At 71.5% G+C, this 57,671-nt stretch carries 40 protein-coding genes (1 of these 40 running past the window's edge); 16 read left to right on the forward strand and 24 right to left on the reverse strand.

The window, feature by feature from the left end; translation table 11 throughout:
- Nucleotides 1–144 precede the first annotated feature (144 nt).
- Nucleotides 145–4,416, reverse strand: a complete 4,272-nt coding sequence (locus ACFXC1_RS27455; RefSeq protein WP_381246947.1) for a discoidin domain-containing protein — start codon at nt 4,414–4,416, stop codon at nt 145–147.
- A gap of 571 nt (nt 4,417–4,987) precedes the next feature.
- Here ACFXC1_RS27455 and ACFXC1_RS27460 point away from each other — a divergent pair.
- Nucleotides 4,988–5,398 (forward strand): hypothetical protein, encoded by a 411-nt coding sequence (locus ACFXC1_RS27460; protein WP_381246949.1) that lies wholly within the window; start codon nt 4,988–4,990, stop codon nt 5,396–5,398.
- 350 nt (nt 5,399–5,748) lie between these two features.
- Here the strand turns inward: ACFXC1_RS27460 and ACFXC1_RS27465 are convergent, their stop codons facing one another.
- Both ACFXC1_RS27465 and ACFXC1_RS27470 read right to left on the reverse strand, forming a co-directional pair.
- Nucleotides 5,749–5,997, reverse strand: a complete 249-nt coding sequence (locus ACFXC1_RS27465; RefSeq protein WP_381246952.1) for a helix-turn-helix domain-containing protein — start codon at nt 5,995–5,997, stop codon at nt 5,749–5,751.
- A complete protein-coding gene (locus ACFXC1_RS27470; protein WP_381246955.1) occupies nt 5,997–6,653 on the reverse strand; it encodes a DUF2975 domain-containing protein in 657 nt (218 codons plus the stop codon). Before ACFXC1_RS27470 ends, ACFXC1_RS27465 begins: the two co-directional genes overlap by 1 nt.
- Before the next feature lie 285 nt (nt 6,654–6,938).
- Here ACFXC1_RS27470 and ACFXC1_RS27475 point away from each other — a divergent pair, with 285 nt between their 5' ends.
- Nucleotides 6,939–8,759 carry an N-acetylmuramoyl-L-alanine amidase gene (locus ACFXC1_RS27475; RefSeq protein WP_381246958.1) on the forward strand — a complete coding sequence of 607 codons (1,821 nt, stop codon included), beginning with the start codon at nt 6,939–6,941 and terminating at the stop codon, nt 8,757–8,759.
- Nucleotides 8,760–8,783: 24 nt separating this feature from the next.
- On the opposite strand, the gene ACFXC1_RS27480 is transcribed toward ACFXC1_RS27475, so the two are convergent.
- Entirely contained in the window at nt 8,784–11,615 is a 2,832-nt protein-coding gene (locus ACFXC1_RS27480; protein WP_381246960.1) for an AAA family ATPase, read from the reverse strand.
- A 321-nt stretch (nt 11,616–11,936) separates the two neighbouring features.
- On the opposite strand from ACFXC1_RS27480, the gene ACFXC1_RS27485 reads away from it, so the two are divergent.
- From ACFXC1_RS27485 to ACFXC1_RS27500, 4 genes are all read left to right on the forward strand, one after another.
- The gene (locus ACFXC1_RS27485) at nt 11,937–13,625 is read left to right on the forward strand and encodes a peroxidase family protein (protein ID WP_381246962.1); all 1,689 of its coding nucleotides are present in this window, start codon (nt 11,937–11,939) and stop codon (nt 13,623–13,625) included.
- A 123-nt stretch (nt 13,626–13,748) separates the two neighbouring features.
- Nucleotides 13,749–15,674 carry a trypsin-like serine peptidase gene (locus ACFXC1_RS27490; protein ID WP_381246965.1) on the forward strand — a complete coding sequence of 642 codons (1,926 nt, stop codon included), beginning with the start codon at nt 13,749–13,751 and terminating at the stop codon, nt 15,672–15,674.
- An 81-nt stretch (nt 15,675–15,755) separates the two neighbouring features.
- A complete protein-coding gene (locus ACFXC1_RS27495) occupies nt 15,756–16,190 on the forward strand; it encodes an OsmC family protein (RefSeq protein ID WP_381246968.1) in 435 nt (144 codons plus the stop codon).
- A gap of 106 nt (nt 16,191–16,296) precedes the next feature.
- A complete protein-coding gene (locus tag ACFXC1_RS27500; RefSeq protein ID WP_381246971.1) occupies nt 16,297–18,018 on the forward strand; it encodes a hypothetical protein in 1,722 nt (573 codons plus the stop codon).
- 69 nt (nt 18,019–18,087) lie between these two features.
- Here the strand turns inward: ACFXC1_RS27500 and ACFXC1_RS27505 are convergent, their stop codons facing one another.
- The 6 genes from ACFXC1_RS27505 to ACFXC1_RS27530 form a co-directional block, all read right to left on the reverse strand.
- A complete protein-coding gene (locus tag ACFXC1_RS27505; RefSeq protein WP_381246974.1) occupies nt 18,088–18,729 on the reverse strand; it encodes a cutinase family protein in 642 nt (213 codons plus the stop codon).
- A gap of 95 nt (nt 18,730–18,824) precedes the next feature.
- On the reverse strand, nt 18,825–20,078 hold the full coding sequence (locus ACFXC1_RS27510; protein WP_381246977.1) for a PucR family transcriptional regulator: 1,254 nt from the start codon (nt 20,076–20,078) through the stop codon (nt 18,825–18,827).
- A gap of 122 nt (nt 20,079–20,200) precedes the next feature.
- Nucleotides 20,201–21,124, reverse strand: a complete 924-nt coding sequence (locus ACFXC1_RS27515) for an alpha/beta hydrolase (RefSeq protein ID WP_381247749.1) — start codon at nt 21,122–21,124, stop codon at nt 20,201–20,203.
- 101 nt (nt 21,125–21,225) lie between these two features.
- On the reverse strand, nt 21,226–25,230 hold the full coding sequence (locus ACFXC1_RS27520) for an acyltransferase domain-containing protein (RefSeq protein ID WP_381246980.1): 4,005 nt from the start codon (nt 25,228–25,230) through the stop codon (nt 21,226–21,228).
- Nucleotides 25,227–26,978: a fatty acyl-AMP ligase gene (locus tag ACFXC1_RS27525; RefSeq protein ID WP_381246983.1), complete on the reverse strand. Its 1,752-nt coding sequence runs from the start codon at nt 26,976–26,978 to the stop codon at nt 25,227–25,229. Before ACFXC1_RS27525 ends, ACFXC1_RS27520 begins: the two co-directional genes overlap by 4 nt.
- 57 nt (nt 26,979–27,035) lie before the next feature.
- Entirely contained in the window at nt 27,036–28,571 is a 1,536-nt protein-coding gene (locus tag ACFXC1_RS27530) for an acyl-CoA carboxylase subunit beta (protein WP_381247752.1), read from the reverse strand.
- A gap of 246 nt (nt 28,572–28,817) precedes the next feature.
- Here ACFXC1_RS27530 and ACFXC1_RS27535 point away from each other — a divergent pair, with 246 nt between their 5' ends.
- The 3 genes from ACFXC1_RS27535 to ACFXC1_RS27545 all read left to right on the forward strand — a co-directional run bounded on the left by ACFXC1_RS27535 (nt 28,818) and on the right by ACFXC1_RS27545 (nt 30,692).
- Nucleotides 28,818–28,967, forward strand: a complete 150-nt coding sequence (locus ACFXC1_RS27535) for a hypothetical protein (RefSeq protein WP_381246986.1) — start codon at nt 28,818–28,820, stop codon at nt 28,965–28,967.
- A gap of 146 nt (nt 28,968–29,113) precedes the next feature.
- Nucleotides 29,114–29,503, forward strand: a complete 390-nt coding sequence (locus ACFXC1_RS27540; protein WP_381246988.1) for a type 2 periplasmic-binding domain-containing protein — start codon at nt 29,114–29,116, stop codon at nt 29,501–29,503.
- A 157-nt stretch (nt 29,504–29,660) separates the two neighbouring features.
- The gene (locus ACFXC1_RS27545; protein WP_381246991.1) at nt 29,661–30,692 is read left to right on the forward strand and encodes a LacI family DNA-binding transcriptional regulator; all 1,032 of its coding nucleotides are present in this window, start codon (nt 29,661–29,663) and stop codon (nt 30,690–30,692) included.
- Nucleotides 30,693–30,694: 2 nt separating this feature from the next.
- Here ACFXC1_RS27545 and ACFXC1_RS27550 read toward each other — a convergent pair whose 3' ends face one another.
- The gene (locus ACFXC1_RS27550) at nt 30,695–31,864 is read right to left on the reverse strand and encodes a glycoside hydrolase family 76 protein (protein ID WP_381246994.1); all 1,170 of its coding nucleotides are present in this window, start codon (nt 31,862–31,864) and stop codon (nt 30,695–30,697) included.
- A 204-nt stretch (nt 31,865–32,068) separates the two neighbouring features.
- On the opposite strand from ACFXC1_RS27550, the gene ACFXC1_RS27555 reads away from it, so the two are divergent.
- Nucleotides 32,069–33,682 (forward strand): glycoside hydrolase family 27 protein, encoded by a 1,614-nt coding sequence (locus ACFXC1_RS27555; RefSeq protein WP_381246997.1) that lies wholly within the window; start codon nt 32,069–32,071, stop codon nt 33,680–33,682.
- Nucleotides 33,683–33,715: 33 nt separating this feature from the next.
- On the forward strand, nt 33,716–35,176 hold the full coding sequence (locus tag ACFXC1_RS27560; protein ID WP_381247000.1) for a glycoside hydrolase family 76 protein: 1,461 nt from the start codon (nt 33,716–33,718) through the stop codon (nt 35,174–35,176).
- A gap of 7 nt (nt 35,177–35,183) precedes the next feature.
- On the opposite strand, the gene ACFXC1_RS27565 is transcribed toward ACFXC1_RS27560, so the two are convergent.
- Both ACFXC1_RS27565 and ACFXC1_RS27570 read right to left on the reverse strand, forming a co-directional pair.
- Complete coding sequence (locus ACFXC1_RS27565) at nt 35,184–36,101, reverse strand: pyridoxamine 5'-phosphate oxidase family protein (RefSeq protein ID WP_381247003.1); 918 nt, start codon at nt 36,099–36,101, stop codon at nt 35,184–35,186.
- Nucleotides 36,098–36,796 carry a hemerythrin domain-containing protein gene (locus ACFXC1_RS27570; RefSeq protein WP_381247006.1) on the reverse strand — a complete coding sequence of 233 codons (699 nt, stop codon included), beginning with the start codon at nt 36,794–36,796 and terminating at the stop codon, nt 36,098–36,100. The genes ACFXC1_RS27565 and ACFXC1_RS27570 overlap by 4 nt, the downstream gene beginning before the upstream one ends.
- Nucleotides 36,797–36,951: 155 nt before the next feature.
- On the opposite strand from ACFXC1_RS27570, the gene ACFXC1_RS27575 reads away from it, so the two are divergent.
- Nucleotides 36,952–40,368: a BTAD domain-containing putative transcriptional regulator gene (locus tag ACFXC1_RS27575; RefSeq protein ID WP_463294343.1), complete on the forward strand. Its 3,417-nt coding sequence runs from the start codon at nt 36,952–36,954 to the stop codon at nt 40,366–40,368.
- A gap of 21 nt (nt 40,369–40,389) precedes the next feature.
- On the opposite strand, the gene ACFXC1_RS27580 is transcribed toward ACFXC1_RS27575, so the two are convergent.
- On the reverse strand, nt 40,390–41,289 hold the full coding sequence (locus ACFXC1_RS27580) for an amidohydrolase family protein (protein WP_381247008.1): 900 nt from the start codon (nt 41,287–41,289) through the stop codon (nt 40,390–40,392).
- A gap of 281 nt (nt 41,290–41,570) precedes the next feature.
- Between ACFXC1_RS27580 and ACFXC1_RS27585 the strand changes: the two genes are divergently transcribed.
- Nucleotides 41,571–43,052, forward strand: coding sequence for an MFS transporter (locus ACFXC1_RS27585; protein ID WP_381247011.1), 1,482 nt, complete (start codon nt 41,571–41,573; stop codon nt 43,050–43,052).
- Between the two features lie 3 nt (nt 43,053–43,055).
- Here the strand turns inward: ACFXC1_RS27585 and ACFXC1_RS27590 are convergent, their stop codons facing one another.
- From ACFXC1_RS27590 to ACFXC1_RS27610, 5 genes are all read right to left on the reverse strand, one after another.
- Nucleotides 43,056–44,774 carry a SpoIIE family protein phosphatase gene (locus ACFXC1_RS27590; RefSeq protein ID WP_381247014.1) on the reverse strand — a complete coding sequence of 573 codons (1,719 nt, stop codon included), beginning with the start codon at nt 44,772–44,774 and terminating at the stop codon, nt 43,056–43,058.
- Nucleotides 44,775–44,932: 158 nt separating this feature from the next.
- Nucleotides 44,933–45,613 (reverse strand): class I SAM-dependent DNA methyltransferase, encoded by a 681-nt coding sequence (locus ACFXC1_RS27595; RefSeq protein WP_381247017.1) that lies wholly within the window; start codon nt 45,611–45,613, stop codon nt 44,933–44,935.
- A gap of 198 nt (nt 45,614–45,811) precedes the next feature.
- Nucleotides 45,812–47,986 carry a TerD family protein gene (locus ACFXC1_RS27600; protein ID WP_381247019.1) on the reverse strand — a complete coding sequence of 725 codons (2,175 nt, stop codon included), beginning with the start codon at nt 47,984–47,986 and terminating at the stop codon, nt 45,812–45,814.
- Nucleotides 47,987–48,043: 57 nt separating this feature from the next.
- The gene (locus ACFXC1_RS27605) at nt 48,044–48,724 is read right to left on the reverse strand and encodes an HAD family hydrolase (protein ID WP_381247022.1); all 681 of its coding nucleotides are present in this window, start codon (nt 48,722–48,724) and stop codon (nt 48,044–48,046) included.
- A gap of 19 nt (nt 48,725–48,743) precedes the next feature.
- A complete protein-coding gene (locus tag ACFXC1_RS27610) occupies nt 48,744–49,220 on the reverse strand; it encodes an Lrp/AsnC family transcriptional regulator (RefSeq protein WP_093630529.1) in 477 nt (158 codons plus the stop codon).
- Between the two features lie 171 nt (nt 49,221–49,391).
- On the opposite strand from ACFXC1_RS27610, the gene ACFXC1_RS27615 reads away from it, so the two are divergent.
- Together ACFXC1_RS27615 and ACFXC1_RS27620 are read left to right on the forward strand one after the other, a co-directional pair.
- Complete coding sequence (locus tag ACFXC1_RS27615) at nt 49,392–50,900, forward strand: FUSC family protein (RefSeq protein ID WP_381247025.1); 1,509 nt, start codon at nt 49,392–49,394, stop codon at nt 50,898–50,900.
- A 60-nt stretch (nt 50,901–50,960) separates the two neighbouring features.
- Complete coding sequence (locus tag ACFXC1_RS27620) at nt 50,961–51,998, forward strand: lactonase family protein (protein WP_381247027.1); 1,038 nt, start codon at nt 50,961–50,963, stop codon at nt 51,996–51,998.
- A gap of 117 nt (nt 51,999–52,115) precedes the next feature.
- Here the strand turns inward: ACFXC1_RS27620 and ACFXC1_RS27625 are convergent, their stop codons facing one another.
- The 4 genes from ACFXC1_RS27625 to ACFXC1_RS27640 all read right to left on the reverse strand — a co-directional run bounded on the left by ACFXC1_RS27625 (nt 52,116) and on the right by ACFXC1_RS27640 (nt 56,494).
- Nucleotides 52,116–53,039, reverse strand: a complete 924-nt coding sequence (locus ACFXC1_RS27625; protein ID WP_381247030.1) for a sirohydrochlorin chelatase — start codon at nt 53,037–53,039, stop codon at nt 52,116–52,118.
- 95 nt (nt 53,040–53,134) lie between these two features.
- Nucleotides 53,135–54,097, reverse strand: coding sequence for an N-acetylglucosamine kinase (locus ACFXC1_RS27630; RefSeq protein WP_381247032.1), 963 nt, complete (start codon nt 54,095–54,097; stop codon nt 53,135–53,137).
- Nucleotides 54,098–54,528: 431 nt separating this feature from the next.
- Entirely contained in the window at nt 54,529–55,206 is a 678-nt protein-coding gene (locus tag ACFXC1_RS27635; protein WP_093630533.1) for a uracil-DNA glycosylase, read from the reverse strand.
- Nucleotides 55,207–55,378: 172 nt separating this feature from the next.
- Nucleotides 55,379–56,494 carry a WD40/YVTN/BNR-like repeat-containing protein gene (locus tag ACFXC1_RS27640; RefSeq protein WP_381247035.1) on the reverse strand — a complete coding sequence of 372 codons (1,116 nt, stop codon included), beginning with the start codon at nt 56,492–56,494 and terminating at the stop codon, nt 55,379–55,381.
- 249 nt (nt 56,495–56,743) lie between these two features.
- Here ACFXC1_RS27640 and ACFXC1_RS27645 point away from each other — a divergent pair, with 249 nt between their 5' ends.
- Nucleotides 56,744–57,328, forward strand: coding sequence for an Rv1733c family protein (locus ACFXC1_RS27645; protein WP_381247037.1), 585 nt, complete (start codon nt 56,744–56,746; stop codon nt 57,326–57,328).
- 68 nt (nt 57,329–57,396) lie between these two features.
- Here the strand turns inward: ACFXC1_RS27645 and ACFXC1_RS27650 are convergent, their stop codons facing one another.
- Nucleotides 57,397–57,671: the 3' portion of a HEAT repeat domain-containing protein gene (locus ACFXC1_RS27650; protein WP_381247040.1), read on the reverse strand. Its footprint extends 1,747 nt past the window's final position; only the last 275 of its 2,022 coding nucleotides appear in the window; the start codon falls outside the window, past its right edge — the gene reads right to left on this strand; its stop codon occupies nt 57,397–57,399.

The following is a 57,671-nucleotide window of genomic DNA, read 5'->3' on the forward strand; positions in this document are numbered from 1 at the left end:
GCGCGGGGGCGCGCACTCCACCCTCCGCGCCCCACTCCGGTGTGTGTGGGGGGGGGGCGGGGGTGGGCCCCCCCCGCCCCACGGGGGCGGGGGGCCCCTCTGTTGCGGGCGGGCCCCCCCCGCGTCATGGGGTGGTGGTCGGAGCTACTGGACGTTGATCGTGAAGGTGGACGTGGTGTTGCGGATGTCCTGGGCGTTGCCGCTCATCCGCAGGTTGACGAAGGTGGCCGAACCGACGGCCGGTCCCTGACCGGGTTCGGGCAGCTCGTTGGCCCAGATGCCCCACCCGGACTTGGCGTCGAACGCGTCTCCGCTCTTCTTGGAGTTGGTGATGGAGATGTCGGTGAAGATCGTGTCCTTGACGGGGAACTGCGGTTGTCCGCCTACGTAGTTGGTCTGGAACATCACTCCTCCGTAGGTGGAGTTGTCGATGTCGACGTCGTTGACCCGGATGCCCTGGAAGACCTTCGATGCCGAGAACGCCCAGATGGCGGGGAAGACCTGTGAGCCCCAGAAGTGGCCGCCCGTTCTGTCCAGGGAGACGTTCTCGATCGTCGTCGGATCGGTCCCGAAGCCGTTCATCGGGTAGCCGAAGTCCAGCGAGGAGATCGTGATGCCGGAGTAGACCAGGGTGTCGGCGACCCGGATGTTGCGGAAGGTGTTGTTGTAGCCGCCGTAGACGGCGATACCGGCCGCACGCCAGGTGAGCGTCGACGTCAGGTTCTCGTAGAGGTTGTCCTTCTCGTCGGCCCCTCCCGCGTCGATCGCCGAGAAGAGGGCGAAGCTGTCGTCGCCCGTGGCGCGGGCGTCGTTGTTGACGACGTGGTTGTCCGTGGAGCCGTTCGTCATGTTGATGCCGTCGGCGAACGTGTCCCGGATGCGGGAGTTGGAGATGGTCATGTTGTCGGTGTTGGCGCCCCAGTAGAGGCACACCATGTGCTCGGCCCAGATGTTGTCGATGGTGATGTTGGAGACGTTGGAGAAGTCGAACACCTTGCCCGGGCCGTCTATTCGGGACGTGTAGTTGCCGAAGTAGGCGAAGCCGGAGAACGTCGAGCCGTTGGCCGTGGACTCGGCGCGGAAGCCGATGTCGGTGTTCTCCTGCGAGGAGGGGGCGCGGAAGCGGGTGAACCACGGGCCCGCTCCGACGACCTTGACCGCCTTGCCGTAGACCTGGAACTTGCTGGAGGTCTCGTAGTCGCCGGCCGGCAGATAGACGCCGACGAGTTTGCCCGTGGTGTCCATGCGGACCTTGTCGAGCGCGTTCTGCACGTCCTGCTGCGAGAAGCCGGCCGGGACCGTGTAGGCGGCCGGGTCGGGGTTCGGGATCGCCGTGGCCTGTTCGAGGTTGATGAAGTCGATCGCGTAGGTGGAGGAGTTGGCCGCGTCCTTCTGGAGGCGGATCTTGGAGCCCGCGGGCACGGTCTTGCCGAGCAGCAGGTTCGCCTCGTCGTAGATGTGGCGCTGGGTTCCGGCGCTGGGCGAGTTGCCGGGGGCGGTCTCGCTGCCGTACAGCCAGGCGTACTTGGAGGTCAGGTCGATCGCCTTGAGGAACTGGCCGTCCACATAGACGTCGAGCGTCGTGTTCGTGCCGTCCGGGACGGAGAAGCGGGTGACCAGGGTGTTGGTGGCCGCTCGGGTGGTCCACTCGACGTACTGGCCGGTGGAGTTGAGGGTCACCGCCTTGCGGGCGCTCGCCTCGCCCGCGATGTCGCCGATGGTCCGGTTCGGGCCGACGACCGTGGCGCCACCGCCGACCGTGCCGTCCTCGGCCTCGTACATGTCGTACGGCATGTCGGCGCCGCGGCCGACGAACAGGGGTTGTGTGGTGGTGTTGTTGGTCCGCTTGACCGGCACTTCGTTGGCGTCGTCGGCGATGACCGTCTTGACGGTGTACTTGCCGTTGACGGCCGTCCACGAGCCGAGACTGATCGGTGCGGTGGTCCGGCCGGAGGCGATGGTGCCGTTGTAGGAGCCGGTGAGTGTCTTCACGGTGGCGCCGTTCGCGTCCTGGACCGTGAGTGTCACGCCGTGGGCGCCGGAGGCCGAGTCGGTCGTGCCCTGGTTCTTGATCGCCACGCTGAACGCGACGTTGTCGCCCGCGGACGGGCTGGACGGGGTCCAGGCCACCGGTGCGGCGACCAGGTCGGAGCTGGAGACCGGCTTGACGACGAGGGCGTCGGAGCGGGTGAAGGTGTTGTTCCCCTCGTTCTGCTCGATGACCTTGTTCGACGGGTCCACCGCGGCGCCGAGCGGGTAACTGCCCGCGTCCTGGGCGCCGATGCTCGCGGTCACCGTCGCCGACGCGCCGGCCGCGAGGACCGGGACGTCGGCCGTGGCGACCTTCGTGCCGCCGAGCGTGAAGTTCAGGTCGGTGGCCTTGGACGCCTTGCTGCCGCTGTTGGTGACGGTCGCGGAGAGGCTGATCGCGTCCGACTCCACAGGCGCCGCAGGCGAGTTGGTGATGCCGGTGACCTTCAGGTCCGGGTTCGCGGCCGGGGTACCGATCACCTGGAACTCGGCGACCTGCCCGCCCGGGGCGCCCGTGTTGGAGGCGAACTTGAGCTGGATGTCGGCCGCCGCGCCGGAGACCGGGATGGTCACCGTGTTGCCGGTGGCCGGGTTGAACGTGTAGTCCTTCGCCGCGACGAGACTCGTGAACGCGGTCGCGTCCTGGTCGCGGCCGAGCACCTGGATGTTCTGCGTGCGCGTGGACCATGCGGCGTCCGGGTTGAGCTTGACGACGACCTGACTCAGGTCGGCGTTGGCACCCAGCCTGGTGGTGAGGGTTGCCGGGTAGGCGCCGCCCCCGCTCTCCCAATAGGTCGCTGTCTGGCCGTCGTTGGCGTTCGCGGCGACATAGGTGAACGTGTACGAGGAGGCCTCGATGGGCTTGCCCCGCGCGAGATCGGAGCCCGCGTCGTTGCCCGCCCGGGTGACGCTGTTGCTCGCCACCGACACGTTCCCGGCGGCATCCTTGGCCTTCACGTAGTAGGTGACCGTGGCCGTCGCCGACGGGGTGTCGGTGTACGAAGTCACGTCACCGGCAAGGGACTTGAGCAACTGGTCGTTGGCGTAGACGTCGTAGCCGGTCACCTGCACGTTGTCGCTCGACGCCTGCCAGGTCAGCTTCACATCGCTGCCCGACTGGGTGTAGGCGAGGTTGCCGGGCGCGGTCGGGGCCTGGGTGTCACCGCTCGACCCCTTGCGGGTCACGCTGTTGCTGTTCGCGGAGACGTTGCCCGCCGCGTCCTTGGCCCGCACGAAGTACGTGACGTCGGTGGCGGCGGACTGCGTGTCGGTGTAGGTCAGCACGTTCCCGGCGACGCTCGCCCTCAACTGCCCGTTGGCGTAGACGTCGTAGCCCGTCACGGCCGTGTCGTCGGTCGCCGCGCTCCAGGTCAACTTGATCTGCCCGGTGGCCGGTTCGGTGTACGCGAGGTTCGTCGGGGCGGTGGGCGCCTGGGTGTCGCCGGTGACCGGCCCGTAGACCTCCAGCTCGGACGCCTGCCCGGCGGGCCAGCCCGTGTTGGCGGTGAACAGCGCGCGCACATAGCGGGTGGTGGTCGTGTCGAAACTGATCGTCGTCGACTGGTCGTTGGAACTGTCGAAGGTGTACGCCTTCGAGGCCGTCAGGTCGGTGAAGTTCGAGTTGTCGGTCGAACCCTGGATCTTGAAGGTCTGGCTCCGGCTCGGCCAGCCGCTGGGCAGCCGCAGCGTCACCTGGTTGATCTTCACCGACGAGCCCAGGTCGACCTGGAGCCACTGCGGGAAGGCGTTGTTGGTGCTCTCCCAGTAGGTGGCGCGGTTGCCGTCACCGGCGTTGGCGGCACCGTAGACATCGGCGTGCCCGCTCTCGCTGAAGGGCTTGCCCTGGGCGAGGTTGGGGGTCGAGGCGGCGGTCGTGAGGACCTGCATCTCGCTCAACTGGGCTGTGTCGGCGACCGAGTTGGCGCTGAAGTCGGCGCGTACGTACCGGGCGAGGGTCGCGGGGATGGAGACTTTCACCGTGTTGTCGTTGGCAGGGCCGAAGACGTACTGCGCCGACGACTTGAGGGTGGCGAAGCTCTTGCCGTCGGCGCTGCCCTGGAGCGCGAACGTCTGCTTGCGGGTCCCCCAGCCCTCCGGCAGCCGCAGCACGACCTGGCGGACGCGCTTGCTCTTGCCGAGGTCGGTCTGCACCCACTGGGCCGACTTCTTCCCGGCCTGCCAGTAGGTGTCGAGGTCGCCGTCGGTGATGTTCGCGGCGGTGTGCTTTCCACGAGTGCTGCCGGCCGAAGTCCTGGCGTCCGCTGCGGCGTTGGGGCCGCCGGCCGCGTGCGCGGCGACGGCGGGCAGGCCCAGGACCATGACGGTGGCGGCGAGTGCGGCGGTGGCTGCGCGCCGCCCGGGGGATCTCTGCTTGTGTCGAGTCATGCGGGGTCGCTTCCTGCGGAGGCTCGCGCGCCGGTGGGGCGGCGAGGGCGGCTCATTCCTGACGGAGTGGTGCAGAAAGGTGCGGGACGATCGGTGTGGTGCTCTGCTTCTCTGCGCGAGGATCATGGGGCAGGATTTTGCGTTGTTTCATCGAAATATTGCAGAGCTGCGTAGATGGGTCTACAGCCTGAGCGGCACAATTTTCACCAGAAGCACCCATGACTCAAGAGTGGTGGCGGCGCGTGCGTCACTTCCGGGCCGATGAGGCCGTCAAATGGCGCGCGCCGAGGCAGGCTTGGCGGGCGTATATGGCTCGTCCCGACACTCGAAGATGCTTGTGGGGCTTGCGCTCCGAGACCGCAAGTAAACGCAAGAAGAGCAAGTTCTTGCGTGATTCTGCGTTGTGGGCGCCGAGCGTGGCAGCATTGGTCACCTATTGCGAACTTCTCGCCTGACGTGCGAAACGGGAGCCAGTGTGGCCGGGACACCGATAACAACCACCTTCGTCAGCACACCGGCCACGGTGCTTCGCTCCTATCGGGCGTGTTCCCGACGCGGGTACATCCAACGGGTGGCCGTCACCATCGGGCTGGTGGCGGCCGGCGCCGCCGCGATCGTCGCCGGGCTCGCCGGAGTGTCCGGCACTGCCGGGCCCGGGGTGATGCTGGTGCTGTTCGGGGGGGGGTTCTTCCTGCTGCGTGAGCGTTCCGTTCGGCGTCAACTGGCGCCCTATCTGCGGGCGGAGCGCGGGGTCACCGTCACCATGACGGACTCGGAGTACCGCGCCGAGGGGCCCGACCGGGCCACCTCCCGGACCTGGACGACGTTTCGGAGCGTCTCGCGGGTCGGCGACTTCTGGGTGCTGCGCGTGTCCCCGCAGCTGGCCATGGGGTTGCCGGTCACAGCTCTGGACGACCGACAGACGGCCGCTTTCGTTCAGTTGCTGCGGGAGAAGGGGCTGTACGCGGCGACGTCCTCCTGACGCGGCGAACGGCTCCGCCCCGGTCGCCCAGCCCCGCGTCGCGGGCCAACGGGGCGGCCTGGACGCAGTTGCCGGTGCCCAGGGCGCTGCGGGCATTCGTCAGCGCCTCCGTACGAGGCGGTGCACCGCCGGCCGATAGCTGGTGGACGCGCTCTCCGCGTCGCCGGACACCGCCGACTCGATCACCTGCCCGGCGGCCCGGGCCTCGGTGAGGAGTTCCTCCCAGCGGTGTCACTCATGTGCTCGACACGTTCCGGCAGACCCATGACGCCGACTGCCCGCGTGTGGCATGTTCGCGCCCCGCGGTGACGCCTCGTCCGGTGTCGAGGGAAACCGCACGCGCCCGCTGATCACCGTCCCGAAGTCCCGTGCTGCGGGCGGTGGGTGAGGAGGTCGCCGGGCTGGCAGTCCAGGACCTCGCAGATGCGGGTCAGGGTGCTGAAGCGGATGGCCTTCGCGCGGCCGTTCTTGAGGATGGACAGGTTGACGTTGGTGACGCCCACTTGGGCGGCCAGTTCGGCAAGGGTCATGCCCCGTTCCTCGAGGATCCGGTCGAGGTGGACCTCGATGGCGTGCGGGTCGGCTTCGGCGGGGGACATCAGATGACGCCTTCGAGGTCTTCGCGCATCGCCGTGCCGACGCGCATGATCCGGGCCAGGGAGAGCAGCCCGATGCCGGTGAGCAGGGCGAAGTACGGGACGCCGTGGTCGACGTCGTAGAGCAGAGGCCGGTGGTCGGCCGCGCGCAGGAAGTTGAGCAGGGCGGCTCCCGCGACGCTCTCGGTGATGTGGCAGACGACGCTGCCGACGGCCAGGTACCAGCCGAGGAGGCGCAGGCGGCCGGCGGTGCGGACGGTGTAGGGGCCGTCCTGGCGGGCGGCGCGGATCACCCAGTACAGCAGGAACAGGGCGCCGATGTAGAGGGCGGAGGACGGCAGTTCGGTCAGCGTGCTCAGCAGGCGTGCGCCACCGCTCGGGGAGTTGTCGCAGTACCGGGGCGTGAACAGGACCTCGATGCCCGGCCCGGGCTTCATGGTCCGGCTCAACCAGTCCTCGCCGCCGACCTGAGTGGAGGGGTCGGTGGCGCAGACCGAACCGTCGCCCCATCCGAAGGCGCCCCCGATCCCGACCGAGGCGAACGTCTTCAGCACCAGGAACACCGCGACCAGCGCACAGAGCGCGGTGACCACGCCGGCCATGGGTTCCAGCGGGCTTCCGGTGCTGCCGCTCTTGGCTCCGGTCGACTCTTCGGTCATGGTGGACCGCCCCCACTTATCGTTTTTCGATGTTATCGAAAAACGATACAGCATCCGTCAACTACGCTCCACCAGACACCAGTTGCGGAACCTCCCCTGCGGTAGGGCCGGAGAGTTCCGCGGGGTGGTTCGGGCAGGCGTCGCCCCGTACGTCTGCATCAGGGCACTACGTACAAGGGAAGACCGTTGCAGGAATCCTCGCGTTCAAGATCCCCCCGGAAGTCGCTGGCCGGGATTCTGGCCGGCGGTATCGTGGCCGCAGGCTGTTTCGCCGTTCTGCCGTCCATGGCACAGGCCGCCCAGCCCACCTCCACCATCGCCGACCGGCAGTCCTCCTTCGCCGACGCGGCCAAGGAGTCCGGCGTACCGCTGCCCGTGCTCCTGGCCGTGTCGTACCAGGAGTCGCAGTGGGACGACCACGACGGGCAGTACAACACCTCGGGCGGATACGGTCCGATGAACCTGACGGACGTCACCGCCAAGATGGTCTCCGGAGGCGCGGCGGGCGCGGCCGGCCGTGGTGACCTCGCCGAGCTGACGGCGGACCCGGCCCTGCACACCCTCGACGCGGCGGCCGAACTCACCGGCATCCCGGAAGCGAGGCTGCGCACCGACGACGCAGCGAACATCCGAGCGGGCGCCGCGCTACTGGCCTCGTACCAGAAGGAGTTGACGGGGAAGGGATCCGCCGACCCGGCCGACTGGTACGGAGCGGTGGCCGAGTACAGCCGGTCGTCGGACAAGAAGGCCGCGCAGCTCTTCGCCGACCGCGTCTTCAAGACCGTGACGACGGGCGCCTCGCGCACCACCGTCGACGGACAGCACGTCCGGCTCGCGGCCCAGCGCGCGGTCCACCCCGAGACGCAGCAGCTGTCCGAACTGAAGCTGAAGGCCGCCGTGACGGACACCGACACCGAGTGCCCGCCCACGGTGGACTGCACGTTCCTCGCCGCGGCCGCCTCCAACGGGCAGGTGGCGGGCCGGCCCGGCGACGGGGTGCAGATCAAGTACATCGTCCTGCACGACACCGAGTCGTCCTACGACGCCGCGATACAGACCTTCCAGACAGCCGGTTCCGGAGACTCGGCGCACTACGTCATGCGGGCCTCGGACGGGGCCGTGACGCAGATGACGCCCACGAAGAACATCGCGTTCCACGCCGGCAACTACTGGTTCAACATGCACTCGATCGGCATCGAGCACGAGGGCTACGCGGCGCACGGCGCCACCTGGTACACGCAGACGCAGTACCAGGCGACGGCCGATCTGGTGAGGTACCTCGCCGCGAGGTTCGACATCCCGCTCGACCGCGAGCACATCATCGGTCACGACAACGTGCCCGGCCCGCGGGACAGTTACCTCGCGGGCATGCACTGGGACCCGGGCCCCTACTGGGACTGGACGGCCTTCATGAACATGGTCGCCCCGGCGCAGACGGCCCGCGCGCACAGCGCCGCCCGGCACGTCCCGACGGTCGGCTCGGCGGTCACCATCAGCCCGGAGTTCGCGACCAACGGGCAGACCGTCCAGGTCTGCCCGGCCGACGATCCCACGGGCGCCACCACCGAGTGCACCGAGACCACCGCGCCCTCCAACTTCCTTCCCGTGCGCACCGCCGCCGGCGCGGACGCGCCCCTGTTCGCCGACCAGGCCATCCACCCCGGCGCGAGCTCCGGCACCGACTCCATCCACGACTGGGGCAGCACCGTCGCGGCCGGCCAGCAGTTCGTGGTCGCCGACGTCGACGGCGACTGGACCGCCATCTGGTTCAGCGGAGCGAAGGTGTGGTTCTACAACCCCGGCGGCGCCAACACCTGCGCCGCGCCGGACGCCGTCGTCGTCCACTCCGGCGACCAGGCCGCGACCCTCTACGGCTCCGGCTACCCGCAGGCGTCGGAGTACCCGTCGGGCCTCTCCCCGTCCACGCAGAAGCCCCTGACCCTCTACACCTTCCCGGCGGGCCAGGCCTACGTGGCCACCCAACCGCCGGTCAGCGCCGACGACTTCTTCGTCTCGGGCGACACCTACGTCACCGGCGCGGCCCAGTACTACACCATCCAGTACAACCACCGCGTCGTCCTGGTCGACGCCTCGCAGGTGTCCTGAACCGACCGGTGCGAACCCGGCCCGCTACCCGGTGACCCCGGCATGAGCCAGGCAGCGGGCCAGGTCCGAACGGGAACGGACACCCAACTTGCGGTAGACGCGGGTGAGATGCGCCTCGATCGTCTTGCGGGACAGGAAGAGCGACGCGGCGGCCTCCACATTGCTGAGGCCCTCACCTATGGCACGCGCCACCTGGAGCTCCTGCGGGGTGAGCAGTGCCACCGCGGGCGGTTCGTTCCCATGGACGGCGGAGCGGTGCCCGGCCGCCGCGACCTCCGCGTCGGCCCGGACCGCCCACGGCACGGCGCCCAGCGCGGTGAACGTCCGCTGCGCGAGCAGCAGCGGCTCCCGTGCCGCGGAAGGCCGCCTGAACCGGCGCAGCGTCTCACCTGCGACGAGCCGTGTCCGAGCCGCCTCGAAGGCCATCTCCCTGCCACCGTGGACGCGTTCCGCGACGCCCAGCCAGTCGGCGGCCTCCTCGGCGGACCGGGCGAGCATCACCCGGCACCGGGCGTGCGCGGCCGCCGGCCACGCCAGACCGGTCGCCGTGTCCCGCTCCCGCAGCCAGTCCGCGACGGCGACGGCCCCCTCCCTCGCCCCCGTGCGCAGACAGGCCTCGGCGAGATCGGCCACCCACGGCATGAGGCAGGGATTGACCAGTCCCATCTCGTCCGCGAGAGCGAACGCCGCCTCCAGGTGCGCACGCGCCGCCTCCGGATCACCGGCGGCGAGCGCGGACGTGCCGAGCGCACCGCGTGCGAACAGGGCCAGGCCCCGCAGCCGACCGCCGCACCAGCGCTCGTACTGGGCCACCCGCTCCCGGCAGTCCGCGAAGTCGCCCCGCAGGGCGTCCAACCGCGCGAGCTGCACCAACGCGTAGCCCGTCATCGCCAGATGCCCGAACTCCTCCGCCCAGCGCAGCGCCTCGGCGGCGTCCGCGCGTGCCATCGGCCAGCGCGACCACATCTCCACCTGGCCCCGCGCCAGCAGCGCGTACGGCAGCAGGGCGGGGGAGTGGTCCCGGCGCATCCCCTCGATGACCGTGTCCAGCACGCCGCGGGCGAGGTCTCCCTCGTCGGTCCAGGACAGGCCCTGCGCGATCTCCATCGTCACCTGGCGTTCCTCGGGGCCGCTTTGGCCGCGCGTCTCCTCCAGCAACGCCAGCAGGGTCGTACGGCCTTCGCGCACGTCGCCGCCCAGCACCTGAGCCCGGGCGCGCATGACACGCGCCTGCCGACGCCGGATGCCTCGGGTGCCGTCCGCCAACTCCTCGCAGCGCGCGGCGATGTCACACGCGTCCCGGATCCGCCCGTCCATCGTCGCGGGCACCACCGCGGCCCCGTACAACTGGGAGGCACGAGGGCGGTCCACCGACTCCACCGTCCGGGCCGCGCCGACCAGCAACTGGTGCGCGCGGCCCGGATCTCCGAGCCAGGTACAGGCCTGGCCGCGCAGGAACTCGATGTCCGCCGTGAGCAACGGGTCCCGGCTGTGTGCCAGAGCCTGTTCGCACCACTCGGCCGCGTCGCGCGCCGTACCGCCGTAGAAGGCGTCGTGGGCGGCCTCGAACAGCCGGCGGGCCGCGTCCGCGGGGTCCGGTGACAGCTCGGCGGCCCGGCGCCAGCCGGGCGCGGCGGCCGCCAACGCCCCGCGCTGCCGCGCCTGCCGGGCGTCGGACACCAGGCGCGCGGCGACCGACTCGTCCGGACCGGGAGCGGCGGCGGCCAGGTACCAGGTCTGCAGTTCGCCCGAACTCAGGGCGGCCAGCCGCCGGTAGACCTCCAGCCGCCGGACCATGGCGCACTGTCCAAGGACCACCGGCCGCAGCACGGGATGCCGAAGCTCGCAGACACCGTCCCGCATCCGCACCAGCCCGGCCACCTCGGCCGCGTCCAGATCGGCGGTCGTGAGTCCCTCCGACGCCAACGCCCGTTGCAGCAGGGGCCATTGCGGGGTCCGGCCGGCGGCGACGTACACCAGCGCCTCCCGACTGCGCGGCGGCAGCATGCGCAGCATTCCGCGCCACGCGCGCTCCACCAGCGGCCCGGGCGCCTCCCAGGAGTCGTCCCACGGCTCGGCCCCGCACGCACGGGTCCGGGCGAGCGCCGCCGCGTACTCCACCAGGACGAGTGGATTGCCGTGCGCCAGCCGTACGATCCGGTCCGCCGCCCGATCCGCACGGTCGAGGGACTGCCGCCGCAACAGCGTCCAGCACTCGTCGTCCGTCAGCGGCCTCAGCGTGCTGTGCGGCACGCTCTCCCGGATCCCGTCCTCCTCCCGCCCACCGCGCGCCGCCATGACCAGGGCCACCCGCTCCGTGGCCAGCCGTCGGGCCACGAACTGCAGGACCTGGCGCGAGGAGGGATCGGCCCAGTGCACGTCGTCGACGAGAACCAGCAGCGGCCACGCCTCCCCGGCCGCGGCCAGCACGCCGAGTGCCCCCGCGCACACCGCGTACGGGTTCGACTCGGCCACGTCCGTGAGCGCGAGACAGCCCTCGACGGCCCTCCGCTGGGCGGACGGCAGTTCGCCGAAGTGATCGCGGAGCGGCAGCAGCACATCGGCGATCACCGCGTACGGCAGCACGGCCTCCGACTCCACTCCGCGGGCCCACAGCACCCGGGCGCCCTGGCCGCGGGCCGCCGCGTGGCGCAGCACCATGGTCTTGCCGATCCCCGGTTCACCGCTCAGCAGCAGGGCGCCTCCCCGCTGCGGCAGCGCGTCCACCAGAGCGTTCACCAGATCCTCTTCGGCACGCCTCCCGACGAGAGCATCCGGTTCCGGGACGGACGCCACGCGGACCGGATCGCGTCCCGCTCGGCCCGTCGGCACACCGGCCATCGCTGGTTCTTCCATGACGCCCCCGAATACCTGCCGCTCCGTCGCGGCGTTCCGTCATGTCCCCAGGGTGCCCCCGGGAGGGTGATCGGCGTGAGGGGTCGGGACGGTCCTACGACGGCCTCCGTACGGTGGTGTCCGGGTGGTGGGCCCAGGGCGCGTAGGACCTGCTGGGCGCATCCGGCGCCGACGGTGCGGCAACTGGCGTAGGCAGCCCGACAGTTGTGCTGGTCAACGCCGCGGGAGTGCGTCTCCCGGGCGGAGGCAGGGAGTTTCCCGAAGCCGCGGTGCGGGAGGTCGGCAATGCTCGCGTGTTCCTAGACCGGAAAGGGGCACGGGATGGCTGAGCAGGGACAGTTCCCGCGGGTGATCACGAACCTCACGCACGGCGGGCACGCGATTCTCGACAGCGCGGACGAGGCGGAGAAGACCGCCCAGACGCAGGAGAGCCTGAGCACGCGCAGCTCGGTGGTCCAGGAGACCACCGACGCCGCCGCGCACGTGGGTACCACCGCCTTCGACTATGTGTTCCCCGACCTCGCGAAGAAGTTCCCGGACAACCACCTGCCGAACGACGACGTCGCGAAGGTCGTCAAAGCACTGCTCGCGCTGGGCTCCGCGATCGTGGAGACGCCGGCCGAGGTGCGCGACCCGGACCTCAACTCGCCGATTCCGCCGATCTACACCTACTGGGGCCAGTTCGTCGACCACGATCTGACGGCCGCGACCGACCGCGACCTGGTGATCAACATCACCGACGATCCCCTGCCGCCCGTACCGCCGGACGAGGTGATCGAGAAGCTGGCGAACCTGCGCATCCCGGCTCTGAACCTCGACTCGGTCTACGGCGACGGGCCGTTCGCGCCACCGGTGCCGGGCAAGGACGCCGTTCCCTACGACGGGATCAAGCTCCGGCTGGGCCTGCTCTCGCCGGTTCCCGTCACTGTGGGCGCGCTGATCCCCCCGGTCGACGACACACAGCGGGACTTGCCGCGCAAGGCCGACCGCACCCCGCTCGTCGGCGACACACGCAACGACGAGAACCTCGTGGTGGCCCAACTCCATGTGGCGTTCCTACGGTTCCACAACGCGGCGGTCGACTGGGTGCGCGACAACGAGCCCGAGTTCGAGTCGGACGCCGAGATCTTCCGCCGGGCCAGGGACCTCACCCGGTGGACGTACCAGTGGTTGTGCGTGCACGACTATCTGCACACCGTGGCGCGCCCCGACGTCGTCGACCTCGTGGACACCGCGGAGGGCAATCTGCTCGCCCTGGACCGTCGCGGCACGTACATGCCGATCGAGTTCTCGGTGGCGGCCTTCCGCTTCGGCCACAGCATGGTGCGCGGCGCCTACGACTGGAACCGCAACTTCGGCCGCCCGGGCGACAGGGCCGCCTTTTCCACCCTGGACCAGCTCTTCCAGTTCACCGGGAGGGGCGGTTTCGTCGGCCCGCTGGCGACGCTCCCGTCGAACTGGCCGGCGGAGTGGGACCGGATGGTCGACAAGAACAGCCCGTTCGCCAACCGCTTCGCGCGGCTCATCGACACCAGGCTCGCGCCTCCGCTCGCCGATCTGCCCAACGAGGGCAACGACCCGAGCCTGGCGGAACGGATCAGGAAGCTGCTCAAGCACCTCGCCCAACGCAACCTCCTGCGCGGCTACCGCCTCGCCGCCCCCACCGGCCAGGCGGTGGCCCAGGCACTCGGCGTCACACCCCTCAGCCGCGCGGAACTCGAACAGGACAGCAGTGACGCGGTGAAGGAGGCGCTGGACGCGGCCGGCCTGTTCGACAGGACCCCGCTGTGGTTCTACATCCTGAAGGAGGCCGAGGTGAGGGAGCTGGGCCGCCGGCTCGGCGAGGTCGGCAGCCGCATCGTCGCCGAGACGATCATCGGCCAGCTCCGCAACGACCCCGGTTCGTACGTCAACCGGACGAGCTGGAGCCCGGCGCAGGGCGTCCTGCTCCCGAACGGCCGACCGGTGCGCTCGATCGCGGACTTCCTCCGGTTCGCCGGCGTCCTCTGACCCGACGACACCCTTGGGCCGCGCCCGTCACGCCCCCGCCGATCTGCCTCGGCGGGGGCGCGTGCGTGCTCCGTAGGGAGTTCCCCGAAGCGCCCTACGTCCCGCTCCCCGGAGCATGCGCGCATGGACCTACGACAACAGCAGCAGCGGAACATGGCGGAGCGCTACCGGGACACGGTGGACCAGCGCGAGGACATCCGGCGACGGCAGGTGGAGACCGGCACGCCCTTCGTCGCGGACAGCGAGGAGCAGCTGCGCGCCCGCGCGGAGCGGCTGGTGAGGGAGGGGGAAGTCGACCCGGGGGCCCTGGCGCCTCTGCCGTCCGGCACGGGGCCGGTGCGTCCCGCCGTCGTGTTCGAACGGATCCTCGGCGCCGCGAGTGAGCTGCAGAGCGTGAACTTCCTTGCCCGCGGGGAGCGCGCGGCCCGTGCGGTCGCGCGTATCTCCATCGTCGTGGACGGCCGGCGGGCCGGGTTCGGCACCGGGTTCCTCGTGGGGGAGCGCCTCCTGCTCACCAACAACCATGTCCTCCCCGACGCGGCGACCGCGACCGGATCCTTCGCGGAGTTCGACCTCGAATCGGATGTCGACGGCACGGCCAAACCGGTCGACTCCTACGACCTCGCCCCGGACGAGCTGTTCGCCACGGACCCCGCACTCGACTACACACTCGTCGCGGTCAAGGTGGGCTCGGCCGGGCGGCGCCCGGGCGCGGTGCACGGCTGGCTGAGGCTGATCGCGAACCAGGGAAAGATCGTCATCGGCGAGCCGGTGAACGTCGTCGGCCACCCGGACGCACGGCCCAAGGAGATCGCGGTCCGCGCCAACGAACTCCTCAACCAATTGCCGCAGTTCCTGCACTACCGCACGGACACCCTGCCCGGAAACTCGGGCTCACCCGTGTTCAACGACCAATGGGAGGTCGTCGCGCTGCACCACGCCGGTGTACCCGACCCCGACGGCGCGGGCTGGATCGCCAACGAAGGGGCCCGGGTCAGCGCCATCCTGCGGCACCTCGCCGCGGCCGAGCCACCGCCCGAACAGAAGGCGCTGCTCGCCGAGTTGGGCCCACAGGCGGTGCCGAGCGAGGCGGTGCCCACTGAGGAGCGCCTCATCGGGGCGACCGGGGGCGAGCAGGCCCAGGAGCGGCGCGGCGTCACCGGGCGGACCGGCACCGGCCGGCGCGTGGTGTTCCTGCACGGCCGCGGCCAGCAGGGCCACAACCCCGCCGAACTGCGCACCGGATGGTGCCGCGCCCTGGCCACCGGCCTGGCGGCATCGGGCCTCGCACCGCTGAACTCCGCCGATGTCTGGTTCCCCTTCTACGGCGACGCACTGGCCGCGGCGAGCGCCGGCCGCGAGAGCGTCGCTCCCGGTACGGCGACGACCACGGCCGAGGCGTACGTACCCGCCGACTCCGGTGCCCGCGCGGTGTACACCGCGCTGCTCGCCGAGGCCGCCGAGGCCGCCGGGATGCCCGCGTCGGAGCGGGCGTCCGAGACCGCGCAAGAGTCGAGTCTGCTGGGCGGGGCGGTCGCCGCACTGCAACGGCCGTTGTCCTGGCTCGCGGCGCGCAGCGGGCTCGACGACGTCGTGATCGCGACGGTGTTCCACGACGTCGCCGCCTACCTCGGCGACAAGGCGGTACGCGACGCCGTACTGGACGCGGTACTGGCCGGGCTGCCCGACGACGGCGAGTTCGTGCTGGTCAGCCACAGCCTCGGTACCGTTGTCGCGCTCGACCTGTTCACCAGGCTGCCCGCGGGGATCTCGATGCCCCTGCTGGTGACGGCCGGCAGCCCGCTCGGACTCGACGCCGTGTACAAGCGGCTGCTGGTCCGGGGTCCGGTCCGGCCCGGGCAGGTGGACGGGTGGCTCAACGCGTGGGCGGCGGCGGACGCCGTCGCCATCGGCTGTCCGCTCGGCGACACCTGGTCACAGGTTCGCGACGTGCTCTGCCCCAACCCGAAGGATCGGGCACACGACATCACGCAATACCTGTCCCACGCCCGCGTCGCAGCCGAGATCGGCCGCGCCGCCCGCCCGTAGCCCGTAGGCCCGTGGCCCGGCGCCGGGGGTCGGCGGCGCGCGGCGGAGCATCCGGTGGGTCTCTCTGGAAAGATCCCCACCATGAGCGATAACCCGCAGCGCCTCGTCACCGTCGACCGCACCGGCCCCGGCCGGTTCACCGCCACCAACGCCCGTGGCGGCACCGTCGAGTTCGGCACCGCGAACGGTGGCGGCACCGAGTTCACCCCCGTCGAGCTGCTGCTCGCCGCGATCGGGGGCTGCACCGCGGCCGACGTCGACGTGGCCACGACCCGGCACGCGGAGCCGGACGGCTTCACCGTCACCGTGACCGGCAACAAGGTCAGCGACGACCTCGGCAACCGGATGACCGACCTCGCGGTCACCTTCTCGGTGACCTTCCCGGAGGGCGAGGCCGGCGACCGGGCCCGCGCGATCCTGCCCCGGGCGGTCGCCGTCTCCCACGACCGGCTGTGCACGGTCAGCCGCACGGTGGAGACCGGTACACCCGTCACCGTGACGATCAAGGACGCCTGACCTCGTCGGCCTCTTCCCTGCGGGCCGGTGACAAGGGGTTCGCCGGGGGCTGCGTTCTTGTGAGCACTGTCTGATCCGTGGGGCGCGAGAGCCCTACGGTCCGGCCATGAAGACGAGTCGCAGCAGAGGAAGTTCGTGGCGCGGTGGCGCGCTGGCGGTGCTGTTGACCGCCGGCGCGCTCACCGTGGCCGCCCCACAGGCCCAGGGAGAGAGCGCCCGCACCGAGACCCCGGTCGCGTCGACGCACCCCGCCGACGGTGTGATCGAGTCGGTGGTGCGGGTGAAAGTGCCGTTACCGCAGTCGTTCGGCGCCCGCCCGGCGGCGTGCGACTGGCTGTCGTATCTGCGCTACCGCTCCGCCGACGGCCCGCGCGCGTCGGCGGACGCCGATCGGATCCTCGTGGCCCAGCCCGGCATCCTGGAAGGAGCCGGAGCCTTCGACAGCGTCGCCCGTAACACGGTCGCCCAAGCCGCCGCACGGGGACGGCACTTCGAGTTCTGGGCCCTGGACCGGCGCTCCAACTGCCTTGAGGATCCCACCGGTATCGCCTCCGGCGACCAGCACACGGCCGTCGACTACTACTACCGCGGCAAGGCCGTCGACGGCCGGACCTTCGCCGGGTTCGCCGGCAACGACCAACTCGGCTGGATGGCGAAACTCGGCATCGAGCAGACCGTACGGGACGAATACGACCTGCTCGTCGCCGAGTTGCCCGACCAGGGAGTGCGCAGGAGCAAGGTGCTGTGCGGCGGGCACTCGCTCGGCGGGGTGATCACCGGGTACTTCGCGGCGGCCGACTTCGACGGGAACCCCGCCACCCTGGCCGACGCCGGACAGAACCAGTGCGCCGGCTACTTCGCCCTCGACACCACGATCTCCACCTCGCTCGCGGACCTGAGCGGCAGCATCCCCGACGACACCAACCTGCCCGACATCGGGCTTGGTTACGCCGTCGTACAGGCGGGCCTCGACAGCGGGCTGCTGTCCCGCTCGCTGTCCGCGCCGGTGCTGCTCAACCCCGAGACCATGACCTTGCTCGCCATCGCGGGCCTGGGCGCCGTACGTGAACCGGACGGCGCGTCGGACCTGCCGGCCAATCTGCCCTCCAACGTCAACATCGAGGCCACGAACCGGTTCCTGTTCTCCAAGGACACCGCGACCTTCCTCGCCGGCTCACCCGCCGTGAAGGACTTCCGGCTCACCAACGACGCCGTGCTCGGCGCGCTCATGGACGACAACTCCGAACCGCTGGCGTTCCTGCAGAGCAGCGTCGGCCTCTTCGACGGCGGACCGCTCACCGACAAGAACTTCCAGGCCGCCAACGGGAGTTCGGGCCAGTCGCAGCTGTTCGGCGTCGAGTACAAGGCGATTCCGGCGCAGCCGCACGGACCGCTCTACACCTGGCGGAACTACGACCGGGTCGGCGCCGCCGACGACCCCGGGTACCGGTCGGCCGACGGCACCCCCTTCACCAACGCCTCCAAGGAGGTCACCGACATCCACGAACTGGCCCGCAGCATGGGGGAGCAGCCGCTGGACTTCACCGAGCAGTACTTCCCGACCAAGCTGGTCACCGACATCGAGCTGGCCACCTCCCCGCAGGTGAAGCAACTCGTCGTCCATCCGGGCGGGTTGACGGCAAACCCGACGCTCACCGTGCTCGCGGGCGACGGGCTCCTCGCGGGCCGCATACCGGTCGACCTGCACCCGGTGATCGCCCCCGGATACCAGCACTTGGACGTTCTGACGGCGGCACCCGTGCAGAACAACGGCCGGCCGGAAGTCGTCTCCAGTAGCCTCGCCGGATTCGCCGCGTCACCCAAGTAGACCGACACCCGAGGAGACCGACAGGGGCCCGGGAGGATCAACTCCCGGGCCCCGCAGTGCTGTTACGGCTCAGACCTTGCCGGCCGCGAACGTCGCCGCCGCACCGGCGTCGGAGGTGTAGCCGAGGTGGGCCAGGATGTCCGTCCCGCCGTTCTGGCAGATGGGGTCACCGTTGGCGCAGAAGTCGATGGTGCGGCTCTGGTAGGTGCCGGTGACGCTCTTGCCGAGGGCGCGGATCGGGTTGCCGAACAGCAGCACCGCGGCGACCTTGGGTTCGACCGCCGCCGGGATCGTCGCCACGATCGGACTGCCGACCACCGCGCCGTCGCTGCTGATCCCCAGGGAGTTGTCGACGACATTCGCGCCCTGCGAATAGCCGACGAGAATGAAACGCTGATTCGGACAGGTCGCAGCCTGCGCGTCGAGGTGGTTCACCACATCGAGATTCCCTGTCGCGGCGGATGTCAGGGAAAGGTCGGCCGGATAGTTCACCGCATAGCTGGAGAGGGTCTTTCCGGTGATTTTCTGCTGGAGTGCGGAGAATACCGGATCGCCGACGATCAGACCGAGAGTCCCCGGCTCGAAGGTGCCCCGAGCGGCCACGACGTCGAGGTTCGCACAGGTGGCCGCCGACGCCGTGGGCGCGGTGAGAGTGGCGAGACCGGCTCCGCCGAGCAGCGAGAGCGCGGCCAGGCACAAGCGAATACGCATGAGAATCCTTTGAGGGTGGGGCGCGTTTGACGCGCCTGTGGAAAGGACACCTCGAAGGTATTCGCGTTGTTTCACCGGGTGTTATGGACGGGAATTCAGAAACCGTCCCTGTTTTTGTCGGGGCGTGAGTCGCGCTCGTTCTCCCGCGACGCCGCCGAACGCAGCGCGAGAATCAGGTCAAGGCGGGTGCCCGGGTCGTGCAGGGACTCGCCGAAGAGTTTCTCCAGCTGGCGCAGGCGGTAGCGGACCGTCTGCGGGTGGATGTGCAGGCGGGCGGCGACGTCGGGGACGTTGCTGCCGCTGAGCAGCCAGGCGAGCAAGGTCTCGGCCAGCCGGGCGCGTTGGCCCTCGGAAGCCGCGTCGAGCGGTGCCAGGGCCCGGGTCTCCAACTGCGCGAGCAGCGGCTCGTCGCTGTGCAGCAGCAGCGTCGACAGATGGTCGGCGCACAGCACCACGCCCTGCCGGGGCAGCACCCCGCGCCCCATCAGCCCCAGCGCCCGCGTGGCCCAGTGCAGCGACCGCGCGGCCTCCGACACGGGGACCGTGGGACCGATCGCCGCCGGACGGCCGCCCAGGCCGAGCACGAACGACCGCCCGCCGAACCGGCCGTAGCCCTCCGGGTCCGGTACCAGTACACGCGGCGGCCGTGACTCCATGTCGGCCAGCGCGCCGGGAATCGCCGGCGGCCGGTCCTCCGCGCGCGGGTCCGCGGGTCCCGCCAGCGCGATGACGGCGACCCGCGGAGGCACCCGCCACCGCGCGCCGTGCGCCAGGTCCTGCACCTCCTCCTGGGACACCGGCCCGTCGCCCAGCAGCAGATCGAGCAGCCGTCCGCGCCGCCGCTCCAGCTCGTCCGCGCTGTGCGACCGCGCGTCCGCGTAACCCGCGGCCGCCGCCTCGGCGACCTCGTGCACGGTCCGGAACGCCAACTCGCCGAGTGTGGCCACGACTTGCGAGTCCAGGCCGAGTTCCTCCGCCGTCCGCCCCATCAGCCGCCAGGCGTGCAGCCCGCCTACCCGCAACGCGGACTGCACCGCGTCCAGGCTGCGGCCGTCCAGCGCCACACCGCGCCCGATCTCGTAGTACGTCGTGGCCATCGTGGACCGCTGGTCGCGCGGGTCCGCGATGTGGTCGATGAACAGGGTGAGCGCCTGCACCACACCGGCCCGGAGATTCTCGCGGTAGATGGCACCGGACGGCAGCCCGTACTCGGGCACCTGTCTGCGGACCTCCTCCTCCACCTCGTCGGCCACACGCGGCAGTTGGGCGCGCAGCAGCTCGGCCAGCTCGGGCGGCATCGAGGCGGTGGCGGGATCGGCGGGCACTCCGCGCGGGGTGGGGACGGCCACGACGGACACTCCTTTCCCCCGGAGGCGGCTCGCCCACGGACTGTTGCCCGTGGGACGAGGGGGACGTCCTGCGTTGGACGGCCGTCCCCTGCGCTCCGTTCCGTGCCCCGGCTGCACCGACATCACTCCGGTAGCCCCAGCGCGGCGGCGAGCATCGGCCACGAGGCGGCGAACTCCCCTTTCCAGTAGGCCCAGCTGTGCCCTCCGCCCGGATAGAAGTGGGTGGTGACCGGAATCCCGAGCAGCGCGAGAACACCGGTGAAACTGTGCGCGGACGGCCACAGCAGACTCTCCAGCGCCTCGGGCAGCCAGTCGCCCGAACCCCCGGCCAAACCACTGCCGTTGGACACGTACAGCGGTGTCCCGCGCAGCCCGCCGGCCCGGGCCCGCGGATTGAAGGCCCGCCAAGTCAGCCCGTCCAGGAGGGGGTTGCCCCACAGTGTGCGCGGCGCCAGGCTCTCCCGAGCCACGATGGCGTCCACCAGGGAGGGCACTCCGGGCGCCGTGGTGTCGAGGATCCCGCTGTAGGACGCGGCGGCGGTGAACGCCCCCGGGTGACGGGCCGCGTGCGCCATCGCGCCGTAGCCGCCGGTGGACACCCCGGCGATCGCCCGCACACCGGACGCCCGGTAGTCGCGGGCCAACAGCGCCGGAACCTCCAGGAGTTGGAAGGTCTCGTAGTCGGGCCCCTCACGCCAGACGCTGGGGATGCCGGTCGGCCCCGCGTCCGGCATCGCGACGATGAGATCGCGCCCCTCGGTGAAGGCCTCGATCTCCGTCTCCCGGGTCCAGGACGTGTAGTCGTCGTGCGCCCCGTGCAGCAGATACAGCACGGGATACGTCCGACCGGGCTGCGCCGCGAAGTCCGACGGCAGAATCAGCCGCACCGGCGCACTGCGGCCCAGCGCGGCCGAGGACACGGACACGTCGAAGGTACGCGCCGAGACCTGCGTCGCGGCCCGGGCACGGCCCACGCCGCCCGTGGCCCCGAACAGAACGGCGAGCCCGGTGGCCGCGGCGACCCGCGTGGCGGCACGACGGGACATCCCGCCGGGAAGCCGCTGGGGCAGGGAGATTCCGGAGGGGTGCTGCGGTGTGGCGGGGCGGTGGTGCGGCATGGCGGCTCCTCGGTCGGGTCGGCGGGTCCTCAGGCCGGTGCGGCGGTTCCGCCCGGCGCGGCCAGCACCCGCCGCAGATGGGCGGCGATCTCGTCGACGTGCGGCGGGTCGAGCAGCGACAGGTGGTGCCCCGACACCGGTACGACCGTCAGGCGCGGGCACACCTCGTCCCAGCCGAGCGCGTCGTCGTCCCGTTCGTACGCCGGGTCGCGCACGGTGTGCGGCGCAGGTTCCATGGCCCGGTACAGCACCACCCGGCCCTCGTACCGGCCCGGTTGGTGTGCCTCGCCGATCCGCAGATCCAGGTACGAGGCACGCTGGTGCTCCAGCGCGGCGGGCGGCACCCGCACGGCCCCGCGCAGGGTGCGCAGCACGGCGTCGATGCGTGCGCGGTCGTCGTCCATCGCTACCAACTCTTCGTATGGCAAAGGCAGTTGGACGCCGTACGTGTCGGCGATGTGCCGGGCGAAACCGGTGAGGTGGGTGCGGACACGGTCGGGCTCGGGGAGGGGGCGTACGGAGTCGATGAGCGCGACGAGTTCGACGTCCCGCCCGGCGGCGACCAGCCGGCGTGCCGTCTCCTGGGCGAGGAACCCGCCGAAGGACCAACCGCCCAGCACACACGGCCCGTTGGGGTGAAGTGCCGTGATCACCTCGGTGTAGCGCCGCGCCTTCTCCGACACCGTACGGGCGTCCTCGATCCGGTCGAGTCCGTGCACCGGCCGGTCGTCGCCCAGGTGTTGGGCCATTGCGCGGTAGACGTCGGTGGTGCCGCCCGCGGCGTGGAAGAGGAAGAGCGGGGCGTGCGCGCCGCCTGCGCGCAGTGTGCGGAGCGGGGACGGTTCGTCCGTCAACTGCCTTATCCGGTCTGCCACTTCGTCGATCGTCGCGGCGTCGAACAGGTCGCGCAGCTGCAGTTCGATCCCGAACTCGCGGTCCAGTGCGGTACGGATCCTGACGGCCAGCAGAGAATCCAGGCCGAGGTCGGCCAACGCGGTGGTGGGGGTGAGGCGGGCCGTGGGATGACCGGTAACGGTGGCGATGTGGTGACTGACGCGGGCGGCCACCGAAGCCGGCGCGGGCTCTGGGGCAACGTAGGGTCCCGGCGGCCGGTCCCTTGTGACACGCTCCCGCCCGTCCGTCCACCAGTACCGGACATGCCGCCAGCGCGGCAGCGGAAGGTCTACGACCCGCCCGGCCGGTACCGGCAACGGCAACCCCGCTGCGTACAGAGCACCCAACTCCCCCAGAAACGCAGTGGATCCGGCCGCGTCACGGCGCAGTGTGCCCACGGCCAGCGCGCCGGGCACGGTGTCGGTGATGGCCCCGGCCAGGACCGGATGCGGCGAGATCTCGACGAAGGCGGTACGACCGTCCGAAGCGGCCGCCGCCAGGGCCCGGTCCAGTCGCACCGGCCGACGCAGGTTGGCGGCCCAGTGCTCGGCGCCGAACTCGCCGGCACCGCGCGGGTCTTCGAGGACGGTGGAATAGACGGGGACACGCGGCGACCGTCCCCGGAGGTCCGCGAGGGCCTCGACCAGCTCCGGCAACAGCGGGTCCACCTGGGGCGAGTGCCCGGCGCCGACGACCCGCATGGCCCGGGCGGCACGCCCACGTTTCTCCAGTCGCCGCACCAGCCGGGCGACCGCCACCTCGTCACCGGTGACGACCTTCTGCCGGGGCGAGGAGTGCACGGCGACCTGGACGCCAGGGAAGTCCCGCTCCAGATCCGGCAGTTCACCGTCTTCCAGGTCCACCACGGCCATCGCGCCCCCGCGCAGCCCACCGAGCAGCCGGGCCCGTACGGCGACCACCCGCGCCCCGTCCACCACGTCCAGCGCGCCCGCGCACACCGCGGCGGCCACCTCGCCCAGGGAGTGGCCGATCACGGCGGCGGGTTCGACGCCGTAGGACCGCCACAGCTCGGCGAGCGCCAACTGGGTGCCGAAGAGGACGGGTTGGGACACCTCGAGCCGGTCGAGCGGTCCGGCGGCGGCCAGGTGTGCGCGGAGGGAGAAGCCGAAGACGTCGGAGAGCTGTGCGTCGAGTTTCTCCACGGCGGCGGCGAAGGCCGGTTCCTCCGCGAGAAGTTGGCGTCCCATGCCGGTCCACTGGCTGCCGTATCCGGAGAACACCCACACCGGACCGCGCCCCACCCGGTCGCGGTCGCCGGTGACCACCCGAGGGTCCTGGGCGCCCTGCGCCAACGTGCCCAGCGCGTCGGCCAGTTCGCGCCCGTCGCCGGCGACGACGGCTGCGCGTACCGGCCCGCGCCCGGTGCGTCCCGCGAGCGTGCGGGCCACGTCGGCGGGGCGGGCCGCGCTCCCCGCGGGCGTGCGTAACCACGCGGCGAGCCGGGCGGCGGTGTCGCGGACCCGGTCGGTGTCGAGGTCGGAGAGGAGATGGAGGCGGGCGGCCGACGTTCCCCCGGGCTTCTCGGTCGGAGGCACGGTCGGTCGCCATTCCTCCAGTACGGCATGGGCGTTGGTGCCGCCGAAGCCGAATCCCGAGACGCCCGCGGTGGCCGTACCGCCGTAGCGGGGCCAGGGTTCGGGCTCGGTGACCAGGCGTAGCCGTGCGTCGGGGAGGGAGGTGCCGTGCAACGACGGCGGGACGAGGTCGTGGTGGAGGGCGAGGACCGTCTTCACCAGGCCGGCGAGACCGGCCGCGCACTCCAGATGGCCGAGGTTTCCCTTCACCGAGCCGAGCAGCAAAGGCTGTTCACGGTCACGGTCGGCGCCCAGCACCGCGCCGAGCGCGCCCGCCTCGATGGGGTCGCCCAGCGGGGTACCGGTGCCGTGCGCCTCCACGTAGTCCACGTGGGCCGGGGCGAGTCCGGCCCGCCCGTACGCCGTGGCCAACAGGGCTTGCTGCGCGGCCGGGTTGGGGGCCAGCAGGCCGCCCGAGCGGCCGTCGGAGTTGACGGCGGTGGCGCGGATCACCGCGAGGACGCGGTCACCGTCGCGCTCGGCGTCGGACAGCCGTTTCAGCAGTACCGCCGCGCAGCCCTCGCCGCGCCCGATGCCGTCGGCCGTGGTGGCGAACGGCTTGCAGCGGCCGTCCGGCGCGAGTGCCCCCGCCCGGGCGAAGGCGACGCCGACGGAGGGGGAGAGCAGGACGTTGACCCCGGCGGCGATCGCCGTGTCCGTCTCGCCGTCGCGCAGACTCACACAGGCCTGGTGCAGGGCGACCAGGGAGGACGAACAGGCCGTGTCCACCGCCATGTTGGGGCCGTGGGTGTCCAGGACGTATGCCAGTCTGCCCGCCGTCACACTGAGCGCCGCGCCCGCCGGGGCCCAGGGGTCGACGGCGTGCGCGTCGGCGACGGTGAGGCGGCCGTACTCCGGGGCCGAGACGCCGACATAGATGCCGGTGGCCGTGCCCGCGAGGGCCGTGGCCGGGACGGCGGCGTGGTCGAGCGCCTCGCGGACGACCTCCAGGAGGATCCGCTGCTGGGGGTCCATCACCGCGGCCTCGCGCGGGGTGATGCGGAAGAAGTCGGCGTCGAACCCGGCGATGTCGTCCAAGTAGCCGCCGTACAAGGGTGCTTCGGCCGGCGGGAACGGCGTGAAGTCGCCCCATCTGTCCTCGGGGACACGCCTGATCGCGTCGACTCCGTCGATCAGCAACTGCCAGTAGGCGTCCGGGCCGTGCACTCCGCCCGGCAGTCGGCAACCCACCCCGATGACCGCGACGGGCTCGCCGGGCGCTGCCCGCACGGCCGGTGTGGGGACGCCACGGGGCGAAGGCCGGGAGTCCGTACCGCACAACCGTGCCACCAACGCGTCCACGGTCGGCGCCTCCCACAGCAGCGTCGCCGGCAGTTCGTGCCCCGTCAGCAGCGACAACTCGCCCGCCAGCACGACCGCGTCGCGCGAGGACATGCCGAGTTCGACCAGCGGCCGGTCCGTCGCCACGTCACGCGCCGGCATGCCGTACCACTCGGCGACCCGCTCCACGATCCGCAGCCGCAGCGCGTTCTCGTCGCCGGGCATGGACCGTTCCAGCGCCCCGCTCTCGCCGGCGGCGGTCATCCCGCGGTCTCCGTTGCGTAGTCGCCCTCCAGATACCGGGCGCGGGTCAGGGTCCGTGACACCTTGCCGCTGGAGGTGCGGGGCACGGTGCCGGGAGCGACCATGACGACATCGGCGAGCCGCAGCCCGTGCCGGGCGGAGACGGCCGCGCGCACGGCACGTGTCAGGGCCGGCACGTCGAGGTCGGCGAGGCTGGTGCCCCGCGTGTGTTCGGCGACGACCACCACCCGCTCGCCCGCACCGCCCGCAACTCCCGGCACCCCGAACGCGGCGAGCCGGTCCCGTCGTACGGCGTGATGCGCGTCCTGCGCGGTGGCCTCGACGTCCTGCGGATAGTGGTTGCGGCCGTCGACGACGATGAGGTCCTTGAGCCGGCCGGTGACGATCAACTGCCCGTCCAGGACGGTCCCCAGATCACCGGTGCGCAGCCAGCCGCCCGGCGCGTCCGCGCCGAGCGAGGCGCCGAACACCCGGCGGGTCTGCGCGGAGTTGTTCCAGTAGCCGCGCCCCACATTGGCGCCCTGCACCCAGATCTCCCCGACCTCCCCCTCGGCCAGCAGGGCATGGGCGACCGGATCGACGATGCGCACCCGCTGCCCCACCGGCGTTCCGCACCCCGCGAGGAGCACGGCCCGCGGATCCTCGGGCCGCGCGGGCAGCGCCTTCCCGGCGGCGAGGGCGTCCCGGTCGAGGGCGAACCTGCCGAGCGGCCGGCCGGGCCGGGCGGCGCTGACGAACACGGTGGCCTCGGCGAGCCCGTACGACGGACAGTGCGCCTCCGCCGCCAACCCCTGGGCGGCGAACGCGGCGTGGAAGCGGTCGGCGGTGCCGGGCCGGACGGGTTCGCTGCCGTTGATCAGCGCGGCGACCCCGTCCAGCCGCAGCCCCTCCTTCTGCGCCTCGGTGACGGCGGAGGCGCAGTAGTCGTAGGCGAAGTTCGGCGCGGCACTGAGCGCGCGCGGATGCGCGGCCAACAGCCGTAGCCAGCGCGCCGGTTCGTGCAGAAACGCGGTCGGGTCCATGAGGACGGACAGCACCCCGCGTACGACGGGGGCCGCCACGCTCAGCACCAGCCCCATGTCGTGGTAGAGCGGCAGCCAGCCCACACAGGTCACCGGATGCGCGTCCGCGCCGTAAGCGGCGAGCGCCTGGCGGGCGTTGGCGACGACGTTGGCGTGGGTGATCTCCACGCCCGCCGGAGCCCGGGTCGAGCCGGAGGTGTACTGGAGATAGGCGGTCGCGTCCGAATCCGGTTCCGGCGCACGCCAGTTGAGGGCGGCGGTGTCGGGCACGCGGTCCGCCGCGAGGACCGGCACCTCCGCGCGCTCGCAGAAGTCCGTCACCTCGGCCAGCACCCGGCCGCTGGTCACCACGACGGCCGGGCGCGCGTCGCCCAGCACTCCGACGAGCCGGTCGCCCTGCCCCGGCAGACCGGGCGGATACAGCGGTACGGCGACCATTCGGGCGGCCAGCGCCGCGAGGAATCCGGTGATGTAGTCCGTGCCCTGCGGGCACAACAGGGCGACCCGCGCTCCGGGTTCGGCCTGCTCGGTGAGCCGGGCGGCCAGTGCCCGTACGCGCAGATCGAGTCGCTGCCAGGTCAATGTGCGGTGCACACCAAGGGAGTTGGGGGCTGGATGGTCGACGAAGGTGAACGCCCGGCGTTCCGGGGTGAGTTCGGCCCAGTGCCGCACGTACTCGGGCAGGGTCCGGTACGCGGGCGCGAGCGGCGGGCGACGACTGTCCATCGGACGGGCTCCTCACGAACAGCGGGGGGCGTGAAAGGGGGGAGGTGAACTCGGCGGTCAGAGCGGGATGTTGCCGTGCCGCCGCTCCGGCATCGGGGCGCGCTTGCCCCGCAGCGCGCGCAGCGCGCGGCCGACATGGGCGCGGGTGTCGCGCGGCGCGATGACGTCGTCGACGTACCCGCGTTCGGCGGCGAGGTACGGAGTCCCGTGCGTGGCCTCGTACGTGGCGACCAGGCCGGCCCGCAGCGCCTCCGGGTCGTCCGCCGCGGCGAGTTCACGCCGGTGCAGCACCCCCACGGCGCCCTCCGCTCCCATGACGGCGATCCGCGCGGTCGGCCACGCGAGGTTGAGGTCGGCGCCGAGATGCTTGGAGCCCATCACCGCGTAGCCGCCGCCGTACGCCTTGCGCACCACCACGGTGACCTTGGGGACGGTCGCCTCGGCGTACGCATACAGGAGTTTGGCGCCGCGCCGGATGATGCCGCCCCGCTCCTGGTGGACGCCGGAGAGATAGCCGGGGACGTCGGCGAAGGTCAGCAGCGGAATGCCGAACGCGTCGCAGAACCGCACGAACCGCGCGGCCTTCTCGGAGGCGTCGATGTCGAGGACCCCGGCCGAGTGGAGCGGCTGGTTGGCGACGACCCCGACGCTCGCCCCCTCGACCCGCGCCAGCGCGCAGATGATGTTCGGCGCGAACAGCTCCTGGACGTACAGGAGTTCACCGTCGTCGACGACCGCGCGCAGGATGTCCCGCATGTCGTAGACGTGGCCGAGCCGGTCCGGCACGACCTCATCGAGCGGGTCTCCGGCTGCGACGGCTCCGGGCGCGTACTCGGGGGGCCGCTCCAGGTTGTTGGCGGGAAGGTACGACAGCAGGTCGCGTACGGTGTCGAGCGCGTCCTCCTCGTCGGCGGCGAGGAAGTGGGCGTTGCCGTTCACGGAGTTGCTGGTGCGGGCGCCGCCCAGTTCCTCGGCGGTGGTGCGCTCGCCGGTCACCGCCTCGATGACGTCGGGGCCGGTGACGAACATGTGCGAGGCGCCGTCCACCATCACGGTGAAGTCGGTGATCGCGGGGGAGTAGGCGGCGCCGCCCGCGCACGGTCCCAGGACGACGGAGATCTGCGGGATCACCCCGGACGCCTTCACATTGCGGCGCACCAACTCGGCGTACAGCGCGAGGGAGTTGACGCCCTCCTGGATGCGGGCGCCCCCTGAGTCGTTGAGTCCCACGACCGGACACCCGGTCTTCAGGGCGAGTTCCATGAGCGCCACGGTCTTCTCGCCGAAGGCCTCGCCCATGCTGCCGCCGAAGACGGTCGAGTCCTGCGCGAACACACAGACGGGCCGCCCGTCGACTGTGCCGTACCCGGTGACGACCCCGTCTCCGTAAGGCCGTTGGGCACCGTCCCCTACCGCTCTCGCCCGCACGAACACACCGGTCTCCGCGAACGAGCCCGCGTCCAGCAGCCGTTCGATCCGCTCCCGCGCACCGAGCGCCCCGTGTCTTCTCGGCGCACCCGCGACCATCGCCCGCGCCCGTCGCTCTTCCAGGTCGGCGATGCGTCCGGCGGTGCGGTCCGCCGCGGGTGTCACTGCCGTCAGGGATGTCGTCGCCTCTAGCGTCACAGCCACCTCCGAAGTGGTTCTCGAATATGGCAGCGATTCGGCGAGGGACCGGAGGATCGCCGTTCTGTTTGCGGGAGTTGAGTCCCGGGCGACGGAGGTTCGTCCTGAGGTGACAACGGATCGGCGAGGAGGCGGCAGGGGCTGGGGGGTTCCGTGGTCCAGGCCAATGTGCTGTCATGGCAATGGAAACGTTGCCCTTCGGGAGGACACCGGATGAGATCACCACTGACGCCGATCGTCGGAGCCGGTAGCCCCCTCCGCCGCCTCCTGGCCCTCGCACTCACCGCACTCCTGCTCGGCGGGGCGGCACTCCTGGGAACAGCGCACCCGGCACAGGCCGCGGCGGGGACCGTGACGGCCTAACCGGTCCCGTCCGTCTACCCGGCGTCGCCTTCAAGGCCGCCGGCCTCACCGTGCCCGCGGCCGGCTGGACCTGGGACCAGATGTTCGCCGACGCCGCGAAACTGCACGCCGAGGGAGGCGCTGTAAGGCCCGCCGGAGAGATCCCAATGTTGTGGAGCGGCCAGTGGCCGGCCGCCGGCTTCCTCACCGACAAGCCGAAGATCAAGTACGGCTTTGCGCCGCTTCCCCAGCAGACCAAGGCGGCCACCCTCTACGACGCGGTCGGCATCTGCACCCCGTCGTACACCAAGAACGCCGACGCCACCTTCAAGGTCCTCAAATACCTCGACTCCACCGTGTGGACCAAGGTGCTGCCCGACTCCCCGGTCGCGGCCCCGGCCTATCTCTCCGCGCAGAGCGCCTACTTCGGCGCCCTCGACAAGGCCGGTCTGACGACCGTCGCGTCCACCGTCAAGGCGGGCCTGAACACACCGACCGCCATCGGCGTCCGCTTCACCACCCAGTGGGCCGGCCAGTCCAACCCTCAATGGCAATAAGCCGTTCTCCGGCCTCCAGACGATGACCGGCAAGATCAACGACGTGATCAAGAGCAACGGTCAGGGCCGCAGGCCGAGCGGCGGGCCGGGACCCGAAACGTATCCTTGGAACGGTCCCGGCCCCCGGTACGCGATGGAAGGTTGGTCTTCACCTCACGTGAGAAGTCGTCCCCCGCACAGCCAGAACACCAGGCCCACGATGCGCGACGTCGCCGAGCGGGCCGGAGTCGCGGTCGTCACCGTCTCCCGCGTCGTCAACGGCGTCGGCACGGTCCGCGAGGAGACGGCCGAGCGCGTGAACGCGGCGATCACCGCCATCGGCTACCAGCGGAACGAGATCGCGCGCTCCCTGCGCCCCGGCCAGAACTCGATGACCATCGGCCTGCTGCTCGGCGACCTCACCAACCCGTTCTACGCCTCCCTCGCCAAGGCCGCCTTGGACGTCGCCAACGAGGCAGGCTACGCAGTCCTGTTGAGCACCGCCGACGAGGACCCCGAGGTGGAGCGCCGGGCCGTGGGCGAGCTGATCGGACGCCGGGTCGCCGGGCTCATCATCGTCCCCGACCAGGGCGATCACGCCTTCCTCAACGAGATCAACGGCCACGACCACGTGCCCATCGTCTTCGTCGACCGCCCGGCCACCGGCGCCGAGGCCGATGTCGTCCTCGTCGACAACGAGGAGGGCGGACGCAAGGCCACCCAGCACCTCGTCGACCAGGGCCACGACCGGATCGCGATCCTCGTCGCGCCCTCCTACTACAGCACCGGCCGCCGGCTGCGCGGCTACCGCAAGGCGCTGCGCCGCAGCGGCATCGAGCCCGACAACGACCTGGTCGTCACCCTGCGCGCCGGCACCACGGAGGAGGCCGAGGCCGCCACCCGCACCCTGCTCACCTCCGCGAACCCGCCCACCGCGGTCTTCTCCACCACGGGCTTCCTCACCGAGGGAGTCCTGCGCGCCTGCCGAGAGCTGAAGACCTCCGTCGCGATCGTCGGCTTCGACGACTTCAAACTGGCCGACATGCTGCCCACCCCGGTCACCGTCGTCACCTCCGACACCGAGGAACTCGGCCGCCACGCGGCCAACTTGCTCCTGGACCGGATCAACGGCGACGACGCGCCGTCCCGCCGTACCGTCCTCCCGGTCGAGTTGATCGCGCGCGGCACGGGGGAGATCGGGCACCCCTGACGTCAGTACAGCGTCCGCCACTTGGCACGCGGCCAGGCGAGCACGGCGTAGAGCTGCGCCAGTGCCGCCTGCTGGATCGCCTGGGTGCCACCGGCCGTGTCGAAGTGCACGAGTCCGGTGGCGGGATCCCGCATCGTGTCCCACACCTGGTCGGCGTAGTCGGCCATCGCCCGGTGGTAGGTGTCCTTCCCGGTCACCGACTCCAGGAGCAACAGGTTCTTGAAGAAGATCGAGTTGAAGAACACGGGCTGCGTGAACAGCCGCCCCTGCGTGACGTAGTGGGCGTACGCGGCGGCGGCAACCCGCTCCGCCTCGCGCAGATAGGCGCGGTGCCGGGTGACCTGGTACAGCAGCACCGCCACACCGACCGGCACGCCCTGGTTGTAGGACCAGAAGGTCTTCTCGACGGTCCCCTGAAGGTCGAGGTGGTCCCAATACAGGCCACTTGGGCTCCGCAGATGCGCGTTCGTCCAGTCGTGGAAGCGCTTCGCCCGGTCCAAGTAGTCGGCCTCGCCGGTGATCTGGTGCAGGCGCAGGGCGAGTTGGGCGCCCGGCATGTTCGACACGGTGTTGCGGTCGTGGCTCCAGTCGGCCTGCGTCCAGAAGACCCCGCCCGGCGCGGCATGACCGCTGTCGGAGTCCCAGCCGGACCGCACCAGGGCGAAGATCTCCTTCGCGCGGGCCAGCGCGGCGGCATCCCCGGTCTGCAGATACCGCTGGACCTTGGCCAGGCCGACCCACTCGTTGTCGTCGTAGAACATGTCCCCGCCCGAGCCGTACGGCGCGACGGGATAGGAGGCATACCCGGGAAGACCGGTGGTGCCTCCGCCGGGCTTCCAGTAGTGCTCCTGCGCCGCCGCCCGTCGGGACAGTTCCGGCTCGAACTCCCCGTCCACGGCGGTGAGATCGAGGGCGGCGATGTGCACCTGCGAGAAGGGCCATTCGTACGAGTACGGGTTGTCGCCGCCCGCTGCCGGGATCTGCTCGCGGACGAGCCCGGAGCCGTCGGTCGTGTCGAAGTGTCTTCTCAGCGCGGAGTACGCGTCTCTCGCGCGGGACAACGCCTTTGCGGAGCTTGGCCGTTCGGCCGCGTCCGCCGGTGGGACGGCCGTCGCCGTCAGCGCGGCCAGACCGGAACCGATCATCACTCGCCGGGAGGGGCGCAGGGACATGGTGGCCTCCAAGGGTGCGGGTGATGGAAACGTTGCCAACGACTCATGAGGCCGTCAACGCCTCTGACGGCACGGGCAGTTCACGGCCGGGGCATTCTGGTCCGGACCATTGACGGGCGAACCCGGCGGGTGGAACCCTCGCGATGGTTACGTTTCCAGCGGTGAGTTCGTGCAGCCCCCCACGGCGAAGCAGGAGACCTCGACATGACCGTTCCGGCACCGTTCAAGAGACGCCTGAGCGCCGCCCTCACCATGGCGTTGCTGCTGGCCCTCGTCCCGGCCCTGCTGGTACTGCGCGCCGCACCGCCTGCCCGGGCCCTCGACAACGGCCTCGCCCGGACGCCCCCGATGGGCTGGAACGACTGGAACGTCTTCGGCTGCAACGTCACGGAGCAGCTCGTCGAGCAGACCGCCGACTACCTCGTCTCCTCCGGGCTGAAGGACGCCGGGTACCAGTACGTCAACATCGACGACTGCTGGATGACCTCGGCCCGCAACGCGGCGGGCCAACTCGTCCCCGATCCGGTCAAGTTCCCCGACGGCATCAGCGGCACCGCCGCCTACGTCCACAGCAAGGGCCTCAAGCTCGGCATCTACGAGAGCGCCGGCACCGCCACCTGCGCCGGCTACCCCGGCAGCCTCGGCCACGAGCAGACGGACGCCAACAGCTTCGCCGCCTGGGGCGTGGACTACCTCAAGTACGACAACTGCAACCACCAGAACGTGCCCGACCAGCAGCGCTACACCGCGATGCGCGACGCCCTCGCGGCAACCGGCCGCCCGATCGTCTACAGTCTCTGCAACTGGGGCCTCGCCGACGTCTGGACCTGGGGCGCCGGCGTCGGCAACAGCTGGCGCACCACCGACGACATCAACGTCAACTTCTCGACCGTGGTGTCGATCTACAAGGCCGACGTCAAGCTCGCCGCGTACGCCAAGCCGGGCGCTTGGAACGATCCAGACATGCTCGAAGTCGGCAACGGCATGTCGTTCACCGAGGACCGCACCCACTTCAGCCTCTGGTCGGAGATGGCCGCGCCCCTGATCGCCGGCACCGACCTGCGCAAGGCCACCGCCGCCACCCTCTCCCTCTACGGCAACAAGGACGTCATCGCCGTCGACCAGGACTCCCTGGGCAAGCAGGGCACGGAAATCTCCAACTCCGGTGGCCTGCACGTCCTTTCGAAGCCGCTGGCCAACGGCGATGTCTCGGTGGTCCTCTTCAACGAGAACTCCTCCGCCGCCACCATCACCACCTCGGCGACGGCGGCCGGCCTCCCCTCGGCGTCCTCGTACAAGCTCAACAACCTCTGGTCGCACGTGATCAGCAGCACCACCGGCACCATCTCGGCGAGCGTTCCCGGCCACGGCTCGGTGATGTACCGGGTCTCCGCCGGCAGCGGCACGAGCGTCGGCACCACCCACCCGCTGATCGGCGCCTCTTCCAACCGCTGCCTCGACGCCTACAACGGCGAGACCACCCCCGGCACCAAGATCGAGATCTGGGACTGCGGCGGCGGCACCAACCAGGCCGTGACCATCACCTCCGCCGGTGAACTCCGGCTCTACGGCGGCACCCAGTGCCTGGACGCCTACAACAACCAGACAAGCAACGGCACCAAGGTGCAGCTCTACACCTGCAACGGCGGCGCCAACCAGAAATGGACCCTCAACCCGAACGGCACCATCACCGGCACCCAGTCGGGCCTGTGCCTCGACGTCACCGGCGGCGACCAGCCCGCGGGCAACGTCAACGGCACCGCGCTGGAGCTCTGGACCTGCAACGGCGGCGCCAACCAGCAGTGGCGTCTGGGCTGACCATCCGCAACCCCCCACCTCGATGGAGCCGGCATGAACTCAACTGCCAGACGTGTCAAGCGAGTCGGGACCGGTCTGATCGCGGCCCTGGCCCTGTTCGCGCCGGTGTCCACCGGCGTCGCGACCGCCGCCGCCGAGGCGACGATCTGCAACAAGTACTGCGACGCCCGCGACCCCGCCCTGTCCCCGGTGGACCGGCAGCCGGTGTCGGCCACCATCTACTCCCGCACCCTCACCCTGCACTTCGACGACACCGACGCGATGGGCTGGGCCTCGATCACCAACGGCAGCCCCGGTGACGAGGTCTGGCTCGACCGCTCCTTCGACGGCGGCCGCACCTGGAGCTCGGGCAGCAAGCTCGGCGACACCACCATCCCTGCGGGGCAAGGCGGTTGGCGCACCCTGATGTACAACGTCGACGACTGGAACGCCCTCGGCGTCGGAGCCCTGCGCACCTGCGGCAAGGCCGGTGACCGGGCCGAGATCGCCTGTACGCAGTGGGCCCGGACGACGTGGAACGCGGGCAGCCGCGCAACTGCCGCCGCCACCGCGCTGATGCAGTCGTACAACCTGGGCACCGGCCTCTTCGACACGACCGGCTGGTGGAACTCCGCCAACGCCCTGACCGCCGTCATCGACAACATCCGCGTCACCGGAATGGGCAGCTACAAGTACGCCATCGCCAACACCTACGACCGCAACCTCTCCGCCCAGGGCGGCAACTTCACCAACGACTACATCGACGACACCGGCTGGTGGGGACTGGCGTGGGTCGACGCGTACGACCTGACCGGCGACTCCCGCTACCTCAACACCGCCCGCGCGGACGCCGATTACATGGCCCGCTACTGGGACTCGACCTGCGGCGGCGGGGTGTGGTGGAGCACCGCGAAGACCTACAAGAACGCGATCGCCAACTCCCTTTACCTGGAGCTGAACGCGGCCCTGCACAACCGCATCGCCGGCGACACGGCGTACCTCGGTCGCGCCAACGCCGAGTGGTCGTGGTTCAAGGGCACCGGTATGATCAACGGCTCCCATCTGGTCAACGACGGCATCAACCTGGCGACCTGCGGCAACAACGGCGACACGACATGGTCGTACAACCAAGGCGTGCTGCTCGGCGGCCTGTCGGAGCTGTACCGCGCGACCGGTGACTCCACCCTCCTCATCACCGGCCGCCAGATCGGCGACGCCTCGACCGCGTCGACGGCCCTCAACTCCGGTGGCATCCTGCGGGAACCGTGCGAGGCGAGCGGCTGCGGTGGTGACGGGCCGTCGTTCAAGGGGGCGTACATCCGGGGGCTGAGTGCCTTCAACTCCCGTCTGTCCGACCGCCCTTACACCTCGTACATCGCGCGGCAGGCCACCGCCGCCTACGCGAACGACCGCAACGCCCTTGACGCTTACGGGCTGCACTGGGCCGGGCCGCTGGACTCCACCGACGCGGCCCGGCAACAGAGCGCGCTCGACCTGATGAACGCGGCGAACTGACGGCCCGTCACTTCCGTTTCGCGGACACCGCCAAGGCCTTGAACTCGTCCCACCGCACCCGGGGGCGAGCCAGGCCGCGTCGCTCCAGATAGCGGGCGGCGGCGCGGCGGGTGTCGCGCAGGACGCGGATCGCGTCGGTCGGGCGGCCCGTGCCCATGGGTTCCACCACCTTGGCGGGAACCAGCAGCCAGCCGCCGTCCACGGCCTTCAGGGTGCCCCGGACAAGGGCGTTGTGCATGTTGTTCAGCTTCTCGTCGTGCCGGTGCACCAGGAGCGAGGCCGGACCTTCGGTCGCCGCGCAGTCGGCGGGCACCTCGACCGCGAAGCCGTCCCCGGCCGGTACGGGCCGCGTGCGGGCGAGCACCGGTGCCCCGGACGCGTCGCGCGCGGCGAGCACCGCCGTGGAGAAACGGGCGAGTTGGGCCGCGCCCGGCAGCGAATGCCCCGCCGCCGGGGCCTGTTGGTCCGACGCGGGGAGCGGCGGTCGTACGACGATCTGGTCCGGGGTGACGGTGATCAGCAGCCGGAGGTAGTACCAGGCCATCAACGGCCGCAGGGGAGCGGAGACATACGCCCTGCTGTGCGGCTGCCGCTCGAAGAGCATCCGCCAGTAGTCCTCGGCTCCCTCAGGGCCCGTCATGATCTCGTCCGGGCACTCGGCACGGCCGCCGACGAAGATCTGCGGGGCGTGGTCGAGGCCGCTGCCGGTTGGGTCGGAGAAGAGGAGGGCGACGCGGCCGTCCCGGCGGATGTTGAGCGCCTTCTGCGCGAAGGCCAGGGACGTGCTCAGCAGGAACGTGCCGTCCTTCTGCCGCCGTACGGCGGTCGGCCAGGCCAGTGGTGTGCCGTCGCGGCCGAGGGTGACGAACTCGCAGGTGCGGTAGGCGTCCAGGACGTCGAGCGGCGCGGAGTCGAGAAGGGTCATCGACTCTGCTCCCCGTCCAGCGGACCGCGTATCGCCCGGCAGGCGGCAGCGTACTGGCGGCGGCCGACGGCCTTCCACAGCAGCCGGCCGAGCAGCGGGGTCCTGCCGAGGAAGTACGCCCGCTCCTCGGGCGTGGCGTCCTCCAGGATGGCGCCGAGCGCGATCAACAGCCTGTTCCTCGGGATGCGTTCAAGACCGCGGCGCCCGACCAGGTCCCATTCCTCGACCGACAGGTGTTCCGCGACCAGGGGCAGCACCAACTGCTCCTCGTCGGCGAGGTGTTCGAGCAGTACGGCCGAGTGCTGCTCGAGTGCGAGCGCCAGCTCCTCCCCGGCGACGGTGTCCGCGGCCCGCTCCCACGCGGCCGTCCACTCCGTCACGACCGTCAGGCTCACGTCGATGCGCTGGTGCTGTTCCTCCATGTGGGCCACCAACTGGACGTCGGGCGCCCGGTTTTGGAGGTGCGGCCAGATGAGGTCGTCCTCGACGGAGTGGTGGCTGTGCAGTCCCGCCACGTACTCGCGCAGATGCTCCGCGACCTTGGCCGCCCGGGCCGTGTCGCCGTCGGGGACGGCCCGTACCAGGCGGGGCAGATACGCCGACTCGCGGCGGAAGACGCGGTGGACCACGATCATCTCGTGGGTGTACGGACGCTCGGCTGTGGGAAGTTCGTCCGTCGTGCTGGTGGGTGACACGCTTGCTTGCTCCAACGATCGGATATCGGCAACAGCCTCCCAGGGTCGTGCGGCCCTCTTGGTGTTCACTTGGCGCCCTCGGCCGCAGGCTTGTGGGAAGGGCGTTTATCGTCCGTTGACCGGGCTTCGACACGGCTCGGGTAGATTCCCGCGCCGTGCTGCGTATTCGAGTCCTGGGTTCGTTGGGCGCCGATGACGAGGGACGACCGGTCGGACTCGGTGCTCCACGCCAACGGGCCGTGCTGGCGCTGCTGATCGCGGCCCGCGGCACCGTCGTGCCCGTCGACCGGATCGCGGACGCGCTGTGGCGCGGGGCACCGCCGGACCGTGCCACGGTCTCCCTGCACACCTACGTGTCCCACCTGCGCCGAGCCCTCGAACCGGGCCGGCCGCCGCGCACCCCGGCGACCGTGCTGGTCACCTCGCCGCCCGGCTACGCCCTGCGGCTTCCCGAGGACGCGGTGGACGCCTGGCGCTTCGAGACCTGGGTGGCCCGCGCCCGGCGGGCCCCGGCCGAAGAGGCCCGCGCGCTGCTCGCCGAGGCGCTCGCCTGGTGGCAGGGCCCGGCCTTCGCGGAACACGCGGACGAGGCCTGGGCCGAGCCGGAAGTCACCCGCCTGACCGCGCTGCGCGCCGAGGCCCGCGAACTCGCCGTCGCCGCCGATCTGCACACCGGCCGCCCCGCCGAGGCGGTTCCGGCCGCCGAACTCCTCGTACGGGAAAGCCCGTTGCGGGAGGAGGGATGGCGGCTGCTCGCCCTCGCCACGTGGGCCTGCGGACGACAGGCCGACGCCCTAGCCGCACTGCGGGGCGCGACCCGGGTGCTGCGCGAGGAACTCGGCTGCGACCCCGGCCCGGCACTGGCCGAACTGGAACAGGCGGTACTGAACGGACGGCTCGACGTGCTGCGCGCGCAGGTGCCGCACCGTCGTGAACTGCGCGCCGAGCCGGGCGCGTTGGTCGCCAGGCATGGCGAACACCGGCACGCGACCGGCGAGTTCGGCGGGGAATCCGGCCTCGTCCCGACCCACAGCGGTGAACCACGCACCGGGGCCACCCTCTTCGTGGGCCGTGACAGTGAACTGCACGCGGTGGACACCGCCGCGCGGGCCGCCCGGCGGCGGGGCGGTGTCGTGCTCGTCACCGGCGAGGCCGGGGTGGGCAAGTCCGCGCTGCTCGGCCGGGCCGAGGGTCGGCTGCGGTCGGCCGGGTGGACGGTGGTGGTCGGGCGGTGCCCCCAGTACGAGGGCGCGCCGCCCGCCTGGGCCTGGACGGAGGCGCTCGGCGCGCTCGCCCGCGAACTGCCGCCCACCCGCCCCGCCGAACTGGCCGTACTGCTGCGCGAGCAGGACACCGCGACCGCCACCACCCGGGACGAGGCGACCGCCGGCCGCTTCCGGATGCATCGCGCCTTCGCCGCCTGGCTCCGCGCGGCGGCCGGTGAGTTCCCGCTCGCCGTCGTCCTGGAGGACCTCCACCGGGCCGACGGCGAGACCCTCGCCCTCCTCGAGGCCGCGTCCACCGTCACCGGCGTACCCCTGCTCACCGTCGCCAGCTACCGGCCCGCCGAGGCGGGGGAGCACCTGGCCAAGACCCTCGCCCACCTCGCCCTCGTCGCACCGCGCCGCGTCCCACTGACCGGTCTGCGCCCGCACGACATCGCCACCGTCGTCGACGCCGTGTGCGGCGAACCCGTGGACCCGTGGACGGTCACCGCCCTCGCCGAACGGACCGGCGGCAACCCGTTTTACCTCCTGGAGAGCGCACGGCTGCTCGCCAGCGAAGGGGCTCTCGTGGCCGTCTCCGAGGTCCCGCAGGGCGTACGCGACGTCCTGCGCAGACGGCTCGCCCTGCTGCCCGCCACCGCCCGCGCGGCCCTGCGGCTCACCGCCGTCGTGGGCCTGGAGGCCGACGCGGGCGTCCTGATCGACGCGGCCGACACCGACGAGGACACGGTGCTGGAGGGCCTCGAAGCCGCCCTCGCCGCGGACCTGCTGACCGAGTCCGGCCCCGGACGCGTCCGGTTCGTGCACGCGCTGGTCCGCGACACCGTGTACACCGACCTGTCCGGCATACGACGGGCCCGCCTGCACGCCCGCGTCGCGCAGGCGCTGCGCCGCCACCGGCCGCACGAACTCGCCGCCCTGGCCCACCACTTCGCCCACTCCGGCAGCACGGCGCACGCGCCCCTCGCCGTCGACTACGCGCTCCGCGCCGCCGAGGCGGCCGAACGGCGCTACGCACACGACGTCGCCGTGGACCTGATCCAGCAGGCGATCGAGACCAGCGCGGCGGCCAACGACCCGACCCAACTGGACGACACCGTAGGCCTGTTGGTGCGGCTGCTGGGAGCACAGATCAGGGCCGGTTCCACCGAAGCGGCCCGCCGCACCCGGCAGCGCGCCGTCGAACTCGCCGAACAGGCCGACCGGGGCGACCTGGTGGCCGCTGTCTACGGCGCCTGGACCGAACCCTCGCCCTGGCGCAGCAGACTGGAGGGCTTCTCCGACCGCACCACACTGGATCGGCTGGAACGGCTCGCAGCCGATCCCGGCCTCGACGACCCCACCCGCGCACGGGTGTTGCAGGTCTACGTCGAAGCGGTGGCGGCCGAGCACGCGCCCCACGCCCTGGAAGCGGCCCGCACCCAACTGGAGCTGGCCCGCGCCAACGGCGAACCACGCCTGCTCGCCGCCGCGTTGATGACCTCGGCCAGACTCCTGCCGCTGGAGACACAGGCCGCCGCGCGGACCCCGCTGGTCGCCGAACTCCGCCGCCTCGCCCACGCGCACGACCTGCCCGCCTACCGCTGGATCTGTGAACACCTCGACGGCATGACCGCCGGCACGCTCAACGACCCCGCAGCGGTACGCCGGCACACCGCGCGGGGACTCGAACTCGCCCACCGCTACCGCATGGTGTGGGCCCAGAGCCTGGGCGTCGCCACCTCGGCCATGCTGGCGACGGTCGTCGGCCGCTTCGACGCGGCGGAGGCCGGGTACGCCGAGGCCGACTCCCTGCTGCGCCGCGTCGGCTCCCACCACGCCCGCGGACTGCACACGCTGGGACTGACCACCATCCGGCTCGCCCAGGACCGGGTGGCCGAGATCGAACCGGTGATGCGGAAGGTGTACGAGACCGTCGGCGCCCCCTGCGGAGTGGCCCTCGCCCTCATCCTGGCCCGCCTCGGCAGACTGGACGAGTCACTCGCGGTGCGCTGCCCGCCGGAGCCCGTGACGGACCACCTGTACGGCCTGGAGCTCGACTTCCGGGCCCAACTCGCGGTGCTGCACGGCGACTTGGACCTGGCGTCGGCACTGGTCCCGCAGCTGCTGCCGGTCCGCGACCAGCTCGCCGGCGCGGCCGGAGCCGCCTACGCGACCCGCCCCCTCGCCCACGCTCTCGCCGACCTCTACCGCCTCCTGGGCGAGGACGGTCCGGCGGCCGACCACTACACCCTGGCCGAGCACACCGCCCTCACCTGGGGCTCGACCCACCTGGCCGACCGGGCCCGCGAGGCGATGGCGGCCCTGGCGGCAGAACGGGCGCGCCGCCGGACCTTCGCGACGTAGGAAGGGCGAGGCGGCGGCCCTTCACCCCTGCCCGGTCAACAGCCTGCGCGGATTGGCGATGCGGAAGGCGTACGCCGCCGCTCCGCCCAGCCCATGACCCGGATACCGCGGCGGCTCGGCGTACGGCCGGTCCGAGCCCTGGACCACGGCGTTCACACCGAGCGCGCGGACGGTCGCCTTGACGGCGGTCGGGCCGTACGACGACGTCTCGACGAACACCCCGACGTCGGCGCGCCCCGGTCCGCCGCCCCGGGCGGCCAGCCGCTCCCCGTGCAGCGGGGCGAGTCCGGCCAGCAGGGCGAAGCACACCCGCAGGCGCGGGTGGCGCGGCCGGCCGAAGGCGTGGAAGGCGTACCAGGAGGCGTGCATCTGCTGGACGTACGGCACCATCGCGGGCCACCAGCCGGGGTTCGCCGAAGAGCCCACCGCGGGCCCCGGGTGGACGAGGAGGGGGAGGTCGCGTTCTTCGAGCAGGTCGAGGAGCGGGGCGCAGCGGTCGTAACCGGCCGCGTCCGCAAGGGAGTTCGCGGGAAGCTGGAGACCGGCGAAGCCGCGGTCGAGGTCCTTGGCGGTTGCCGTCGCGTCGATGTCCCGCACACAGGCCGCGGCCCAGGCCCCGAACGGCTCGGGCAGCGCCGCCGCGCCGTCGTGGTAGGCGTCGAGCAGCGGTCGTGCCTCGGCGGCGGGCAGCCACTCCACGCCGATCGGGGCCGACAGCGAGACGAGCACCCGGTCGAGACCGTCGGCGGCGGCGAGCTCCGCACGACGGGCGACGTCATGGTCTCCGGGCGATATCTCGAAGGGCGGTTCACCGTCCAGGAACAGGGTCCAGCCGTCCAGATAAGGCGGTTCGCGGCGGCCGCGCAGAGCCGTCACCAGCGAAGGGGTCCACAGATGCTGGTGCACGTCGACGTTGGTCATGTCGCTCCTCCCGCCGAGGCGTTGAGTGTGCCGTCGACGACGATCTCGAGGTCACTCATGGTCTCTCCCCATGTCCTGTCATGTGTGAACCCAGCCGCTGGGCCGGTGATGATCGAGTGGTGGGGAGCGGGGGCCGGGCGTACCGTCGAACGGTGAGCATCCGGTGGGCGTGACCGTCCACCGTCCTCTCGCGAGTGCGAAGCACCATGAGCAGCGGCCCTCGGCAAGTCTCCCCAGCGCAGACCGCCACCACCCGGGACACGGGCGGTGGCGGAAACACCATGGCGCTGCTGGTGATCGCCTCCTGCCAGCTGATGGTGGTCCTCGACATCACCATCGTGAACATCGCGCTCCCGCACATCCAGACCGCGCTGGGGTTCTCCACCACCAGCCTGGCCTGGGTCGTCAACGCCTACACCCTCACCTTCGGCGGGCTGCTGCTCCTCGGCGGCAGGGCGGGCGACATCCTCGGCCGGCGGCGCGTGTTCGTGTTCGGCGTGCTGCTCTTCGTGATCGCGTCCCTGCTCGGCGGGCTCTCCCAGAACTCCGGCGAACTCCTCGCCGCCCGTGCCCTCCAGGGCGTCGGCGGTGCCATCGCCTCGCCGACCTCCCTCGCCCTCATCAGCACGACGTTCCGCGAAGGACCGGAGCGCAACCGGGCGTTCGGCGTCTTCGCCGGTGTCTCGGCGGGCGGCGGCGCGATCGGGCTGCTGATGGGCGGCATCCTCGTCGAGTGGCTGAACTGGCGCTGGGTGCTCTTCGTCAACGTGCCCATCGGACTGCTCATCGTCCTCGCCACCCCGCGCTGGATCCGCGAGTCCGAACGCCACCCGGGCCACTTCGACATCACCGGCGCGCTGACCTCGACCGTGGGCATGGTGCTGCTGGTCTACGGCTTCATCCGGGCCGCGCAGGAGGGCTGGAGCGACTGGCTCACCCTGGCCTCGTTCGGCTCGGCCGTCGTCGTCCTCGCCGCGTTCGTGCTGGTCGAGCGGCGCTCCCGGCAGCCGATCACCCCGCTGCACATGTTCCGCGACCGCAACCGGGCCGGGACGTACGGCATCATGCTCTGTCTCGCCGCCGCGATCTTCGGCATGTTCTTCTTCCTCACGCTCTTCGTGCAGGACGTGCTGGGCTTCAGCCCGCTGATGGCCGGCATCGCCTTCCTGCCGGTCAGTGCCGTGATCGCGGTCGGCGCCGGCCTGGCCTCGCGGTTCCTGCCGACCTACGGGCCCAAGCCGTTCATGGTGGTGGGCGCGCTCCTCGCCGCCGGGGGACTGTCCTGGCTGACGCTGACCGACGTGCACTCCACCTACGCGGGCAGTGTCCTCGGCCCGATGCTGGTGTTCAGCCTGGGCATGGGCATGGAGTTCGTCTCGCTGACCCTGATGGCGCTCTCCGACGTCCCCGTCCAGGAGACCGGCGCGGCCTCCGGACTCCTCAACGCCATGCAGCAGGTGGGCGGTTCACTCGGTCTCTCCATCCTGGTGACGATGTTCGGCACGGCCAGCAGGAACGAGGCGAAGGACCAGATCCCCGCGTTCCTCTCCCAGGCGACCCCGGCCGAACGCCTCCGCTTCCGGCACACCGGGCAGCTCCCAGGCATCTGGGGCGACCAGGTCCTCACCTCCGGTGTTTCGGCAGCCTTCGTGGTGGCTGCGATCTTCACCGTGGTCGCCGCGCTGATCGCCGTAGTCGTGATCCAGGTCCGTCCCTCCGACCTGGAACGCCTGAGGGGCGGCACGGGAGTCGGACCGGTCTGAGCGTCAACTCCCTTGATACGGCGGCACCTTCGGGATCCGCTGCTCGAACCACACCACCTTGCCCGCGCTCAGCCGCGTCGCCCCCCAGCGCTGCGCGAGCCGGTCCACGAGGAACAGTCCCCGACCGCCCTCGTCGCCCGGTCCCGCCTCCCGCATCCGGGGCACCTGGGGAGAGTCGTCGGTCACCTCGCAGCGCAGCACGTCGGTGCGCAGCAGCCGTAGGGAGATCGGGCGGGAGGCGTACCGTACGGCGTTGGTGACGACCTCGCTGACCATGAGTTCCGTGCTGTCGAGCAGGGCGTCCAGGCCCCAGCGGCGCAGCACCCGACGGGTCAGCCGACGGGCCTGGCCCGCGGTGAGCGGATGCGGGTCGAGATGCCAGTAACCGACGCTGTCCGGCGGGAAGCCCTCGAAGCGGGCGGTGAGCAGCGCGATGTCGTCGTCGCGCGGGCCCGGCGCCAGTGCGGCGAGGATGCGGTCGCACAGCCGCTCCAGCGAGGACAGGCGGTGCCCGTGCCGGGGGGTGGACTGGAGGTGGGTGCGCAGGGCCTCGACACCCGTCCCCACGTCCACGTCGCGGGACTCGACCAGGCCGTCGGTGTAGAGCACCAGGGTGGTGCCGGTGGGCGCGGGCATCTCCACCGACTCGAAGACGACTCCGCCGACGCCGATCGGGGCGCCCGGCGGCGCCCGCAGGACCTCCGCGTGGCCGTTCGGGCGCAGCAGCACCGCCGGCGGGTGGCCGGCGTTGGCCATGAGGAGGCGGTGCGAGATCGGGTCGTAGATCGCGTACAGGCAGGTCGCGATGTGGTCGCTGCCGAGCCGCTGGGCCTGTTCGTCGAGGTGGTGCAGCACCTCGTGCGGGGGCAGGTCGAGGCCGGCGAGGGTCTGCACGATGGTGCGCAGCTGGCCCATGATCGCGGCCGAGGTCATGGAGTGGCCCATCACGTCCCCGACGATCAGCGCGACCCGGTTGCCGGGCAGCGGTATCGCGTCGTACCAGTCGCCGCCGACCTGCGCGGTCTTCGACGCGGGCAGATAGCGGCTGGCCAGCTGGACGCCGGTCGGCTCCGGCAGCGAGGACGGGAGCATCGTGTGCTGGAGCGTGTCCGCGACGGAGGCCTCGTGGCCGTACATCACCGCCTTCTGCACGCCGATCGCGGTGTGGGTGGCCAGCTGGGAGGCGACGAGGAGGTCGTCGCCGGTGAACACGGAACGGCCGGGGCGGCGCAGCAGCACGACCGTGCCCATCACGTGGTGGCGGCCGTGCAGCGGGGCGATGATCAGCCGGCGGCCGGGCGGCAGTGTCCCCGGCGCGCTCGCGGCGGGCCCCAGCAGCTCGGCCACGGCGGGCCCGATGTCGTCCGCGTCGCCGAAGGCCGGCTGCCCGGCCAGCAGCAGCTTCGCGAGCCGTCCGTCGAGCACCGGCTGCACGCGCTCGGTCATGTCCGCGTACTCGGCGTGCGGCATCAGCAGCGCGGTCCGCGTCTCCGGCGCCCGGTCGACGCTGTGCAGCTGCAGGACCACGGGCGCGGCCGACTTCTCGTCCCCGACGGGCAGCGGATCGTGCAGATGGATGACGATCGCGTCGGCGAAGGCGGGTACCGCCGCCCACCGCAGCTCCCGCAGTGTCTCGTCCAGGTCCATCCCGCGGGCGATCCGCCGGGTCGCCACGTCCAGGTACTGGAGCCGGTCGGTCTGCGGTCCGGGAGCGAGAGGCACCCGGTCCCATCCAGGATCCGGCGGCGGGACCGGAGCCGGGCCGCTCGCCGGACCGCCCCGCCGGGCGGTTCCGGCGGGGCCTTCGCGGGGGCTGTGTGGCTCCGTCACGCTTCGTCCCGTCCACTGGTGCGGCCTGCCGCCGGGTCGGTGCTACGGCCTCAGTCGCGCCGTCGGCAGCAGAGGAAGACCTGTTCCTCGGGCGGCACGTCGGCGACCGCCGGGGCGTAGGTGTAGGAGGTCTCCTTCACGATCTCGAAGCCCGCGTCGTCCAGGATCTTGTGCAGGTCGTCGAGGAGGTAGCCGGAGACCCTGATCGTGTTGCCGAGGAAGGGGATCGCGAAGTCGTCCACATGCGCCTCCACCATCGACAGGGCGAACAGCCCGCCCGGGGTCAGCAGGTGGTGGATCGTGCGCAGGGCGAGCGGGATCTCCGCGCGCGGCAGCATCAGCAGGGAGAAGAACGCGGCGACGGCGTCGAAACGGCCCAGGTCGGTGGGGCCGCCCGGGCGCAGGTCGGCCAGGTCGAGCTGGTGGAACGTGCCGGCCGGGACGTACTTCCGGGCCAGCTCCACCATCCGCCGGGACAGGTCCACGCCGACGAGCTCGAAACCCGCCTCCGCCAGCTGCCGGGCGGTCGGCACGCCGGTGCCGGAGCCGAGGTCCAGCACCCGGGAGCCCGGGCCGAGGGACTCGATCAGCCAGTCACCGGCGGCGATCTGGCCCTCCTTGTGCGGGAAGGCCTCGTCGTAGCGGTCCCCGATGGCGTCGAAGGCCTCGGCCTGACCCGAGCGGTCGAGCCGCAGGCTGCCGTAGTCGGCCCCGTCGTTCGCTCTGCTCACTGAAGTGGCCTTTCATCCGCGCATAGAGGATTGTCCCACAAGTGGGGAAAGTGCGTTTCAAGTGGCAGAACGCCGTGAGGGGTGCCATGGGGCACCCCTCACGCGACGTCGGGGGCGAGGAAAGCGAACAGGCTGGATTCTTTGCAGGAAGGTGAGAAGGAAGCCCGTTCATGGCCTCGCCACGGCTGACGTTAGCAGTCAGGCGGGGATCAGGTCGCGCAGATTTTCCAGGGTCACGATCCGCGAGCCCTCGGGCAGCCCGTCCGGGCGGCGCAGACCGATGTAGGTGACCGGACCGCCGTCCGGCACCGGCCCGCCGTCCCACGGCGTCACCTCGGTCGCCTCCCCGGTCATCAGGCCGACGAGATGCCGCACCGTGAGCTGCTCGCGCTCCACGATGCCGCGCAGCAGGGTCGCCACCGTCACCCGGTTCCCCTCCACCCGGTTCGCGGACGGGCTGCCCTTGAGGTACAGGTGCAGCCACTTCGCCCGCCAGCGGCCGTCCTCCCCGCGCAGGAACACCAGCGGCAGCGCCACCCGCCCCGCACCGCGCAGCTCCGACTTCATCCGCACGGTACGCGGCTCGAACGGCCGCCCCTGCTGCTCGCCCTCGCGCAGCATGAACCCGAAGAACGACTCCTCGACCTCCTCGAAGCCCTCGCCCGCGAAGATGTTGACCTGCGGCACGACGAAGGCCCCGCGCACGGCACCCAGCCGCAGATTGATGAACTCCGAGGCCCCGTCCGGCGCTTCGGTGATGTCACCGGAGTGCTCACCCTCGACGCCGGTCAACGAGGTGTACGACAGCCAGGTGTCGGTCGAGTAGTCCGCGTTGAGCATCAGCGCCGACAGGTCGAAGTCGGTGCGCCGCTCGGACTCCTTCCAGTACACGAAGAAGCGCAGCAACTCGCCCTCCACCGCCGACACGGACCCGCGCGGCAGCACCCCGAGCCCCGCCGCCGTCGCCTTCCCGCTCAACGGCAGCGCCACGTCGAGCACCTCCGGATCGACCAACAGCCGTTCCGCAGAAGGCAGTCGACGCCGAGTCTCGGCGTCGAGCGCCGCGATCAGCCGCGCCCGCTCCGCCGGTCCTACGACCGCCCGCTCGTCGTCCGTCACCCAGGCACGGCCGCGCCGGTTCACGAACACCCGCAACTCCCCGGTCTCCCGGGCCCTGTTGTGCAGATGCTCGCGCACCGACAGCACCACCCGGCCGGACACCTCGGGCGCGACCTCCTCGGCGGCGGCCACCACGGCGTCCCGCTCCTCCTGCGTGAGCGCGGTGCGCAGCAGCCGGTCCAGCGCGCGGAACAGCTTGCCGGGCGCGGACCTCAGCAGCTTCACCGCCCCCAACACGTCGTTCTCCGCGAGGAGTTGCTCGACCCGGCCGTCGAACGACCGCGCCTTCAGCTCGCCCCGCGCGACCGCGAACACCTCGGCGGCGTGCGGCCACTTCGGGTACTCGTGCGGATGCAGCCGCTCACCGAGCCGCTTCCACTCCTCGCGGTGCGCGGCCACGTCGGCGAGCTTGCCGGGCGATGCGGCGACCACCGAGTCAAGACCTGCGAGCAGAGCTCGCCGCACCGGACGCGACAGCGACCGGAAACGGGTCGGCTCCGCGAGCGCCACATCGCCGTCCGACAGCGCGCAGGCCAGCCGCAGCACATCGGTGACGGTGTCCAGCAGCAGGCTCGAACCCACCGTAAGGCGGGCCTGGTTGACGACCGCGCGGTTCTCCCGGACCGGGATCGCCTCGGGCTGCGGCCCGTCGACGCACCGCTCGGCCAGCGCCCGCAGATCACTCCGGTGCTCCTCGCTCAGCGGTGTGACGCTGCCCGCCAACTGCAGGTACAGGGCAGTGAGTTCATCAGCCACGTCGCCGCCCGGGTGCAGCACCGTGATCCGGTCGCTCGCCGCCGCGATCAACTCGTCCTGGGCGGCCAGCATTTCGGCGTAGGTGTGCTGGTACCGGCCGTAGGTCGGCAGGTCGAGCAGGTTCACCACGCCGGTCCGCAACCGCTTGAGCGTCGAGACCGGGGTCTTCTCGTCGCGGAACGCGTCGGCGATGCATGACATCCAGAAGTCCACGGTGTCGGGCACGTTGGCCGGGAAGTCGATGAAGTACACGTTGTGCCGGACGTGGTCGCCGACCATCGCGCGGACGGTCCGCAGGGTGCGGCCGGCGATCCGGACGACCGTCTCCCCGGACAGCCCCGACAGCCGTTCCAGCAGCTCCGGGGAGAGCTTGAAGCCCACGGACAGCAGCACGGCGTCGAACTGCCGCGCGACGGTGGCGCCTTCACCCACGGGACCCGTGGGCAGGGGGACGCGGAGCGTGTGCCGGATGACCAGCGGTTCGAGTCGGTCGATCATTCAGGCATGCTCCCAGAACCGAACAAGCGGGCGCATTCGGGTTTCGCGTTCCTGGGGTCAGCCGACCAGCCAGTCGTAGGCCCCCTGCGCGCTGAACTCCGTCTGGCCGCCCCGCAGCAGCAGCCCCGCCGTGGCGAACTCGGGGGCGTCGGCCTGCGCGGTCACGTACGGGATCGCGATGCAGCGCATGCCGGCCGCGTGCGCCGCCGCCGCGCCCGGGGCCGCGTCCTCCAGGACCACACAGCCGGCCGGAGTCGCCCCGAGCCTGCGCGCGGCCTCCAGGAAGACGTCCGGCGCGGGCTTGCCCCGCGCCACCTCGTCCGCCGAGACCACCGTCCGCAGCACCGCGTCGAGCCCGGTCCCCGCCAGGATCGCCTCGATCGCCTCCGGCGACGAACCCGAGGCCACCGCCATCGGCACCCCGTCGGCCGCCAGCAGTTCCACGAACTTCCGCATCTCGGGATAGGCGTGCGTGGCGGCCCGGGCCAGCGCCAGATAGCGGCCGTTCGTCTCCGCGAGCAGCTCCTCCACCGGTACCTTCAGGCCGTAGCGGTCTTTGAGGAGGGCGAGGGTCTCCTGGGTACTGATGCCGACGAAGCGCTCGTGCTGCGCCCAGGTGAAGTCCGGGACACCGTGCTCGGCGAGGGTCCCCCGGGTGGCTTCGTAGTAGTTCGGCTCGCTGTCCACGAGTGTTCCGTCGAGATCGAAGATGACCGAGAGGCCGCCGAGTCTGCTCATGGGTTCAGGATGCCAAGGGTCACTTCCCGGCCGCGCGGCCGACTGCCTCCACCAGCGGCAGCAAGCGGTGCGGAACGCGCTCGCGCAACACCATCTCGGTACGCGTGCGCACCACCCCCGGCAGGCTGATCAGCCGCTGGATCACATCCTCCAGATGACCGTTGTCCCGCGCCACGACCCGGGTCAGCAGATCCCCGCCACCCGTGATCGAGAACGCCTCCACGATCTCCGGTACGGCGGCCAGTGCGTCCCCCACCTCGTCGAGATGCCCCTGCGTCACCTCGATGTGCACGAACGCGAGCACCGGGTGCCCGAGCGCGGCAGGGGACAGGAAGGGTCCCGTACCGGTGATCACGCCGTCCCGCTCCATCCGGTCGAGCCGCGCCTGGAGCGTGCCGCGCGCGACGCCGAGGAGCCGGGCGTACTCGCGCACGCTGGTACGCGGCTGCTCCAGGAGCAGCCGCAGGATGCGGGTGTCGAGTTCGTCCACGCTCATGGGACCTGACTGTACCAATGGCTCAATCGATTTGAGCTGTGCCAATGGTCCAGTGATCCAGAGCTCACTTGAGCCACCGTGCCTGATGGTGTTGTGATGGGCCACGTCGATGGCGCTGCGGACCTCCGTGGCGCCTTTTTCGTGTGGGCGTGCGCAATGGGTGGGGGAGCAGTGCTGAAGCGGGTGTTCGTGGCTCCGGACCCGGGGCGGACACGGCTGCGGTTCGCCGCGCGGGCCGTCCTCGGCATCGGCCTCGCGGTGATCGTCTGCGGTCTGACCGGACAGTCCCTCGCGGGCGCCGTCACCGGCGGCCTCGCCGCACTGCTCGCCCTGTTCACCGTCACGGACGCCACGGTGCGCGGGCAGGCCGTCACCACCGTGCTCCTGCCCTGCGTGGGCCTCCCGGTACTCGCCGTCGCGGCCGAACTGCACGCCCACCCCGTCGCCCGCGACCTCACCTTCCTCGCCGTCGTCGGCGCCGGCGTCTACGCCCGCCGCTGGGGACCACGCGGCCACAGCCTCGGTGTGTTCGCGTTCATGACCTTCTTCGTGGCCCAGTTCCTGCACGCGACCACCGCCCAACTGCCCGCGCTCTACGCCGCCGTGGCCCTCTCCGTGCTCACCGCGGCGACGGTCCGCTTCGGCCTGTGGTGCTACGAACGCCGGCTGCCCCCGCCCGCCGTACCCGCCCCGCCGGCCGGCCGAGGCCTCGCCCGGGTGACCACCCGACAGGCCGTCCAGGCCACGGCGGGTGCCGGATTCGCCCTGGTCGTCGGCCAGTTGGTGTCCGGTCAGCGCTGGTACTGGGCCGTCGGTGCCACCTGGTGGATCTTCGTCAACACCGCCTCACGCGGCGAGACCGTCATCCGAGGCTTCCGCCGCGTCCTCGGCACGGTCCTCGGCATCGCCCTGGGCCTGCTGATCGCCGTCCCGCTCCGAGGCGCCCCCGCCCCCACCGCGCTCCTGGTCGCCGCCTGCGTCTTCGGGATCTTCTACTCGGCAGCCGTCTCCTACACATGGATGATGCTCTCGGTGACCTTGATGGCCGAGCTCCTCTACGGCCTTCTCGGCGTCCTGACCCCCGGCCTGCTGGCCCTGCGCTTCGCCGAGACCGGCGTCGGCGCGCTCGGCGCCGTACTGGCCGTCCTGCTGGTCCTTCCGGTGACCACCCACACCACCACGGACGCCTGGATCCAACGCGCCCTGCGCTGCGTCCGCGCCTGCACCGCCGAGGCCACCGCCCGCCTCGCCGGCTCCGGCCGCGCGGACCCCGCCGAACGCATCACGGAGCTCGAACAACTCCTCGGCCGGGTACGGCTCTCCGTCGCACCCCTCGTACACCCGCTGAACCCGATGCTCGGCCGCAAACGCCGCGCCCGCCGGGTGCTGGCACTGCTCGACGACTGCGCCCACGAGATCCGCGGCCTGGCCACGGCGGCCGCCGACCCGCAGGCCTCCCACGACGCCCGCCTGGCCGCGGCGTGCCGCCGCGTCGAGACGGCGGTCGAGGCACTCACCGGAGGCGAGGTGTCGCCGCTTGCCGTGACTGCGGCCGGGTCGCCGGTGGAACCCGCGCTGGCTCATCTGCACGGGCTGGAGCGGGCCCTCGCGGAACTCGCGGAGCCGCTCCGCGCACGGTCCGGCGTGCCCCGCTGGAACAGACTCAGCGCTTTGGTCTAGACCGCTCATGATCGACTGCTACCGTCACCCCGGACAGCACTGAACCGAGAGGGGACAGCGGTGACAGACGGCGGCAGGCGGCAACGGCGGGCCTTCATCGGGTCGTTCACGGCGGCGGGCGGACCCGGTGTCGTCGCGGCGGCCGTGGACGCGCACAACGGTGCGCTGACCGTCCTGAGCAGTGTCGACGGCGTCCCCGACCCCTCGTATCTGGCCCTGGCGCCCGATCGGGACACCCTTTACGCGGTCAGCGAGACGGCCGAGGGCGCGGTGGCCGCGTACCGCGTCAACGGCGACAAGCCCGAACCGCTCGGTCCACCTGTCCGCCTCGGCAGCGCGGGACCGACCCACCTGAGCCTGTACGCGGGGCACGTCCTGACCGCCGACTACGGCTCCGGCAGCTTTACCGCCGTGCCGGTCCGCCCCGACGGCACCCTGGCGGACCGCCCCTCCGGACAGCTCCGGCACACCGGCTCGGGCCCGCACGAACGACGCCAGCAGGGGCCGCACGCCCACCAGATCCAGCCCGATCCCAGCGGCCGTTGGGCCGTCGGCATCGACCTCGGCACCGACTCCGTGCTGGTGTGCACGCTGGACGACGGAAGCCCCGCGCTGCACCGCGAGATCGCGCTCAGGCCCGGCTCGGGCCCCCGCCATCTCGCCTTCCACCCCGACGGCGACCGCGCCTACGTCCTCAACGAACTCACCCCGACCGTCACCGTCTGCCGCTGGGACGGCGAGCGCGGCGCACTGAGACCGCTGGCCGAGACCGCGGTACTGCCGGGCGCCCCGGCCGGCGACGCCGCCTACCCCTCCGGCATCGTGACCTCACCGGACGGCCGCTTCGTATGGACGGCGACCCGCGGTGAGGACGTGCTGTCCGTGCTCGCCGTCGAGGGGGAGGGGCTGCGCCTGGTCGGGACGGTGCCCTGCGGGGGGCACTGGCCGCGCGCCCTCGCCGAGGCCGGGGGGTATCTGTATGTGGCGAACGAGCGGTCCGGAGACGTGACTTGGTTCGCCGTCGACCCCGCCACCGGTGTCCCGCGCCCCGGCGGCTCGATCGACGTGACCGCCGCGTCCTGCGTGGTGTTCGACTGACCCCACAGCCGTGTCCACGGCATGCCGAAGGGCCCGCTCCCGCGTGAGGAGGGGCCCTTTCGGCGCTACGGCGTTACACGTGCCAGGCCGGGCCGAGCGAGCTCGGACCGGATCGGGTCAGCGAACCGGTGCGCCCTGCGGCTGCGGCGGGGCGATTCCCAGCGCCGTCGTGTACTTGGCGAGCGCGAGCTTGCCGATCGCCGGGTACGGGCCGAGCGCCTCGGCGGCCGAACAGCCCGCCTCGGCAGCCGCGGCCTGGAGCAGACCCGGGTCGATCTCGGGGCCGATCAGGTAGGGCGCCAGCGCCAGCTGCTGCGAGCCGGACCCGCGCAGCTGCTCCGCGATGGCCGCGATCGAACCTTCCTGGTCCAGCGCCGCCGCCATCACCGGCACCGCGAGCCGCGCGGCGAGCAGCATGCCGGTGATGCCGGCCGCCTGCACCGCCTCCTCGCCGCCCACGGACGCGAGGATGATGCCGTCCGCGGCGGTCGCCACGGTGAACAGCCGGGCACGGTCGGCACGGGCAAGGCCCGCCTCGGAGAGCCGTACGTGCAGTGCCTCGGCGAGCAGCGGGTGCGGGCCGAGCGAATCCGTCAGGTCGGCCGCGACCCGGCTGTCCATGACGGCCTGACGGACCTGGCGCAGCAGCGCGCTGTCCGGACCGGCGAGCAGCGGTACGACGACGGCCACGGGACCGTCGGGCTCCTTGACGTCGGCACCGGCGGCCTTGGCCTGCTCGAAGCGGGCGGTGCGCTCCTCGGCCGCGTGCGCGAGCACGGCCGTCAGCGTGGGGAACTCGGCGTCGTCCCCGTCGAGATAACCGATGCGCCCGTCCAGACCGGGCAGCTCGGAGCGGGCGATGCTCACGACCTCCTCGGCGAGGCTGCGCGTGGCGGCGCTGGGCGTGCCCGGCACGGCGAGCACCAGCGCGGGCGCGCCCTCGGGAGCCGCCAGCGGCTCGGGTCGGCGGTGCCGCCCGGGCTGGCGAGGTCGCGGCATTCGTACTGGCAGGCCGGACGCGGGCCCAGTGGGGGAGCTCATGGCGAGGCATGTTACTGGCTTCTTGGGCTCCCCTGTTCGGGGAGGGTGCAGGTGAGCGGTATCCGTCCTGTTTTGTCTGATGAGTTACGTACGGATCAGAAGTGATCACCTCGGCCCGGCGCGCCCACCACGTGCACCATCACGCCGTCGGCCGGCAGGGTGAGCGCGCCCGCCGCGAGGTCGCGCGCGATCCGCACGGCACCGTCCAGCGGATCGCCCGCCGCAGACACCAGTTGCGCGTGCGGCAGCCGTTTCGCCAACTCCTCGCATACGGGCACCAGGAGCGGGTCGCCCATTCGGAACAGGCCACCCGTGAGCGCGACCTGAGGCTCACCGGCCGTCGGGCAGACCGCGGCGGCCGACTCGGCCATGTGCCGGGCCGCGGCACGCAGAATGCCCGCCGCCACCGGGTCGTCCGGGGCGCACTCGGCGACCCGGGGCGCGAAGGAGGCCAGTACGGCGGGACGATCCGGCCGTGGGTACAGCTTGCCGGGCAGGCCGGACATCGGCCCGAACTGCTCCTCCGCCCGGGCCAGCAGAGGCCCCGAACCGCCGTCCCGCCCATCGTGTGCCCGCAGCGCCGCCTCCAGCCCGGCCCGCCCGATCCACGCCCCACCGCCGCAGTCGCCCAGCAGATGTCCCCAGCCGTCCGCCCGGCGCCAGCCGGTGAGGTCGGTGCCGATCGCGATGAGTCCCGTACCGGCCGCGAGCACGGCACCGGGCCGTATCCCGAGGGCGCCGACGCAGGCGGTCACGGCATCGGCGACGAGCGCGACCGTCCGCACCCCGAACTCCCGCGCCAGCGCCCCCGGCAACTCCTCCCGCAACCCGTCCCCGAGGGTGGCCAGACCGGCGGCCCCGATCACGGCCGTGCCCCACTCGGCGCGTCCGGCCTCACCGGCCAACTCCCGCACCATGGGAACCAGTTGCTCCATGAAATGCCCGGCGTCGATCCCCCTCGCACCGGTCCGCACCGGCTCCCCGGACGCGAGCGGCACGGACACCGGACGCCCGACTTCCCCTACGACGACCCGCAGCCCGGAGCCTCCGGAGTCCACGGCGAGGAACCTGCCGCGGGTGTCTTGTACGGGGGGTGTCGGTGGGGGCACCGCGGAAGCAGTCGCCGAGGGAATCGGCTCGGGGAACTTGCCCGACGAACTCCCGGAGACAGCGCCCGACTCGGCGGTGCCACCAAAGGACACCTGCCCGCCGGAAGTCCCCTCCGCGCTACTTCTGGGTTCGGCGGCCCGGCTGAAGGACACCGGTCCGTCCGGAGCGGTGGCCCCGGCGGTCCCGCTGAACGACACCGGTCCGTCCGAAAGTCCCTCAGCGCTGCTTCTGGTCTCAGCGGACGGGCCAACGGAATTCGGCCCCACCGAAGTCCCCTCGGCAATACCTCTGGCCCCGGCAGTCCCGCCCGCGGAAACCGGTCCGTCCGGCGCCCCCGCTGATTCCGCCGTCCCAGCCGAACCGGTGTCCCCCGGCCCTGTCACGGCAGGCGCCAGTCCACCGGTTGTCCTCCCTGCCGGACCAGCAGGTCGTTGGCGCGGCTGAAGGGGCGGGAGCCGAAGAAGCCGCGGTCGGCCGACATCGGGGACGGGTGGGAGGACTCCACGGAGGGCAGGTCGCCGAGGAGGGGGCGCAGGTTGCGGGCGTCGCGGCCCCACAGGATGGACACCAGCGGCTTGCCGCGTGCGGCCAGCGCCCGTATCGCCTGCTCGGTGACTTCTTCCCAGCCCTTGCCGCGATGGGCGGCGGGGCTGCGCGGGGCGGTGGTCAGCGCCCTGTTGAGCAGCAGCACCCCCTGCTGACTCCACGGCGTCAGATCACCGTTGGACGGCTGGGGCAGCCCCAGGTCCGTGTTGAGCTCGCGATAGATGTTGAGCAGGCTCGGCGGCAGCGGACGTACCTCGGGAGCCACCGAGAAGGACAGCCCCACGGCGTGCCCCGGGGTCGGGTACGGATCCTGGCCGACGATCAGGACGCGGACGTCGTCGAAGGGCTGTTGGAAGGCCCGCAGGACATTCGGCCCGGCCGGTAGGTACGTGCGTCCCGCGGCGATCTCGGCGCGCAGGAAGTCCCCCATCTCGGCGATGCGTCCGGCCACGGGTTCCAGGGCTTTCGCCCAGCCCGGTTCGACAATCTCATGCAACGGTCGTGGTGCCACGGGCGTCACCCTACTGCCGGACACGGCTCGACGATCAACCGGCGGCCCGAGCCCGACCGAGAACGACCGGACTGTGGGCCCGCGTGAACGAAGCCTCCCCATAAGGCAGTTGCCCACAGGGCGGTTCCGGCAGCCGGGGTCACCGCTGACGCGCGCAGGCGGTTTGCCGTCCTCATGCGATCACCGCGGCACGTACGCACAGCACATCAGGGAGATGGGACGCCAACTGCCGCCAGGTGTCCCCGTCGTCGTCCGACGCGTACACCTCGCCGTTGCGATTGCCGAAGTACACGCCCGCCGGGTCCGCGCCGTCCGTGCACATCGCGTCGCGCAACACCGTGCCGTAGTGGTCCTCGGCCGGCAGCCCCGCGGACAACGCCTCCCAGCTTCTGCCCGCGTCGGCCGTACGGAAGACCCGGCACCGGTGCCCGGCGGGCACCCGGTCCGCGTCCGCGTTGATCGGGAACACATAGGCGGTGTCGCCGCGATGGGGATGGGCCACCGCCGCGAAGCCGAACGTGGACGGCAGCCCCTCGCCGATGTCCGTCCAGTGCGCGCCCGCGTCGTCGCTGCGGTACACCCCCCAGTGGTTCTGCAGATACAGCCGGTCCGGGGTCGCCGCGTCCTGTGCGATCTTGTGCACGCACTGGCCGAACTCCGGGTTCGGATCCGGCAGGAACACCGCGGAGACACCGGAGTTGGACGGCTCCCAGCTCGCGCCTCCGTCACGGGTGCGGAAAACTCCGGCAGTCGAGACGGCGACCGTCACGGCCTTCGGGTCGCGTTCGTCGGTGAGGACGGTGTGCAGCCCCTCCCCGCCGCCGCCCGGAACCCAGCGCGAGCGGGTGGGGTGCTCCCAGAGGGGACGGACGAGGTCGAAGCTCTCGCCGCGGTCCTCGGAGCGGTACAGCGCGGCCGGTTCCGTACCCGCGTACACCACGTCCGGTTCCGCGGCGGCCGGGTGCAGCTGCCACACCCGCTCCAGCGAAGCCCCCGTGTCCTTGGGGAACTTGACGGCAGGCCGCTCCGGCTCGACCCACGTACGCCCCAGGTCGTCGGAGTGGAACACGGACGGACCCCAGTGGGCGCTGTCACCACCGGCCAGCAGTCTCGGCATGTGGCCCCTTGTGTCGACGGCGACCGAATACAGCGCCTGCGCGTTGAAGTACGGACTCTCGTCGAACTCCCAGACTCCACCCCGCCTGCGCCCGATGAACAGGCCCTTTCGCGTGCCCACCGCGAGCAGCACCTCGGTCATGACGATCACCTCCACCGCATATTTGGCCATTTCGCCCCCTCACCCGCCAGTCTGCACCCCACCACTGACAGTCACCCCCGGAACGGACGTCACCGCAGGTCAGCGCCTCATCCGGGCCCGAAGGACAGCTTCCGGGGACGCCTCTCGCGAAAAGCCCGCGAACACCTCGTCAGCCATGGGACCGTCGAGTCGGGGTATTCGTCGTGAGCATCGAGGGGACGTCTCCCGTATGGGAGGTCGGTTCGGCGTATCAGTGCGTTCATGAGGAGGATGCCTTCGATGGCGTTCCGAGGTCCGAAGGTGTGGCTGTGGCGGTGGCGGCGCAATCCGCTCAAGCGCCGCGCCGATGCGGTGGAGTCGTGGATCGTGCTCGGTGCTTGGCTGATCACCGTCCTGGCGGGAGTGCTGGCCGGTCTGACGGCGACCCGGTCCGTCGAGCACGAACTGGCCCAGGAACGCGTCGAATGGAAACCGGTGGTGGCCCTGGTGACCCAGGACGCACCCGGTCCCTCCCCGGCGAACTCCGGCAGAACGAACAGCGAGCTCGTCTGGGCGAAGGTCCGCTGGACGGCCGTGGACGGCTCCTCGCACACCGGCCAGATCCGCGTTCCCTCCGGCAGCGGCATCGGCACTCCGGTGACCATCTGGACCGACCCGCGGGGCCATCTGGTCACCAAGCCCGCCACCGCCTCCCAGGCCCAGCTGCGGGCCGCGCTGATCGGCACCCTGCTGGGAATGGGCGCGGCGGCCGTCCCCTTCATCAGCGCGCGTGCCCTCCGGATCCGTCTGGAACGCCGGCGCATGGACCAGTGGGACCACGAGTGGGCGCGTTTCGGCCCGCTGTGGAGCCGTAAGACGGGCTGAGCGGGACGGGCCGCCCGCCCGGCATGGCATGAGCGCCCCTGGCACGCAGGTCGACGCCGGGGCCCTCGTCATGCCCACCACTCCTCCCCGCCATACTCGGCGGGGCCGCCCGCCATCACCTCCCGGCACACCCCCAACAGCCGTTCGTCCTCCAGCACATCCTGGCTCCCATGCCCGCCGGCCCGCGCCAAATGCCGTCGCGGAGCGGCGAGTTCCGCCACCACCAGGTCATGCAGGGGCGCCCCGGCGGCCCCCATGCCGACCAGGCACGCGGCGACAGCGCCCCGCACACCCGGATGCCCGGTCCAAGCCGACCGCAGCACCGGGAGCACCCTCTCCGCAT

The sequence above is a fragment of the Streptomyces hokutonensis genome (assembly GCF_042751305.1).
Taxonomy (GTDB): domain Bacteria; phylum Actinomycetota; class Actinomycetes; order Streptomycetales; family Streptomycetaceae; genus Streptomyces; species Streptomyces hokutonensis_A.

Bases quoted from the DNA above. Each gene is read 5' to 3' on its own strand.
- ACFXC1_RS27455 (WP_381246947.1), bottom strand. From the start codon at position 4,416: ATGACTCGACACAAGCAGAGATCCCCCGGGCGGCGCGCAGCCACCGCC.
- ACFXC1_RS27465 (WP_381246952.1), bottom strand. From the start codon at position 5,997: ATGTCCCCCGCCGAAGCCGACCCGCACGCCATCGAGGTCCACCTCGAC.
- ACFXC1_RS27470 (WP_381246955.1), bottom strand. From the start codon at position 6,653: ATGACCGAAGAGTCGACCGGAGCCAAGAGCGGCAGCACCGGAAGCCCG.
- ACFXC1_RS27475 (WP_381246958.1), top strand. From the start codon at position 6,939: ATGGCACAGGCCGCCCAGCCCACCTCCACCATCGCCGACCGGCAGTCC.
- ACFXC1_RS27480 (WP_381246960.1), bottom strand. From the start codon at position 11,615: ATGGAAGAACCAGCGATGGCCGGTGTGCCGACGGGCCGAGCGGGACGC.
- ACFXC1_RS27485 (WP_381246962.1), top strand. From the start codon at position 11,937: ATGGCTGAGCAGGGACAGTTCCCGCGGGTGATCACGAACCTCACGCAC.
- ACFXC1_RS27490 (WP_381246965.1), top strand. From the start codon at position 13,749: ATGGACCTACGACAACAGCAGCAGCGGAACATGGCGGAGCGCTACCGG.
- ACFXC1_RS27495 (WP_381246968.1), top strand. From the start codon at position 15,756: ATGAGCGATAACCCGCAGCGCCTCGTCACCGTCGACCGCACCGGCCCC.
- ACFXC1_RS27500 (WP_381246971.1), top strand. From the start codon at position 16,297: ATGAAGACGAGTCGCAGCAGAGGAAGTTCGTGGCGCGGTGGCGCGCTG.
- ACFXC1_RS27505 (WP_381246974.1), bottom strand. From the start codon at position 18,729: ATGCGTATTCGCTTGTGCCTGGCCGCGCTCTCGCTGCTCGGCGGAGCC.
- ACFXC1_RS27515 (WP_381247749.1), bottom strand. From the start codon at position 21,124: ATGTCCCGTCGTGCCGCCACGCGGGTCGCCGCGGCCACCGGGCTCGCC.
- ACFXC1_RS27520 (WP_381246980.1), bottom strand. From the start codon at position 25,230: ATGACCGCCGCCGGCGAGAGCGGGGCGCTGGAACGGTCCATGCCCGGC.
- ACFXC1_RS27525 (WP_381246983.1), bottom strand. From the start codon at position 26,978: ATGGACAGTCGTCGCCCGCCGCTCGCGCCCGCGTACCGGACCCTGCCC.
- ACFXC1_RS27535 (WP_381246986.1), top strand. From the start codon at position 28,818: ATGAGATCACCACTGACGCCGATCGTCGGAGCCGGTAGCCCCCTCCGC.
- ACFXC1_RS27540 (WP_381246988.1), top strand. From the start codon at position 29,114: ATGTTGTGGAGCGGCCAGTGGCCGGCCGCCGGCTTCCTCACCGACAAG.
- ACFXC1_RS27550 (WP_381246994.1), bottom strand. From the start codon at position 31,864: ATGTCCCTGCGCCCCTCCCGGCGAGTGATGATCGGTTCCGGTCTGGCC.
- ACFXC1_RS27555 (WP_381246997.1), top strand. From the start codon at position 32,069: ATGACCGTTCCGGCACCGTTCAAGAGACGCCTGAGCGCCGCCCTCACC.
- ACFXC1_RS27560 (WP_381247000.1), top strand. From the start codon at position 33,716: ATGAACTCAACTGCCAGACGTGTCAAGCGAGTCGGGACCGGTCTGATC.
- ACFXC1_RS27565 (WP_381247003.1), bottom strand. From the start codon at position 36,101: ATGACCCTTCTCGACTCCGCGCCGCTCGACGTCCTGGACGCCTACCGC.
- ACFXC1_RS27580 (WP_381247008.1), bottom strand. From the start codon at position 41,289: ATGACCAACGTCGACGTGCACCAGCATCTGTGGACCCCTTCGCTGGTG.
- ACFXC1_RS27585 (WP_381247011.1), top strand. From the start codon at position 41,571: ATGGCGCTGCTGGTGATCGCCTCCTGCCAGCTGATGGTGGTCCTCGAC.
- ACFXC1_RS27600 (WP_381247019.1), bottom strand. From the start codon at position 47,986: ATGATCGACCGACTCGAACCGCTGGTCATCCGGCACACGCTCCGCGTC.
- ACFXC1_RS27605 (WP_381247022.1), bottom strand. From the start codon at position 48,724: ATGAGCAGACTCGGCGGCCTCTCGGTCATCTTCGATCTCGACGGAACA.
- ACFXC1_RS27610 (WP_093630529.1), bottom strand. From the start codon at position 49,220: ATGAGCGTGGACGAACTCGACACCCGCATCCTGCGGCTGCTCCTGGAG.
- ACFXC1_RS27625 (WP_381247030.1), bottom strand. From the start codon at position 53,039: ATGAGCTCCCCCACTGGGCCCGCGTCCGGCCTGCCAGTACGAATGCCG.
- ACFXC1_RS27640 (WP_381247035.1), bottom strand. From the start codon at position 56,494: ATGGCCAAATATGCGGTGGAGGTGATCGTCATGACCGAGGTGCTGCTC.
- ACFXC1_RS27645 (WP_381247037.1), top strand. From the start codon at position 56,744: ATGGCGTTCCGAGGTCCGAAGGTGTGGCTGTGGCGGTGGCGGCGCAAT.